43 protein-coding genes and 1 CRISPR repeat array (1 of these 44 only partly in view) are annotated in these 43,163 nt (G+C 43.3%); of the genes, 20 read left to right on the top strand and 23 right to left on the bottom strand.

Annotated elements, in window-relative coordinates; genetic code table 11:
• A protein-coding gene (locus H589_RS0111285; protein ID WP_027722110.1) for a tyrosine-type recombinase/integrase crosses the window boundary here: on the top strand, window positions 1-1,047 show its 3' portion. 141 nt of this gene lie to the left of the window's left edge; 1,047 of the gene's 1,188 nt are visible here — the last part of the coding sequence; its start codon lies beyond the left edge, outside the window; the stop codon is at window positions 1,045-1,047.
• Here the strand turns inward: H589_RS0111285 and H589_RS0111290 are convergent.
• The 3 genes from H589_RS0111290 to H589_RS0111300 form a co-directional block, all read right to left on the bottom strand.
• Complete coding sequence (locus tag H589_RS0111290; protein ID WP_027722111.1) at window positions 1,044-1,274, bottom strand: hypothetical protein; 231 nt, start codon at window positions 1,272-1,274, stop codon at window positions 1,044-1,046. The genes H589_RS0111285 and H589_RS0111290 overlap by 4 nt on opposite strands.
• Before the next feature lie 14 nt (window positions 1,275-1,288).
• The gene (locus H589_RS20450; protein ID WP_051249732.1) at window positions 1,289-1,729 is read right to left on the bottom strand and encodes a phage regulatory CII family protein; all 441 of its coding nucleotides are present in this window, start codon (window positions 1,727-1,729) and stop codon (window positions 1,289-1,291) included.
• A gap of 85 nt (window positions 1,730-1,814) precedes the next feature.
• Window positions 1,815-2,093 (bottom strand): hypothetical protein, encoded by a 279-nt coding sequence (locus tag H589_RS0111300; RefSeq protein ID WP_027722112.1) that lies wholly within the window; start codon window positions 2,091-2,093, stop codon window positions 1,815-1,817.
• A 116-nt stretch (window positions 2,094-2,209) separates the two neighbouring features.
• Between H589_RS0111300 and H589_RS20455 the strand changes: the two genes are divergently transcribed.
• The 7 genes from H589_RS20455 (at window position 2,210) to H589_RS0111335 (ending at window position 10,420) form a co-directional block, all read left to right on the top strand.
• A complete protein-coding gene (locus H589_RS20455; protein ID WP_211225342.1) occupies window positions 2,210-2,611 on the top strand; it encodes a helix-turn-helix domain-containing protein in 402 nt (133 codons plus the stop codon).
• 123 nt (window positions 2,612-2,734) lie between these two features.
• The gene (locus tag H589_RS0111310) at window positions 2,735-3,532 is read left to right on the top strand and encodes a nuclease-related domain-containing protein (RefSeq protein WP_027722113.1); all 798 of its coding nucleotides are present in this window, start codon (window positions 2,735-2,737) and stop codon (window positions 3,530-3,532) included.
• Window position 3,533: 1 nt separating this feature from the next.
• A complete protein-coding gene (locus H589_RS0111315) occupies window positions 3,534-3,794 on the top strand; it encodes a hypothetical protein (RefSeq protein WP_035075931.1) in 261 nt (86 codons plus the stop codon).
• 413 nt (window positions 3,795-4,207) lie between these two features.
• On the top strand, window positions 4,208-5,308 hold the full coding sequence (locus H589_RS0111320) for a hypothetical protein (RefSeq protein ID WP_027722115.1): 1,101 nt from the start codon (window positions 4,208-4,210) through the stop codon (window positions 5,306-5,308).
• A 10-nt stretch (window positions 5,309-5,318) separates the two neighbouring features.
• A complete protein-coding gene (locus H589_RS0111325; RefSeq protein ID WP_027722116.1) occupies window positions 5,319-7,934 on the top strand; it encodes a hypothetical protein in 2,616 nt (871 codons plus the stop codon).
• 17 nt (window positions 7,935-7,951) lie between these two features.
• Window positions 7,952-9,331, top strand: coding sequence for a CHAP domain-containing protein (locus H589_RS0111330; protein ID WP_027722117.1), 1,380 nt, complete (start codon window positions 7,952-7,954; stop codon window positions 9,329-9,331).
• A gap of 15 nt (window positions 9,332-9,346) precedes the next feature.
• Entirely contained in the window at window positions 9,347-10,420 is a 1,074-nt protein-coding gene (locus tag H589_RS0111335) for an LPP20 family lipoprotein (RefSeq protein WP_027722118.1), read from the top strand.
• A gap of 494 nt (window positions 10,421-10,914) precedes the next feature.
• Here H589_RS0111335 and H589_RS20930 read toward each other — a convergent pair whose 3' ends face one another.
• The 6 genes from H589_RS20930 to H589_RS0111365 form a co-directional block, all read right to left on the bottom strand.
• On the bottom strand, window positions 10,915-11,277 hold the full coding sequence (locus tag H589_RS20930) for a hypothetical protein (RefSeq protein WP_169433118.1): 363 nt from the start codon (window positions 11,275-11,277) through the stop codon (window positions 10,915-10,917).
• 306 nt (window positions 11,278-11,583) lie between these two features.
• Entirely contained in the window at window positions 11,584-12,276 is a 693-nt protein-coding gene (locus tag H589_RS0111345) for a M48 family metallopeptidase (RefSeq protein ID WP_027722120.1), read from the bottom strand.
• A 5-nt stretch (window positions 12,277-12,281) separates the two neighbouring features.
• Window positions 12,282-15,512 (bottom strand): type I restriction endonuclease subunit R, encoded by a 3,231-nt coding sequence (locus tag H589_RS0111350; protein ID WP_027722121.1) that lies wholly within the window; start codon window positions 15,510-15,512, stop codon window positions 12,282-12,284.
• Window positions 15,513-15,514: 2 nt separating this feature from the next.
• Window positions 15,515-16,387, bottom strand: a complete 873-nt coding sequence (locus H589_RS0111355; protein ID WP_027722122.1) for a GIY-YIG nuclease family protein — start codon at window positions 16,385-16,387, stop codon at window positions 15,515-15,517.
• Window position 16,388: 1 nt separating this feature from the next.
• Window positions 16,389-17,618, bottom strand: a complete 1,230-nt coding sequence (locus tag H589_RS20460; protein WP_051249734.1) for a restriction endonuclease subunit S — start codon at window positions 17,616-17,618, stop codon at window positions 16,389-16,391.
• Window positions 17,611-20,160, bottom strand: a complete 2,550-nt coding sequence (locus tag H589_RS0111365; protein ID WP_027722123.1) for an HsdM family class I SAM-dependent methyltransferase — start codon at window positions 20,158-20,160, stop codon at window positions 17,611-17,613. The genes H589_RS20460 and H589_RS0111365 overlap by 8 nt, the downstream gene beginning before the upstream one ends.
• A 482-nt stretch (window positions 20,161-20,642) precedes the next feature.
• Here H589_RS0111365 and H589_RS19730 point away from each other — a divergent pair, with 482 nt between their 5' ends.
• From H589_RS19730 to traI, 3 genes are read left to right on the top strand one after another with little or no spacing between them, the layout of a single operon-like run.
• Window positions 20,643-21,458, top strand: coding sequence for a Rha family transcriptional regulator (locus tag H589_RS19730; RefSeq protein WP_035075936.1), 816 nt, complete (start codon window positions 20,643-20,645; stop codon window positions 21,456-21,458).
• Window positions 21,433-21,750, top strand: coding sequence for a plasmid mobilization protein (locus H589_RS0111375; RefSeq protein ID WP_027722124.1), 318 nt, complete (start codon window positions 21,433-21,435; stop codon window positions 21,748-21,750). Before H589_RS19730 ends, H589_RS0111375 begins: the two co-directional genes overlap by 26 nt.
• Window positions 21,747-23,363 carry a TraI/MobA(P) family conjugative relaxase gene (gene traI / locus H589_RS21085; protein ID WP_027722125.1) on the top strand — a complete coding sequence of 539 codons (1,617 nt, stop codon included), beginning with the start codon at window positions 21,747-21,749 and terminating at the stop codon, window positions 23,361-23,363. The genes H589_RS0111375 and traI overlap by 4 nt, the downstream gene beginning before the upstream one ends.
• A gap of 62 nt (window positions 23,364-23,425) precedes the next feature.
• On the opposite strand, the gene H589_RS0111385 is transcribed toward traI, so the two are convergent.
• From H589_RS0111385 to H589_RS0111435, 10 genes are all read right to left on the bottom strand, one after another.
• Window positions 23,426-24,229: a hypothetical protein gene (locus H589_RS0111385; protein WP_027722126.1), complete on the bottom strand. Its 804-nt coding sequence runs from the start codon at window positions 24,227-24,229 to the stop codon at window positions 23,426-23,428.
• On the bottom strand, window positions 24,229-24,600 hold the full coding sequence (locus H589_RS0111390) for a hypothetical protein (RefSeq protein WP_027722127.1): 372 nt from the start codon (window positions 24,598-24,600) through the stop codon (window positions 24,229-24,231). Before H589_RS0111390 ends, H589_RS0111385 begins: the two co-directional genes overlap by 1 nt.
• A complete protein-coding gene (locus tag H589_RS0111395; protein WP_027722128.1) occupies window positions 24,587-25,132 on the bottom strand; it encodes a MotA/TolQ/ExbB proton channel family protein in 546 nt (181 codons plus the stop codon). Before H589_RS0111395 ends, H589_RS0111390 begins: the two co-directional genes overlap by 14 nt.
• A gap of 51 nt (window positions 25,133-25,183) precedes the next feature.
• Window positions 25,184-25,498 carry a hypothetical protein gene (locus tag H589_RS0111400; RefSeq protein ID WP_027722129.1) on the bottom strand — a complete coding sequence of 105 codons (315 nt, stop codon included), beginning with the start codon at window positions 25,496-25,498 and terminating at the stop codon, window positions 25,184-25,186.
• On the bottom strand, window positions 25,498-25,698 hold the full coding sequence (locus H589_RS0111405) for a hypothetical protein (protein ID WP_027722130.1): 201 nt from the start codon (window positions 25,696-25,698) through the stop codon (window positions 25,498-25,500). Before H589_RS0111405 ends, H589_RS0111400 begins: the two co-directional genes overlap by 1 nt.
• Window positions 25,699-25,702: 4 nt before the next feature.
• Window positions 25,703-26,749 (bottom strand): hypothetical protein, encoded by a 1,047-nt coding sequence (locus H589_RS0111410; protein WP_027722131.1) that lies wholly within the window; start codon window positions 26,747-26,749, stop codon window positions 25,703-25,705.
• On the bottom strand, window positions 26,746-27,342 hold the full coding sequence (locus tag H589_RS0111415; protein ID WP_027722132.1) for a hypothetical protein: 597 nt from the start codon (window positions 27,340-27,342) through the stop codon (window positions 26,746-26,748). The genes H589_RS0111410 and H589_RS0111415 overlap by 4 nt, the downstream gene beginning before the upstream one ends.
• Window positions 27,343-27,705: 363 nt before the next feature.
• A CRISPR array of direct repeats spans window positions 27,706-28,086; the repeat unit is 36 nt; unit sequence GTTGAATGATTCTGCGTAATGACAGCAGATTGAAAC.
• 67 nt (window positions 28,087-28,153) lie between these two features.
• On the bottom strand, window positions 28,154-28,825 hold the full coding sequence (locus tag H589_RS0111425; RefSeq protein WP_027722133.1) for a hypothetical protein: 672 nt from the start codon (window positions 28,823-28,825) through the stop codon (window positions 28,154-28,156).
• A 12-nt stretch (window positions 28,826-28,837) separates the two neighbouring features.
• Window positions 28,838-29,086 (bottom strand): CRISPR-associated protein Csx3, encoded by a 249-nt coding sequence (locus H589_RS0111430; protein WP_027722134.1) that lies wholly within the window; start codon window positions 29,084-29,086, stop codon window positions 28,838-28,840.
• A gap of 101 nt (window positions 29,087-29,187) precedes the next feature.
• Entirely contained in the window at window positions 29,188-29,523 is a 336-nt protein-coding gene (locus H589_RS0111435) for a hypothetical protein (protein WP_027722135.1), read from the bottom strand.
• Between the two features lie 440 nt (window positions 29,524-29,963).
• On the opposite strand from H589_RS0111435, the gene H589_RS0111440 reads away from it, so the two are divergent.
• Genes H589_RS0111440 through H589_RS0111480 form a run of 9 tightly spaced genes read left to right on the top strand, consistent with a single transcriptional unit; the run spans window position 29,964 to window position 40,221 of the window.
• A complete protein-coding gene (locus tag H589_RS0111440; protein ID WP_156891721.1) occupies window positions 29,964-31,499 on the top strand; it encodes a Cas10/Cmr2 second palm domain-containing protein in 1,536 nt (511 codons plus the stop codon).
• On the top strand, window positions 31,492-32,205 hold the full coding sequence (locus tag H589_RS0111445) for an RAMP superfamily CRISPR-associated protein (protein ID WP_027722137.1): 714 nt from the start codon (window positions 31,492-31,494) through the stop codon (window positions 32,203-32,205). Before H589_RS0111440 ends, H589_RS0111445 begins: the two co-directional genes overlap by 8 nt.
• The gene (locus H589_RS0111450) at window positions 32,198-33,283 is read left to right on the top strand and encodes a type III-B CRISPR module-associated Cmr3 family protein (protein ID WP_027722138.1); all 1,086 of its coding nucleotides are present in this window, start codon (window positions 32,198-32,200) and stop codon (window positions 33,281-33,283) included. Before H589_RS0111445 ends, H589_RS0111450 begins: the two co-directional genes overlap by 8 nt.
• Window positions 33,276-33,674: a hypothetical protein gene (locus H589_RS0111455; protein ID WP_027722139.1), complete on the top strand. Its 399-nt coding sequence runs from the start codon at window positions 33,276-33,278 to the stop codon at window positions 33,672-33,674. The genes H589_RS0111450 and H589_RS0111455 overlap by 8 nt, the downstream gene beginning before the upstream one ends.
• On the top strand, window positions 33,664-35,169 hold the full coding sequence (locus H589_RS0111460; RefSeq protein ID WP_027722140.1) for an RAMP superfamily CRISPR-associated protein: 1,506 nt from the start codon (window positions 33,664-33,666) through the stop codon (window positions 35,167-35,169). Before H589_RS0111455 ends, H589_RS0111460 begins: the two co-directional genes overlap by 11 nt.
• Window positions 35,159-35,695: a hypothetical protein gene (locus tag H589_RS0111465; protein WP_027722141.1), complete on the top strand. Its 537-nt coding sequence runs from the start codon at window positions 35,159-35,161 to the stop codon at window positions 35,693-35,695. Before H589_RS0111460 ends, H589_RS0111465 begins: the two co-directional genes overlap by 11 nt.
• Window positions 35,692-37,974, top strand: coding sequence for a TIGR03986 family type III CRISPR-associated RAMP protein (locus tag H589_RS0111470; RefSeq protein ID WP_027722142.1), 2,283 nt, complete (start codon window positions 35,692-35,694; stop codon window positions 37,972-37,974). Before H589_RS0111465 ends, H589_RS0111470 begins: the two co-directional genes overlap by 4 nt.
• The gene (gene cas6 / locus H589_RS0111475) at window positions 37,958-39,025 is read left to right on the top strand and encodes a CRISPR system precrRNA processing endoribonuclease RAMP protein Cas6 (RefSeq protein WP_027722143.1); all 1,068 of its coding nucleotides are present in this window, start codon (window positions 37,958-37,960) and stop codon (window positions 39,023-39,025) included. Before H589_RS0111470 ends, cas6 begins: the two co-directional genes overlap by 17 nt.
• On the top strand, window positions 39,025-40,221 hold the full coding sequence (locus H589_RS0111480; protein ID WP_027722144.1) for a CRISPR-associated ring nuclease: 1,197 nt from the start codon (window positions 39,025-39,027) through the stop codon (window positions 40,219-40,221). Before cas6 ends, H589_RS0111480 begins: the two co-directional genes overlap by 1 nt.
• Before the next feature lie 610 nt (window positions 40,222-40,831).
• Here the strand turns inward: H589_RS0111480 and H589_RS0111485 are convergent.
• The 4 genes from H589_RS0111485 to H589_RS20935 form a co-directional block, all read right to left on the bottom strand.
• Complete coding sequence (locus H589_RS0111485) at window positions 40,832-41,656, bottom strand: reverse transcriptase domain-containing protein (protein ID WP_035075942.1); 825 nt, start codon at window positions 41,654-41,656, stop codon at window positions 40,832-40,834.
• Window positions 41,649-42,647 (bottom strand): CRISPR-associated endonuclease Cas1, encoded by a 999-nt coding sequence (gene cas1, locus H589_RS20470; RefSeq protein ID WP_027722146.1) that lies wholly within the window; start codon window positions 42,645-42,647, stop codon window positions 41,649-41,651. Before cas1 ends, H589_RS0111485 begins: the two co-directional genes overlap by 8 nt.
• Window positions 42,644-42,946 (bottom strand): CRISPR-associated endonuclease Cas2, encoded by a 303-nt coding sequence (gene cas2 / locus H589_RS19740; RefSeq protein WP_035075945.1) that lies wholly within the window; start codon window positions 42,944-42,946, stop codon window positions 42,644-42,646. Before cas2 ends, cas1 begins: the two co-directional genes overlap by 4 nt.
• Window positions 42,947-42,964: 18 nt before the next feature.
• On the bottom strand, window positions 42,965-43,163 hold a 199-nt coding region (locus H589_RS20935), incomplete at its 5' end, for a hypothetical protein (protein ID WP_027722147.1).

Below are 43,163 nucleotides of genomic sequence, written 5' to 3' on the forward strand. Positions count from 1 at the left end.
GGCTGGGCTTCGCAGGGATGGTCTCCGGCTAAGGCTCATAAAATCCGCTCTGAGGTTGTAGCAAATATCAAGCTTGGAGTCGGTCCGCAGTCTCTTGAAAATTTCAGGGCAATTAAAGCTGAAAAGGAGCGGGCGAAGTTCGTTGAGCAGCAGGCTCGCAAAACTTTTTCTGAAGCAGGCGAAATCTACATTGAAGAGTACGCCAGAAATAACAAGAAAAGTTGGAAGCACGACCGCACGCGATTCAGAATGCACCTGCTGCCAGTTCTTGGAAAGATTGCTCTTGATGATCTGACCTTTCAGCATATCGAAGATCTCAAAGTCACTGTAGCAGGAAAGGGACTTGCCAAGGCCACGGTTGGGCAGTGTCTCGCCCTTACACGTCAGATCTGTAATTACTCTATTCAAAGAGGCTGGCTTAACGGAGCTAATCCTGTCAAAGGCGTTAAGTTTCCGAGGCTCAACAACCGCAGGCTTCGTTACTTCTCTGTTGAAGAGGAGATTGCTTTTTTCAAACTGGCTGCAGAGCGGGGGTACACTGACTGCCACGATATCTGCCTGCTCAGTCTTTATACCGGCATGCGGATGGGAGAAATTTTTGCGCTTACCAGACAGGATATTGATCTGGTTGAGAACCGTATCATTATTAAAGGAGAGGCGGGAGCCGATGACGGCCCCAAGTCCGGAGTAAGCAGGGTTGCTTACATCACTGAAAAGATAAGGCCTATGCTCGCAGCCAGAATTCCGGAACTGAAGAGCATGGAGGCTTTGCTTTTTCCCAAGCCTTCCGGTGAAGCGCGCAGGGAGATCGGGCAGAATTTCAAAACTCTGATTAAGCATCTCGGATGGAATGATGGCGTCTCTGACCGCCGCTTGCGTTTTTGTGCTCATTGTTTCCGTCATACTTTTGCTTCCCGGCTCGTTGCCAAGTGTGTTCCGCTTCCTGTTGTTCAAAAAATGATGGGGCATGCTACTATCCAGACCACTATGCGCTACACTCATACTCACGATGACCAGTGCCGCAATGCTGCTCAGCTTCTTCTTTAGACCAGCGGGTCAGATTCCTTTATGAACCAGTCCACAAACTGTTCACGAGAATAAAAAACTTTGCGTCCGCGCTTAAATCGTCCTTCGATGGGCCCAGCTCCCTGACAATCCAACATGCGCATTGTTTTGGCTTTGATAAGTCCACCTGTGTGTTCTTCAACTCCTCTTCTGCAAAGTATAGGGGGCAGGGTTTTAATAAGGTGCTCTCTCAGTTCTTCGCGTGTCATTTTTAACTCCATTTTTAATTATGAGGTTTAAAGCTGCCGTTGGTATCAAGGCCGCAGAGGAGTTCCTGAATTGCTGTCATAGCTTCCTGACCTTCTTTACGAATCCGTTTCTTGTCATTGTCATTAAGGTTTCCACGTTCAATGGTTTCACCGTATACGGCAATGAGTTCACCGAATTCTTTTACAGCTTTAATCAGAGACGCATTTGATCCGTTTCCGTCAGGAATTTTGATAAACAGTCCTCTCATATCTGCTGCGAGCAGTTGCATGGGAGAATCAGAGCTGCAAGCTTTCATCAAGGGAACGAGTAGTTCAGCACCAAGTTTGTGGCTGGTGTTTTCTGAGTTCAGTTCATTCATAAGGACATGGTATTTTTTATCGACAATGGCCGCCACTTCACGGGCTCCAATATCAGAATCAATGACCATTTTACGAACTGTATCTGTTAACTTCATGAAATTACTCCTGAAATATATACCAATGTTAACGTGACCCTACGCAAAAGAAGACGTAATTTTCGTCTAGATGTATTCCAATAAATTAAGGCTTTTTACGCTTGGGACCGCTTTTTTCTCTGCTTCGTGCCGGAAGAATTTCTTCAGGCATGCCGTATTCGTTGCGTAAAATTTTGATGTATTTCTGAGGGCATTCACCGCTACGAATGATACAGGAAACTCTGGAAGGGGTGAGGTCAAATCTTTCTGCCAGCGCAACGTTGGTGAGCCCGTTTTTCTCCATCCACGCACGGCGCAGGAAATGGTCCGGAATAGATTCAGTTGTAAAGGGGGCTTGCGCTGAGTCTTTAGTTTGGTTAATCATCAATGGAACCTCAATCAGTTGATGTTTATTTTGATTTGATGTGTGTTGTTGAGTGAAGAGATAACAAAATCTCGTAGTATGTCAATAAAAACTCGTAGAAAAAGTGGGTTTTCTTGTTGTCTTCAAGTTTTAGCGAGCGACTTAATATGATTATCAAGGAATTTAAACTTGATAAGGCTTCTCTGGCAACGGCAGGGGGAATCAAACCTCAGACTGTTTCTGGGTATATAAATGATGGTCGCTTACCCAATCAGCGTACTCTCGAGTTGTGGCTACGAGAATTTAAAGTCGATGGTACTTGGTTACTTACCGGTGAAGGGGAAATGTTTGCTGAGAGTGAGCAATCTTTTGAAGACAATTTACCTTTATTTACCAAAAGACTGATGGATGTAGAACAATCTATGGGAAAGGCCGCAAGACTCGCCAAGCTGGAAGCCATGAAGGCTGTCATTGAAGGCGAGATTGAGGATGAAAAAAATATTCGGCTCGGAGACAGAGAGCAAATAGTCAGTGGATAGAAAGCAATTCTGATTGGCCCTCATTTATTAAAGGAATGTGGGTCAATTTTTTTAGCTGAAAATGGTGTGATTTTGGAAATTAAGATTTCGTAGTGAAATTTTAAATACTATAGGGGTGGAGTCTTGTCGGTAACTTCAATTTTTATATTGCTTGCAGTTTTAGCTCTTGTTTATCGTTTTTTTAAGCCCAAACGCAAAGATCCTAAGATTGCGAAGAAAGCGGAGGGTTTCACTGAGAATCCCAACGCTGCAACTTTGTTGCGCTCTGAAGAATATATTGAGCGGATGCGTAAGTTTCATGAAAGGTGTAATCAAACAAATTTAACCTGGAAGGAGAGGCTTAAACATCACGGAGATGAGGGCGAGCTGAAAATTCTAGGCCACTGTGAACTTGTTGGAAAATCTGCTGTATATACAAATGTGGGACTAGTTCATAATGCCGAAAAGTGTGAATTGGACGTGCTTGCCCTATGTAAATATGGATTAGTCCATATAGAAGTAAAGAATTATTCAGGTTGTTATTCTCCAGCCAAAGATTGCACATTCTATAGGCCTGAAAAATGGCAGAAACTATGGAAGAATAAGCTGACAGTTGTTAGATCTCCAGCCGTTCAAGCCGTTAGGGCGCGTGAAATATTACAGGATGCTTTTTCATCTATTATAAAAGACGAAATACCACTCTTCTCAATTATAACATTTGCTAATGATAAACTGCAAATTTCTAAAATAGTCGAAGATAGGGTGGCAATTTGTAAGTCAGAAACTTTTCAAGATATTTTTGAAGAGTTTGTGACTGGTAAAAATCCAGAATTTTCAGAAAAAATAGATCCAGTTATTGCTGCAAAGTTCTTGGCCAAGCTGCAGGGAAGTGGGCTGCTTCCTGCTTTTTATGCTCCAGAAACATTTAGGTGCTACAGGTAGAATGATGATTGATATTTGGGGATGGCGTCGGAAAAGAGGTCTTAGTGATAAGTATGAGAGTATGGAAAATTATGAGCAGGGTTTTGATAAAATTCTGGTTGAGGGAATGTATCATGCTGAAGATTCAAAGTCTGGAAAATTAACGGACAGTTATTTTTGTCGGGGTGATGAGCTTTTGGAAGAGCAGGTTGTCGTTGAAGGCGAGATTGAGAATGAAAAAAATATTCGGCTCGGAGACAGAGAGCAAATAGTCAGTGGATAGAAAGCAATTCTGATTGGCCCTCATTTATTAAAGGAATGTGGGTCAATTTTTGGGGCTGAAAGCTGAAAATGGTGTGATTTTGGGAATTGTTTTTTTTGATTTGAGTTTATGAATACGTTGATGGTGAGCTTTTTTTTTTGGAGTTCAAGCGTAAATAATATCTTTAATTTATTTTTTGTGGAAATCATCAGTGCATAAGCTAACGTGAAAAAAATATGAACTCATTTAGACGAGTTAGCAGTAATAATCTCTCAAGTGAAGATTGTTACGAGTATACTTTTTTGGCGTGATAATATATAAAATATCGTCGTTATAAGTGTTGTGATCAATAAGGGGAGGCTTTTCGTTATGTATTTGAATTAACAACATAACGATTAATGATTCTTGTATGGTAATCAGTAAGGGGAGACTTTATGTTTATTGATGTTTATAAATTTAAATTAATGTTTTTGGTGGCTATTTCTATGCTTCTTGGCGGATGTGCGGGCATGAATGTCTCAGCAGATCACGAAAGTAGTATGAAAGAAACATTTGGGGAAGAGTATTATATTCCAAGGCGACCGACAGACCATACTAATATCGGTTTTTGGTATTCACCTTCGCGTGGACTACAGCCAGACAGAGGCTCTACGGATAATATTGAACTTAGGGTTGACCGATCACATGACGGTGTTCAAAAAGATTTTGCATACAGCTTAGGAACTGGAATCCAAGGTCAGAGTCTTGCCGGTCCGGCCGGTGAGGCTGGAATAGAGGTAGGCAACAAGGAGCTTGCTGACATTGAAGGTTTGGAAATAATCAAGCCAGTTAATATTGGTGATATTCCATTTAAACCTGCAGTCGCTTATGTGACTGAGGCACTTCGTCTAAAATATTATGACCTTGATGGTGAAAGTCGGTTTAGGACTGAAGTGGGGGCAAAGGCCGCAGGAGGTCTCGGTGTGGGGTCGGGAAATGTCGCAGGAGGTATTAATGGGCATACGGGAACCAGTGGGCGCGGTCTTGTAGTGGCCTATAAATTGGAAATGCTTGACGAGATTACCGCTGATAGTTCTGGTATTATGAAACTCCCCCTAAATAAGAGTATTTTTTATGACAAAGGCGCTCTTATTGCCGACGTTAAATATGAACTCATTGAACCTGGTTCAGGAAAATACCTTCCTGAGGATATCTGGTGGATTTGCGATGAAGCCGAAGCTGTCAGCAGTAGTGTTGTAGCTGCCTGGGTGGTTAGGATCACCTCCATGGAATCTAATGCTGTGGATTATAGTATAGGAATACCTGCTTACCCTTCTGTGCATGGCTGTAAGAACTTCTCAACTGTTTTGGATAGCTACATTGATCCTGCCACTGATAAAGTTATACGCAGCAGGGTTAATTTGACTATACTGGATGCCGAGACTGACGATTCGTTGAAGCCCAAAAAATGGGATGCGCGAATTAAGTTCACTAAGGAAACGTTCACCACCAAGGTGGTTGCGCCTGAAGAGTTAAGCAAGAAAGCTAAAAAATAGGGCGTAAAATATGTTCAAGAAATATTTAGGAATTGCAGTGTTAGCATCTTTTATGCTGCTTTTCGTTGCGATTGAAGGTCACTGCGCAAAGCCTGAAATAACCGAGATAAGCGCAATTCGCCTCAATAGTAGAATACAGGTAAGGATTGCCTGGAGATCAAAAGCCCCAGTTGTGAAAATCCGCGGAGCATCTTCCGGCGAGGATAATTATAAGGAATACAAGGTCTCCGTGAGGGAAGGGAACCGCAAGGTTAGAAAGTATTATTACGGTGAAAAGTCATTCGTAATGAAGCTTGATGATGATTACTATAATAAGGAAAAATATCATACAATTCAAGTTGAAGTTATAGATCGCAACAACCGGCTTAGTGAGAGCCGCAATATATCGGTCCGTAATCCTAATCAAGGGGACTACGGTGATAACGAAGATGATTCATCCCGTGAGCGTCTCGAAGATCATGTTTCCGGAGCAGCTCTTGAAGAGGAGGTGGCTGGCATTCAGAAAGCTCATGATATCAACAATCGGTTCGATATCCCTCCTGTGATACTTAGTCTTGATCCTGAAGTTAGGGGGCTAGGTCGAATTTCTTTCAAGCTAAAAGTCATAGATGATATAGGTCTTGATGGTATGGTCTTGCAAGTAGTTAGTGCAAATGGAGATATCCTCAACACAGAAGAAATCTCTGCCAGCGGAAAAGCTTATATCGGTAGTTCCAGAATTTTTAACCTTGATAAAGGTAAATACCGGGTTCAGGTTCAGGTTAGGGATTCCTCTGGCACCGCCATCGAGAGAAATAAGAATTTTGTGGTCAAGGATGGAGTCGTTAAAACGGATGCTGCACCAGTCACAGATAGTTCCGATTCAGGCAATGCTGATTCTGTTGTTGAAAATAATGGAGCCAAAAGCGATTCAACAGCAAACTCCGATTCTACATCCGGGAATATTGATGAATCAAGTGGAACATCAACAACTGCAACCGATACTGTTAGTGAGTCTCAACCAGATGAGAATGAGCCTTCCATTGGTGATTTGATGGGTGAAGATAGTACAACCAATTCTTCAAACTCCACTGATAGTACAAGCTCTAATTCTAGTTCCTCGCCAACGACTACTGACTCTAGTTCTGATTCAAATGTCAGTACGGATAGTCCATCTAGCGCTGATAATAATCAGAGTACCCAGATTGGAGGTGATTTTTCTAGTCAGGATGATAATATAAGCGAACCTGAGGGAGAAAGTCCCAGTATATCAGATCTCATGGGGGGATCGGAAGGAAGTTCAGACGAAAACTCTGGGGCATCTTCGCAAGCAGACAGCAACTCCGATCCGGATCTTGGTGAAAGTCAGGGGTCTGTCTCTCAACCCGTTTATGACAACAGTGAAAACAACAATGAAGTTGCAGATCAGTTTGAGTCATCTGATGATGACTCAAATGGTCCCAGTATTGATGATTTAATGGGGGGAAGTCAGACTCCTTCAGACCAGACTGCCGAGAATAACAGCCTTGATGAAACCATACCTCCTGAAACACAACAGAATGACGCTGTTGTGGACGCTACAGAAGCAGTACCTACTGATGACGGTCCGAGTATTGGAGATTTGATGGGGGGCGATGCTGAACAGGTTGAAGCAAGTCAGCCGCAAACTTATTCCAAGCCAGAAGTTATTCTCACTACCTCTCAAACTATAAATCTATTGACCATAAATGTGAAAATTAATGATGAATATGGGTTGAAGAACGCGAAACTTAATATGGATTGTGATGGTAAGTCGAAAATTACAAGTCTTCCATGCAGTGGTAAAAAGTATTTCTCACTACCGATTATAGGATCAAAGCAGAAAGATCTTTCATATTTCTATAATAAGGAAATCAACCTTACACTCAGTGCTGAGAACGTAAAGGGACAGACTGCAGAGAAAGTCACAAAGGTATTTATTAAGGATTATCCTGTTGAAAAATATATTGATGTTAAAAAAGTCGGTAGTAACTATGTTTTCAAATATAATGGTGAAGATGACAGGGGGATAAAAGAGTGGTCTGTAAAGTTACATTCATATAGTACGGGAAAAAATACTTTTGTGGCTGGAGGAAAGAATGTACCTCATTTCGGCAATACGAAAACAGTTCCTGCTAGTATGTTTTCTGGAAAATATACATTAGCTTTAATGGTTAAGCCTAATTTCGGAGATACTAAGTATGCAAGTGACGATTTCACTGAAATTTCGTCTAAGAAAAGCAGCAGTTCTTCAAGCTCTTCTAATAAATCAAGCAAAAGTAGTTCTCCGTCCTCTTCATCGAAGAGTTCCAGTAGCTCCAGTTCTTCCACGAGTTCAAAGGTAAAGGTCAGCGATAAATCTCCATCGGTCATATTTAGTAAGATCGGAGGTAGTTCCTCGGCAAAATTGGTTATCAGAGTTACTGACGATATTGGGCTGAGAAAAGTGGTTTTAAGAACTTATGCAAATGGGAAGTATTACGATATGAATTTCCCGGGAGTCTCGGATAAGAAATTTATAAAAGTTCTCCCTATAAATGTCACAGAAAAAGTGAAAAATTTAAGGTTTGAGCTGTCAGCTTATGATAGCGCAGGGCATTGTTCAAAGAAGGTTATACAAATAAATTAAAATAGATAGGTGGTGATATGATATTATTTAAAAAGATTAAATTCACTATATGCGTATTGATGTATGTTTGTCTGATGTCTTGCTCACTTGTTTACGCTGCAGCGAAAGGGCATTGCACTGCAGGAGTTTTGCTTATTAAGAGTGGAGCAATTGACAATCTACCCTCATATGGTCTCACAGGGCATGCATATAGTTGGTATGATAATGCCAAAGATAAGAAAATAGATACGGGAAGTAAGCCTGAATTAGGAGCTATTGCTGTGTGGAAGAGCAATACTGATGTAAACCCATATGGTCATGTCGCCGTTGTTGTCGGGTTTGACAAAGATAATAATCCTATGATGCTTAGTATGAATGATTTTATAAAAAAAGGCATTGATCGTAATGGTAATATCCGTAATGTAGCTTCTAGGCCTAAGGCTAGTGTAGGAAATAATGTGTATAAATATTGTACATTAAGATCATACACAGAAAACGTTAAAGGAGTACATTTTTTAGGATATATATATCATGAATCAAATAAAATATACCCTCCTTCTAATAAAATTGTATATGACTGCACTGACCCTAAGAATAGTAGTATTCTAAACTTCAAAATAACTGAAGTTGATGGTTCTAAAAGAATTGGTGAATATGTGACCGTTACTTGGAATGGGCCTTCTGACGAGTATTACAAGGTTGAGATTGGAGAATACACCAATTTTGGTGATAATATGAAGAATATAAGGGTTCTTTCTGCAAAGTATAAAGGAAACTACTTTAGGTATAAACTTGGGAGAGAAAAGGTCGGAAAATATTATGTGTTCAGAGTAACTCCGAGAATAAATGAAACTGTTCGTCACTCATTCTCTTTTGGAGTCAAGAAGAAGCGAGATGTCCCTAAAACAGATGAACAAAAAAAGTATGTAAACATGCTTAAAGGTAAAGATTTTTATCCGTACTTTTATGCGACAAAAGCAGGTAACAAGTGGTTTCTTGTTGGAAAGAAATCAAAAGAAGTTGTTTGGTGGAATATAGATGATAAGACAAGAAATCTTGAATTTAAGATCTTTGGTTCAAAAGAAAAGCCGGCATTTGAAAGTATAGATGTCGATTATAATAACAGTAAAAATAAATTTTATATTAAGTTCGGAAAAGCTAATAGCCGTTGTCTATCTGAAGGGCGTGTTTTGTCAGGGAAATCTTTTCCAGCTTATTTTGCTTATGTAATGGCTGCGGATAGATATTTTTTTATTGTAGATTTGCCCCATCAGGCAGTGGTGAACTGGAATGCTACTGAAAGCAAAAAATGTTACTGGACACCTGTGGCAAATTTTGGCGGGTATAATGGTAAAGAACCAGCCGGTGACACTCTATCAGTTTATAGAGATAGTTATGGAAGACTCTGTTTTAGATAAAAGGAGGAGGTAGACATGAGGTCAATATTAATATCAGTCATATCTTTATTGCTAATTTCTTCAGTTTCTTTTGCGGAAGATTCCGGAGTGGATTGGAACAGCAACATTATTAAAGCCACAGGATTTGGTATTGCCAAGTCCAGCGGTAGGAAAGTGCGCGATAAAATGATGGCGTTGCGGGCCGCTAAGGTAACTGCTATGCGCGATTTAATGGAAATCGTACAAGGGGTCCGCGTTGACAGTGAAACCGTGGTTAATGAAGCTGTATTGAAAAAGGATGAGGTCCGCACTAAAGTGCAGGGTGTTATTCGCGGCTGTCGGGTTATGGGCAGTAATGTCAAATATGATGACAATGGTGACGTTACCGCAGAAGTCGTGCTTGGCATCGCCCTCAATGGAGCTATGCCTTCAAATCAAAATATGCCGGACCTACTTAGTGCTTTGAGTCCTGAGTTGATTCAAAATTCACCAGCTATTCCGAATAAAGAATTTTCACTGGATGAGGGAGGAGAAGGCAAGAAGGAGCTGGTAAAGAATGAATTGGCAGAGATTTTCGGGGAAGAGCCCAGAGCTGAAGCGGGGATGGTGGATGCTAAAGCTCCGATTCAGATGGAAGAAGACGATGTGGTTCTCGCGGACCTGTTTGGTTCCAGTAACGCAGTCTCCGAACCTATGAGTGAGGATGAACCTAAATTTAGCACTCACACCGAATATCCTTCTATTACTTATGATCCTGCAAAACCGGCTACCGGCGTGCTGGTCATTGTCGAAGGAACTCCTTTTGTTAAAGGGCTTTGTCCGGTGCTTGCATACAAGGATGAGAGTGGTGAACTTGAGAGCGTTTATTCAGCAAAGAATGTTGAACCGGAAATTATCCGGACCAGTGGAATAGTCTGGTACGTGAAAGATGTTGATACCGCACAAAAGCTGGAAAAGCTCGGCGATAATATTTTAGTAATCAAAAGTCTGCCCGGCCCCCGTGACTGTATGTTGTTGGTAGACAAGGATACAGCTTGGCAGCTCGCTGAGCAGAAACGTCAGGGAAGCGAATTCGCAAAAAAAGGTGCAGTAGTGATTTGTGCAAAATAACTATATAGCTGAGTTGAGAGATAAAGAATGGCCCTGATTCATATGAATCCGGGCCATTACGTCTTTCCAAAAAGCTGGACCATTTAAGAATAGAGATTTTTGGTTTACCAACCTATTGTACAGTAAGGAGTTTGCCGTGAAGAAAAGTAAATTTATCGATGAACAGATAGTGTTTGCATTGCGTCAGGCATAAAAAGGCACAAAGGTCAGTAAAGTATGTCGTAAGATGGGGATAACCGTGACCCAAACCGTGTTCGTCCGATAGGGATTTGTTAAATATAACAATTCTGTGTGACAATTAATTTGTTCACTGTTTTACTTTTGCAATAGGCTACTGATTGTCTTTCTCGTAGAAATTTCCTTGTGAATCGGTTTCAACCCATCGAAGAAAGTTTGAATTTTTGATTCTGTCTTCAAAGTCTCTTTGATCAACGTTGAATCCAAATTTTGATATTCGTTCAAAGTCATTCTCAGAGATGTTTTCAAGGCAAGGATTAATTATGAAATCTTTGGTGTCTAGCTTCTTTACCCCTATTATGAAATGTGGAAATAAGCATTGCCTCTTTTCTTAAGCCTGGAGATCCTGCGACATGTAAAAGATAAAGATAGTAGTCTCTTATGGTTATTGTGTTGGATGAGCTAGTGTGCTGCGAAGTTGTATTGATAAATATATCTCTGTTGGTGTCTTCTGCAAAGTAATCAATAAATTTTCTTGGACAATTTTCTCTTACTTTTGGTGCTAATGCTTTTTCTTTAATAACAGATCTAATTTTATCAAAAATAAAACCAAGTGTGGCTGTCGAGCAGTCGTCGATACTTGTCAAATAATCTCTTTCTTCATTATTAAACTTATCCATAAAAAAATGTCTGCACTTATCACCTATTTGGTATAAATTGTCATAAACATAATTGATGTTAGAGTGGTGTGGGGCAGTGGCAAGCCTTTTGATGATGCTCTTTTCGTCCTCTCCTCTATAGCAGAGTAGTATTTCTCCTTCCTTATTTTTTTCAGATAGATATCTCCGAAATTTTTCTACATTTTCTCGGGCGTGACTATTAAGCGGAGCGAAGTATGTATCTACATATTGCATGTGTTTTAAGGTTTTTATATTGTTTATTTGCTTTTGAAATTTTTGAATTGCTGTGTGCTTGCGGTGGTAAACTCACAAATCCATCTCAGCCCCATGGTGCTTCAACCATTCTTTCCTTTCCCGGTAGTCCGGTAGGATTTTATCTACTTCGTTCCAGAAAGCTGTGGTGTGGCGTGGGTGGATGATATGCGCCAGTTCGTGAACAACGATGTAGTCTAGGATCAGGAGAGGGGCCATCATGCATTTCCAGTGGAAGTTCAGGGCGCCATTCTCTGAGCAGGATGCCCAGCGATGTTTTAACTCCATTACCCGCACTGTTGAGGGGTTAACTCCCAGCTTCCTGCGATAAAGATCTACCCGTTCTGGTATACGGTCCTTTCCTTTTGTTCTGTAAAATTCTTTGAAGGCTTCGTGGGGTGTTACTTGTGTGCATTTTTTACTGGTACGTAAGCAGAAGTATCCGTTTTTGAGCATCAAGGGTAAACGTTGCTCTTCGATAAATTTCAGGCGATATGACCGGCCGAAGTAGAGAAATCCCTCCCCACTGACGAATTCTCTTTTTACTTTTGTAGCATTCAAGTCTTCCCATTCCGCGAGGCTTTTGTAGATCCAGTAAAGCTTGCCTTCTATTATCCTGTTAGCGTCGCTGTCGGACAATTCTTCAGGTATCATCAGGGAGACTGATCCATCTCTTTCTATATGCAGACTTGCTGTTTTTCTTTTACTGCGTGTAAGGCTGTATTCAATATCTTTGTATTTAGGCACTTATTTTATTTTTCTCGGTCATTAATCAGAGCCAGCAGTTCATTATGGCGGTGTTTTGCCAGGGCAACCAGCTCCGTTTCAACCTGATCCATTTTTTCGATTACTTCGGGAATGCCGCTTGAGGCCAGCGCGATGCTAATCTCCCCCTTGAGCTCACGGACTCGCACAGGGGTGTCCCAGAAGTCAATAATGCCTATGGTTTTTTGAAGATGTTTAAGAACCTCGTCAACCAGCTTTTCGGTATTCACTTTTATTTCACTATCCACTTCAGTAGTTTCGAATGCGGTCATAAGCGTTAATCTCAAGAACGGATCATCAACAGGCTTATCTTCAATTTTGCGGACTTCATCACAAAGGGCCAGCAGGCTTTTATATAGTTTGTCCCAGTCTTCTTTATGTTTTCGTATCAGAGCTTCAAGCTTTTCGCTCATCCGTGCGTAGCCTTCAGGGTCTTTACCGAACTGGATCTTGCAATGCTTTCTGATGGCATGCTCCATTTCGCTGGCCTTGGCTTTAGTGCTTTTGTTTTCCTCGACTGATTCTTCGAATTTATCAGAAAAAAGTTCCACAGCAGGAATTTTGGGATCGATTCCAAGGCTGATCAAGTGCTCGTTTATGAGTCGCTTAACTTTTTCGCCAGCTCCGGAGATATTAAGCGAATTGTCTTTATACCGCTGTTTGGTTTTGGCCAGTATATACCCGAAGCGTTTTAAGGGGATTTTGTATGGAGTTGCTGCCGAGTTTGGCAGGATTATATCCATACTTTGGAGAAATTTCTTAAAGTATACTTCAAAGTCTGCACGGCGTTTGATGTTTTCCAAAATACCAATGGCTTCCTCTACTATATTGTATTCCAGTTCAGGATCATCAATTTTCTGTTGAACAAAGTCTTCTATTTCATCAAGTCCATTGGAGCTGAATAAATAGAGCAGTCTGCGATAACGGCTTTCCAGCGTGGGCGTTTCAGAATTGATGTCCAGCATGGACATCTGGATGTCACTATAGTCTTCATCATCAGCATAAATTGAAAGGGCATGCTGCAAGTGATTTGCCAGCCCTATGTAATCGACAATGTAGCCTCGACTCTTTCCTTCAGCAATTCTGTTAACTCTGGCTATTGTTTGGAGCAGGTTATGCTCCTTAATTTTTTTATCAATGTACATGACCTGTTCAAGAGGCGCATCAAAGCCAGTCAGCAGGCGGTCGCATACAACAAGAAGGGCCATGCCCGTTTCAGGCTTTTCCGGGTCGAAAGCCTTTTTGAAATTGGTAATAGCGTTGAGTCTTTTAGCTTCTTTGATCGCATTGGTAATAGTGGCAGGGTCGTTTGTACCATCTGCAGATAGAACCGCGGCTGTCTGGATAAATTCCAGCTTAGCAATAAGGTCCTCATCCTGAGCCGATTTTTCTTTTTCTATATAGATGCGGCTTTCAATGGCCTTACGGATATATTTTACATAACGGACTGCCGCCATTTTGGAGCTGGCGACGACCTGAGCCTTAAAGCCACTGAAAAGAATTTTCTCAATGTAATGGTCTACAAGATCGGCTGCGATTTCTTCGATACGGCCTTCGGCTTCAAGAATATCTCCGGTTGCGCCGTATCTTTTTTTGATTTCAAGGATTTCTTCGTCTGTACGGTTTTTGAAAAGGTCTTCAAATTTACGATCAAATTCGTGCTTGTCGTAAATGGCTGTATCGGCAGTTTTTCCTTCATAAAGAATTTGGACAGTGGCTCCGTCCTCAACTGCATCCTGCAAACGATACTTATCGATATAACCACCGAATTTATCAATCGTCGGGGCCTTGCTGATGCCGCTTAAAAGGGGGGTCCCTGTGAAAGCTATGCGGGTGGCTTCCGGGAATGCCTCGAATACATTGTTCCCCAGATCCTCGTTGTGGCTTCTGTGGGCTTCATCAATCATGATGACAATCCGGTCAGAAGAGTTAACTACTCCGAAATTTTCAAATTTGCGTGGAGCATCAATAGCTTTTGTAAGATATTCGGGGGCCGTGTTGTTCTGGTGCTCACCAAATTTATGGACCATTACCATATTCAGGTTGGAAGCATCCGTATGCAGATGATCGCGCAGCGCATGGGTGTTCTGGATATAGGTAACACTTTCGCCTGTAAGCTCCGCTGTCACGCCCAGCTGCTTTTCAAGATCTTTACGGTCGGTCATGAATAGGATTTTAAGATCCTTGAGATCGTCACACATCCTGATTTTACGGACAGTGAAAACCATGGTCAGGGATTTGCCGGACCCCTGAGTATGCCAGACTACACCGGAGCGGTCTTTGGGGCTTTCGCCATTGCGTAGTTTTTCAATGATTTTGTCAGCAGCCCGGTATTGCTGGTAGCGGCAGACAGCTTTTACACGGTGTTCTCCGACATCCATGAACACTGTGCAGGTTCGGATGATGTCCAGAAGAGTCTCGGGCGGAAGCATACCCTGAATCAGGACTTCCTGCGCACGTTCGCGTCCAAGCGGAGGGTCGTATTCTTTGTACTTTAAAGGATAAATATCCTTCCAAGCGAAGAAATAGTCTTTATTAGCAGTAATGGAACCGAACTCGGCCTCATCTCCGCAGGTGGCAATCAAAAGCTGGTTGGAAAAGAATAAAGCCGGTTCACCTTCCCGAAGGCCATCGGCAATGGTTTGTTCGCGTTGGTCGCTGTAGCGTCGTAGTTGTTCAACAGCTTCATGGATGGGGTTGGAGGTGTACTCATTGGAATCTTTGCATTCAATTACAACTAGCGGCAACCCGTTAACGAAGAGCACTATGTCTGGAATGATGAAGTCCTTCACGCCACCGGGTGTATCGATGCGAAATTGGTTGATGGCCCTGAAGCTATTGCGCTGCGGATTGTCAAAGTCAATCAGTTTGACAACCGGATCGGCTTCACCGGTAATTTCGTTAACATCAACTTGAGCTTTGAAGAGCAGTTTCAGTACACTCTCGTTTGCCTCAATCAGTCCCGCTGTCGGTTGATGAAATATCTCGTTGTAAAGATCACTGAGCTGTTTCTCGGTAAGCCATTGTTGACCGTCTTCAGTCCTGTTAATGGAACGGACGCTCTGCTTGAATTCTTCAAACAAGGCGACCTCGCGGAAGCTATTACGAAAGCTTTTAGCGGGAGTATGGGGGATTCCGGCCCCTTGGTCGGTGATTTGCCAGCCAAGGGTTTCAAGCTGATCCAGAAACGGTTTTTCTACAACAAGATATTCAGCCATAATTATTCACCGTTCAGGTCTATTCCCTCAGTTTGAATGTCCCTAAGAGTCACGCCTTGCTCGTTTTTCCATTCGATCCTGCCGTTGGCATTACGGGCCAAAACAACGCTTGCAGCTGTGCTGGGAGATTTAAATGTGTAGTCCTGCAAAAAATTAAACTTTTCGCCTTCATCCAGAAGAACGCCGGACTCAAGCAATTCTTTTCTCATATTAACCAGATAGTTCTGCATCGAAGGAGCGTGTGACTTTTTAGCTTCAGATCCTTTGAATACAACAAAACCTTCTTCCGTATCCTGCCCTTTAGCGGAGATCCCGCTGCCGCAGGTCACCAGTGTAGGATATTTTTTATTGGATTTCTTTTTTGTTTTCCTGAATGCCGATAACCCGAGCAAAGGGAAAATACTCAGCATGTCGTCCAGAAAACTGTCCACATCAGCCTGTTCCCATTCGGAGAGTATAGGCGCATGCGAACCGACAGAGTTATCAAGTTTCGCTCTTTTGGCTTTTTCTGCCAGTTCTATAAGTTGACTTTCAAGATTTTTTACGTGGGCCTTATTCAGGCTGTTGTCAGTGGAGACAAAGAATACTCCCCAGTTCCAGAAATCCTTATTGGCGTAATGGCTGTTCAGCCTGCGGAGAACCGGTTCCCCCTCGCCTATATAAATGGTCGGCAAAGTTCCGTCCTCGGCATCGCCAACTAATATATACACACCCGTTTTCTGGAATTCTTCACGCTTTGAAGCTTCCTTGTAATTGGAACGGTTGAAGACAATCCCCTTGCCGGTCCAGTGCGATTTACTAATGATGCGCAAACCGTCCACTGTGCCGTCGGGGAGGAATATCTTAAAGGAAAATGGGGAGTTGTTTTTGTTCATTTTAATTGTCCTCAGGGTCTGGTGTCACTTCTACTTTGCCGGTCAGCAGGTCTTGCATTAGGGCGGTTTTGAGGTGTTTTAGTTTAGTGAGGTTCGTGTTTTCTGCTTTTATGCTGCGTGCTATGTTATGGAATAATTTTTCAATAGCTAATCTTTCATTTAGTAATGGAAGAGGTATTAAGAACTCACGAAGTTTTTGTATTCCGAATGCTGGCTGTGACGTAGTATGCAATTTTTGATTTACTAGTTGTTCTGCCCGTGGACAACTAATCCAAAAAAATAAGAACATCGGGGTCTCATATGGTTTGACTAATATTACGTTGGCACTAAGTGCATACTCTGTTGAAGAGTACAGCTTTTTGGGAGATCCTATCGTTCCAATTTTTCCAAAAATAAAGTCTCCTTCGTCTATTGAAAAAGATTTTTTTTGTTTTTTGTAAGCAGTGTAAGAAATTTTGCGAGCTTTTCGAAAGTTAATTTGTCCGTCGTTATCGAATTCGCCAATTCCAATATAAGGAATTCCGTTTACAACTTCTTTCGGAGTCCTATGGTCAGGCTGTGGATCAATCACAGATGAAATGGCGGCTAGGCTTTTCACCTCCCACTCCCGCGGAACCCAACCCAACTCAGTCTCCTTATACAACTCCGGGGCATCCTCACGCTTGGGGCGTAACTTTCCATTCTCGTCCACGCCACGGGTGAAAAGATCCTGCATCATGCCTTGTTTTACAGATTCATACTTGGCGATCAGCTCCTCGGTTTTTTCGATCTGATTGTCCACCGTGGTTAGGATTTTGGCGATTTTGCGTTGTTGGGGGAGGGGGGGACAGTCAAATTCAACTATTCGAAGTTCATTTTGATTAAGCTTTGATCTTGTTCCCCCCTTGATGAAGGCGAGGACATTTTTATGTTCTAGTGAATAGAATACAAATTCAAAAGAGTGTCCTGTTTTAACACGTAAAATATGTGCATGGTTATTAACCCATGATTTCCCAGTAATTTTATAAGCAATACTTCGGTCTTGGTATTCTTCGAAATGTCCACCATCCTCAGCTAAAAGAATTAGTGACTCATCAAAAAGGTGTTTGGATATATAATCAACGATTCCATTTGCTCCATAATATGGAATTTCTCCTTTTATTTTACTTCGTTGTTCGGAGCTTAACGGAATACGTTTGTTGTCAAGAATCTCACAAGTATTGCCAATTGTTTGGGGATGCCAACTACTCATACCCCAACTCCCCCAAATACCCACTCAAAACATCAGCTTCACGATCCCGCTCAGCAAGGATATCATTCAAAGTAACAGCATACTTATCCCAAAGATTATCAACCTTGGCGATAAAACCGCGCAGATGCTGCCTCAAATATTCATCATATCTGCTTATAAGCTCATCATGGAATCGTTCAAGAATCAGCTCTTTTGCTTCATCTTCACTGATCTTCTCACGCGCCTTTGCTACCAGCTCGTCCATCTGGTTTTCTACAACACGGATGCCGGACTTGAGGTCTTTTAATTCTTTTTCAAGGTCAGCATGATTTTTTAATTTCAGGTCAATGGTGGCTTTATCCGTGTTTAAACTTTTAATGCTTGAATCTGCTTCAGCTATTCGGGTCTGTTGCTGATCAATTTCAGCTTGCGCTGTGCCGGACTTGTTCATCCGCTCAAGGTCTTTTTTCAAATCTTTTAGATCCTTGCGCAGTGTTTTTAATTGGCTGTTGCAGTCCTTCTTTTGCTCTTTCAAATCTTTTACAACGGCTTTGGGCAGAGCTGTGTTTTCATCCTCAGTCTCGCCCTCCTCTGCATCTGTTTCGTTTGCGGAGGCGAACATGGCTTCCAACTCGGATATGCGGGCTTTGTCTTCTTCTATCTTTTGCAGAATCTCAGGAAACTGGGACTGGATAATATCAGCGTCCGGGATGAGCAACGCACTCCATCCGCTGGCGGCAATGGAGCGGAAATCGCTGTCCAAGTCTTTCCAATAGCTGGCGAATGCACCGCGCACTTTGTGTAGGCTTAGAATTTCTTCCGGCACTAAGGCCTCGGCAATGGAATCAAAGAATTTACGGCGATATTCGAAAACATTGCCGGAGTTATTCAGGGCAGCGATGTCTTTGACGTTTGCGAGCCACCATTTTTCAAGGCTTTCGCGAAACAGGTCGTGCTTCTCCTGCACTCCGTGTGAATTCTCAATCGCTTCCTTGATGCTGCCGTTGCCGTTTATAGCGTCTGTGAAGTCTAAATATCCTTCATCCTTAGGCTTGAAGAGCAGCTCGTTGAGGCCCGGAAAGTTCTTAAAATCATCGCTTAGGGCTTCTACCTCAGTAATTGGAACTCCGCCGTGCAGGTGAGCTTTTACGTCATGCGGTTCTGGCGGCGGGGAGTTGTCCACGTATCTGCGAATGTTGCAGTTGAAATCTTCTTTTTCCAGCTCTTCCACCGGAACCATGCGTGAATATTTATCGACTTCCAGTTTATTGCGGTAGACATGGGTTATTTTAGCGAGATCTTCGGGACGCAGCTTGTTCTGATTTTTGCCTTCCTTGTATTCACGGTCGGCATTGATGAAGAGCACTTCTTTTCTGTCAGCAGCTCCTTCTTTGTTCAGAACAAGAATGCAGGCCGGGATGCCCGTACCGTAGAAAAGGCCGGATGGCAGGCCTACGATAGCTTCAAGTATCCCTTTCTCAATGAATTTTGCTCGGCAGTTGCGTTCTTCGCCGCCACGGAAAAGGACACCGTGAGGCATGATGACCGCGCATTTACCGTTGTTCTTGAGTACGGAAACCATGTGCTGCACAAACATGAGGTCGGCTTTTTTGCCGGTTGTGGGCAGCCAGACATCAAAGCGGTCGGTGAAGACCATGCCTGTCTTGGAATAGTTTTGTGAGAATGGGGGATTGGCTATTACCCGGTCCCATGTCTTAAGCTCATGATCTTCAGTAAGGTGCAGGGGCTTTTTGAGTACGTCCTCCTGCCGGATATCCTGACTGACGATGCCGTGCAGGATCATGTTCATTTTGCACATGGACCATGTACTGCCGGCCAGTTCCTGACCAGCTAGGGACAGGTTCTTTACGTTCCCGCCGCATTCCTGAACGTACTTTGCGGACTGGATCAGCATGCCGCCGGAACCGGCTGTGGGATCGTATATTCCCATGCCTTCCTGTGGTTCGATTATTTCAACAAGCGTACGCACTACCTCGGTGGGGGTGTAGAATTCGCCGCCTTTCTTACCTGCGCTGTCTGCGAAATGCTTAATCAAAAATTCATAAGCCGCGCCGAGCAGATCAGGAAATTCAAAGTCATCGTTGCTAAGCGCAATTTTTCCGAAATGCTGAATGAAATCAACCAGCGTGCTGTCATCTAAGGTGCGCTGCCCGACCTTGCGGTTGAAGTTGATGGATTTCAGCACATCCTGAAGTGTTTCGGGGTTGGCTTCTTCAATTGCAGCCAGTGCTTTATTCAGGCCAGAACCGACATCTTTCTTGATGTGCTGGATCTGTTCCCAACGTGCCGATTCCGGGACGTAAAATGTATACTGGTTGCGATTGTCCAGAAGTTTGGCTTTTGCTTCTTCAGGGATTTTTTTTGCGGTAAGATCTAATGCCAGGTCAGCCCGGTCTTTATTAAACTGGTCGCTCAAACGTTTAAGAAAGAGCATGCCGAAAATGTATTCTTTATATTCAGAGGCTTCCATGTTGCCCCTGAGGATGTCGCAGGCTTTGAAAAGTTTGCGTTCAAGGCTGGAGAGAGTGAGCTTTTGTGTCATTTAATTCTTAAATCCAATTTTTAAAAAAGTGATTTGTTTCAGTATGTAATCTGAAATTTATAATAAAAATATTCATGTCATCTTATAAAATATTTGCCTTATTTACGATGAACACGATGATATAACTTAGCTTGATCCATGCTTACGTTTTCAATTAACGAGATTTAGCAAGATTATGCAAGAACTAACAAGACTATTTAAGATTTAACGAGACGTAACGAGAATAAACAGTAATTGTCAAGAACTAGCAGTAATAATTAAATAAATTGAAATTTTCCCGCTAAATAGTTTATACTCTCTCGGAGTCCGAAGGCAGGACAGGTAAAGTAGGCCCACCTTTTCAGGTGGTCTCCCTTACGTCCTGCACAGCCATGGGGCTGATGTTGACTTATTCGCCTTCGGCTCAACGTATGTTGTCGATGAAATTCAGACGTCCTGAATTTTGGACTGACATTAACTGCAAACAATATGGAGTATATGAAATGAACAAAAAGAGTAGTAAAACTAGTGAAGTAAAGCGTGTTGTCGAATTGGTAATGGAAAACAACCAGCCGATGGTTTCATCCTTGGTGGTGGCTGAACTGTTTGAAAAACGTCATGACAATGTCCTGCAATCAATAAATGACCTGGAGATTCCAGATGATTTTAACGCCCTCAATTTTCAGGGCGTTAAATATACCGACGCTAAAGGGGAAAAGCGTCCCTCATTCAACATGACCCGTGACGGTTTTTCCCTTCTCGCCATGGGGTTTACCGGGAAGAAGGCCATGGAGTGGAAAATCAAGTTTCTTGAAGCATTCAATGCCATGGAGGCCAAGCTGACGATCCCGCCGGTTGAAGGGAAGATTCAGTATAAGAAATCAACGCCGGAAGCCGTAAAGTCATTTGAGGGTGTAGCGCGTTATTGGTGCTTTTTGGAAGGGATCAGTTGGGAGCAGGGCAAACGACAGATCGAAGGGGCAATCAGAGTCTCGGATATTTATGAAATGGATGCGTTGGCCATGAGTGGGGCATGGACTTATCTCAGGATGTGCATGCGCATTGTTCCGCCCAAGATGCGCGGTAAGGATATATGCTCGAAAGAAGAATTATCTCCGGTCAATGGGCTGCTTGATTACTGGGCTTATTGCGGCCAGTCCACTCGTGATGAGCTGCTTGCTAATTTATGTGGAGACATGTGCATTGACTCTCTGGAAGATCTTCCGAAGTCATATGTTCCCCATGCTGTCAGTTTTGTCTGGGAAGGCATAAATCATGAATCTGGTAAGATGAATGCCCTCAAAGAAGCAAGTCATTAAAACCTACGTATCCAAAGAAGAGTACGAGCAGATCAGCGCGACTGCACAGCAGTGCAGTTTGTCGCTGTCTGCTTTTGCGAAGGCCGTATGTTTGGGACATGAAATTAAAAGTCGCACTGACCAGCAGGCCCGTCGGGAGCTTCTGAAGATGAATGCGGATCAGGGCCGGCTGGGTGGCTTGCTTAAGATGTTAATTCTTGATGATAACGAGCATCACACGGATGTTGAAGCTTTGCTGGAAGATCTTCGCCGGCTTCAGAAAGAAATAGTTCATAAGGTCAGAACCATATGATTAGTCGCAGGATTTCTTGCAAACCTCAGAATGATAATTATCGGCGGTTGGCCGATTACATTGCCGATGCCAAGCACAAGGGTGAAAAGACCTTGATGTCGTGGTGCGCCGGCTGCTGGGCTGGTGAGGATTACGAGCTGGCGATTCAGGAGGTTCTTGATACTCAGGATCTGAATCAGCGTACCCGCAAGGAAAAGACTTATCATTTAATAGTTTCCTTCAGGCCGGAAGATGAATCTGTCCTTACGGAGAAGGACTTCAAAGAGATCGAGCAGGAATTTTCCAAAGCCTTGGGCTTTGAAGAGCATCAGAGGCATTGCGGTGTCCACAAGAATACCAACAACATTCATATGCACATCGCATATAATATGATACATCCGGAGAAGCTAACCCGTTACGAGCCTTATCGTGATTTTTACAAGCGCGACCGGCTGCACCGGGAGCTGGAGCAGAAGTTCGCTCTGAAGTTCGATAACGGCAGAAAGAAGGATCAAGAGCCGAAGCGCAGCAATGATCGTGCAGCTACTTATGAGGCTCATTCCGGCCAGCAGTCTTTTGATTCGTATGTGAAGGAACGCAAGGATTTTATTTTGAAGGCCTTGGATAAGGCCCAGAATTGGCAGGAGTTCCATAAATCACTGGCGCAGATCGGAATAGAAGTCCGGCTGCGTGGTAATGGATGCAGCATTAAGGACCGTCATTCTCAGATGGGGATCAAAGCCAGCAGGCTTGACCGGGATTTTACAAAGTCCAAGCTTGAGGCCAAGCTTGGCATGTACCGGAAGCCCATGGCCTTTGAGGTGCAAGAAAAGGAAAGGTACGTTTCCCGACCGCTGCATAAGCATCGGGGAGAATTGTATGCCGAGTATCGCGCTGCTATTTCTGGCAGGAAAAAAGCATATGAGGAGCTGCGTACAGAGCAGGATGGCCGTAGGAGTCAGACCAATTCATATTGGGACGGTAAAATTAAGAGATTACGGAATGACCGCAAGCTTCGGCCAAAGGATCGTAGCCAGTTGATTGCTTTGGCTTCCGGAAGAAAGATCGAGGCTATCGAATCACTCAAGCGTGAAATGTCTGAAAAACGAGCAGAATTGCGCACACAAACGCCGTTCAGCCGGTGGAATGATTTTCTTAAATGGAAGGCTGAGAATGGTGATGAAATAGCCCTGAAGGTTCTGCGGTCGAAGAAGGAGCCGATTCAAAGTAATCCTTCTCCAGCTTTTGATTTCCCGGCATCAAAAGTTTCTGAACTGAAGCTTAAGCAGAGTCAGTTCAGAACTGATTCGAGTTTGGCGTGGAAGGATAAGCGCAGGCTGTTATCCATTTCCAAGATGCTCCAGTTGCAGGCCGAGGAAGCCAAGCGCACTGAAGATCCCCGAAAGCGTAATCTGGATCAAATGATCTGGCGCGTGGATTCCTCCGGTAACGTCCTTTACACGTTGAAGAATGGTTCCATGGTCAAAGACAATGGCGATAAGATTTTCTTCAGTGTTAATGACCCTGGAGCGGCGCAGGTTGCGCAGAGATTTGCGCGGATGATGTTTGGGCGCAGTGTTAAGGTTTCGGGGAATGAAATTGGTAGACGCGCAAGGAGGGTGCTGCGGGGGTAAAACTGGTTGTAGTGTGTGGATTAAGTCAACACTACAACCAGATATTAATTTAAAAATTGAATTTATTTGCGGGTATTTGTCAATATATGTGTGCTGCCATAGTAAACATCTGTGATAACATATTTTAGCTTTTTATTATTGATAGCAAAGTATCCATTTGTCCTAAGTGGAGTATTACTACCAGTTATTTTTCCGTTATATCCGGCTTGACGCAACGCCTTGGTCTGCTGAGTTAGAACATAATTTTTGAAGAACTGCTTGGTTAGGTAGATTTTGATCTCATTGAATTCTCCGTTGTGGCTGACGATATCGCTGTTGGCATTTTGCAGATTTTCAATGATCTCTCTCGTGGGCTCTGTGGAATAGATGGACAGTTTGGCAACATCAGCAGAATTGAGAATGTTCAGTCGGAGCTGGTTGCCGGTGATTGATATTGCGTACTTATTGCCGTCAATAGCGGTTACCAGCAGACCGTTTTGGTTTTGGAGCAGATGGACCAGCTCTGCCCAGCCGAAGCTGGCACTGAGCTGCGGTACATGGGGTTCTTTCTGTGTTTTGCCGAGTTTTTCGTAGTGGGAGTCATTCTGCTCTTCCTTAACTTCTGTTGAAGCTGTTTCACCAATGCCGTTGTTAGTAGTTTTTTCAGCTGCTCCGTTGCTTTTTGCTTCCGCGCTGTAAGGGGGTGCCTCACTGACCAGTATGGGCTGGGGCTGTTCATTATTTTGCGGAGCCGGAGCCAGGGCAGTTATTGCGGAAGTTTTGAATATTTTTTTAAGTTCCGGTCCAACATCATTCAGCATGAATACTACAGCGGATGTCAGGGTAATGATTCCAAGCGAGATGAGTTTATAGGTATAATCGCGCATTACTTCCCTCCCTCGATGGTTCCCAGTGCGATAGGAATATTTAGTTTAGCAAGTTCGGTCAGGGTGTTACCAAGCGACTCCGCAGGAAGATCAGTGTCGTAATAAAGTAGCAGGGTATTGTTGCTTGTCAGCCTTGCCAGATGTTGTTTTAGTTGCTCCAGAGTTAACTTGTTCTTCATATCCCTGTTCAGCACATATGAGTCCTTTCCGGAAATTAGCACTTGCGTAATCGTTTTGCTGCCGTTTACTTTGCCGTTGCTAATGACTTTAATCTCGGGTGATACATTTGGTCCCATAAGCAGAAACATTATGGCCAGCATATTCATAGTCAGATCCGCGAAAAGTGATCCTGCAATATCAGGTATCCGCATGGTCTTTCTCCGTTTTGTTTACGGTGTTGAGAGAGCTCTTGAGTGCAGGGATATGGGCATGCATTTTTATTTGCATGCTGTTCTTAAATGCCGTGATTGAGCGATAGACCAAAAGCTCGAAGCTGGCTATAACTGCTCCCACAAGGCTAGTTCCAAAGCCTATCGCAGCCGAATGGATCAATTGGCTCTTATTTAGATCCTCAGAGTAATCGTAAAGTCCAGTGGAAAGAGCAAGCATTGTGCCTATAAGCCCGATGAGAGGAGCTAGGCTGTATCCTGATATGCATTTATCAGATAAATCGGCTACGGTTTCGGTAATAACGTCATTGGCTTCTGATCGAAGGTTAATGCTGACACCGTGCCGACGTTTTGTTTCCAGCCGTTCATAGAGGCGGGTAAACGGATTGCGCTGCCCGGTGCGTGTTTTAGTCTGGTGTTTGAGGTGAAGAAATTCCAACAGGTGTGCAAAAGCGTTCACTGTCAGCAGGCCCAACATTATGTACACAGCTGAATTGAGCAGTGTCATTTCCATCTGTTTTCTCCGTAAAAGGGGAAACGGATATGGAGTTTCCCCGATTTAGGTTTAATTGCAATCGATGGGGCAGGTTTTTATGGTGTCGTTAATGTCGTTTTCTCCAGGAATATTCTTAGGAGATTCAGGTGTCGGCTGTAGCTTGTTCTCAATGCTTTTAAGGAGCAGTTTCGCGTTGTCATCGAATGTAGTTCCGTTGACGTCAGTGTGGCGGCCAAAGTTAATTTTTGTCTGAATGAGTATTGCTACAGCTTGACGCTCAATAAGCATGTTTTCTTCTGGTTGGCTGCTAGTGCTGTTGTTTGCTGAGGTCGGTGTCTGTAGTGCAATGATGATTGCGATGGTTGTTAAGAGGTGTTTATTCATTACTGTTCTCCATGCTTTGAAAGTTCGTTTATCATTTCTTTCAGTTGTTTGATTGTTTCCAGATGAGTTCGGGCCAGCCTTATTTCAGACGTTTCAGGATATGCCTTTGTTAGCTTTGCCAGTTCAGTCTTTAATTCAGGTGCGAACACAACCGAGCCAAGCATTATGCTGATAATGAAAAGTGTGATGAATATTCGCATGATATTAATCCTTAGAGTTGAAATTGCGCAGGAAGTTTATGTCATCCTGTGTGTTAAAAAACTGGTCCATGTTGATTTCAGGAAGATCTGAAGTGCTGTCGGGTGCGATGAGCTCTTCTGTGCTGAAAAGCCCTTCTTGGATGTTGTTACTTTTCTGGAATATTCCGCCAAGTTGTTGCATTTGGGCGGGCAGCTTATTCAAAGCGCGCAGCTTTCTGGCGAATATATCGTGGCTGAGCATTTCGGCCTGGTTTTCCGCCTGTTGGGCTAGGGAGAGCTGAATGTCCTGCACTTCTTCTGCGGCAATCTGGATGGCTTGCTCCATCTGCCCGGTCTGCCTGCGTAATTTAGTCAGACGGGCCTTCATGGCTACAGTGGCCCCGAGGTCTTTTTTCATTTTTGTAAGAAGTCTTTTCTGTGCCTTGTAAGTTCTGATGACTGTTCGAAGAGCCCTTTTCTGCTTGAAAGTTAGTTCTTCGGTTTTTACATCTGAAAGAGCCTGTTTTATCTGTACTAATCTTGTTTCTCTTGCCTTAAGTTGGGTGGCAGCAGCATTGATCTTTTTGTTGAGTGTGTTTGCGTAGTCGGCAAGTCCTGCTATACGGCTATCGAGTCCTCCGCCCATGTTATTAAATTTTGGGGAAAGTCTCTCTGGAAGGGTTACAACCGAATCCAAGGCTTCACAGGTTGCAGCTAGGGAGTCCGCATATGATTTTTTGATTTTGGGAGAATCCGCACTGCTTTTATAGTTGTTTATGGCTTGCTCCAGATCATCGTATATTTTTCCAAGACTGTTGGAAGTAGTCCCGGTTACACTATTCATCTCTTGCATCATGTCGGAAATGGAATCTTTAACTTGTTTTGCTGCGTCTTCAGTTTTGATCGGGGCAGCCTTGAAGGTTCTGACTTCTGCTTCGGAAACAGCTGAAAGGGCTGGAGCTGTAAATATCAGCAGATAACTGGTAATAATTAAGATTTTGAATTGCATTGGATGTCCTCCGGTTGTGGGTGATGCTTCAAAGTTCTCTTGTCCGTTTTGCCTGTTCCTCATCGAATGGCCTCCTTTGCAGTTGCGTTTTCAAAGTCCGCCTTAATTTTGTTGAACCATCCTTCAGCTTGTTCTGCTATTGCCGTAAAATTACCGGCTAATTTATCCGCTGCTTTTTCAAGTTGCTGGCGGTGGTATTCGTTCAGCGACAAATAGCCCGGCATGGTTGTGGCGGAAATGGGGTCGCCTTCTTCTGATGAGATTATTGAAAGCTTGCCTTTTCTAGCCTGTGCGTAGCAGCCTTCTTTGAGCAGTTTCGCAAAGGTTGGGTTGATCCCAACGCGACAGATGATTTCCCCCGATCCGCTTAAAGCGGTCTCCATTATTCTGCCGATGCTGAATCCTTTGAAATAGACGTTCCTGTCTTTGAAGTGGGGATTGCTTTTAAAAGAAATTTCGTACTGCTTTTCGTGGTATTCTTCAGGTTCGCGCGGTTTATCCGCAGCATCTATTGCCCAGAACCGGACCGTGCTGTTGTGCTTATCGACTTGAAGAATATTTTTAAGATCCGGGATGTTTGAGTTCAGATGGAACATCACGAAAAGGGCCGTTACAGTTATCGCCAGAAGAACAAAGGTTTTTATAATGTTGAACATAGGTGCCTCCTTAATATATGGTTTTGAGGAAATTATTTCAGAGTCTGAACAAGGAAAACAGCGGTGTAAAATTACAGGCTGATTGCGGGAAAAAGGATTCTTTCGGCGTTGGCCGGGATTTGATTTTGGAATGATTGGGGAAAGTTAATTTTTTGCTGATTGCAGTTTTGCGGGGGGTATTATTTTAATTCTATTCGACAGTTTTTGCATAACACGCTGAAAAATCAATAAAAATAATGGAGTGTGATTCTTGGCTTTGTTGTGCGTTTTGTGTGAACGGTAAGTTAATTGGTGCTACTTGAAATGAGTGAAAAATGGGGGTATATAAGTTACTAGTTTAATGGGGGATAAAAAATGGTACCCGTTGAATGATTCTGCGTAATGACAGCAGATTGAAACATTTAAACAGTCGAGTTGCAGTTCCAGGATCATGTTGAATGATTCTGCGTAATGACAGCAGATTGAAACAAAAGAAAAATACGCTTTTTCACGATGAACCTGTTGAATGATTCTGCGTAATGACAGCAGATTGAAACGCTCCCCGGAAGGCCCTAGGGTGTTCTCCTTCTGGTTGAATGATTCTGCGTAATGACAGCAGATTGAAACCCTTCATTTTTAAGCCCTTCAAGATAATCTTCAGTTGAATGATTCTGCGTAATGACAGCAGATTGAAACACATTATATGCGGCAATATCCCCCATTTTTCCAGTTGAATGATTCTGCGTAATGACAGCAGATTGAAACAAAAAAATCCGCCTGAAAATTCAGGCGGATTTTTTTGTACCTATTTTTTTAGCTGATCAAATCATAATTATTTTTGCATGTTTAAGGAATACCAATACTCATAGTTACCACCGGCAAAATGATACACATGGGTCAACATCCGGTTGGCCAAGAGTGAGCCTATATGTGCGTTGATTGTCACTGGTCCGCCATAGAAGAGATAGAGAACATCTGGGGATTGGTTTTCCAGTTCCTGATATTTGATTTCTAAATCAGATAAAATGTTGGGAACATCTTTTTGCGCTATATGACGACCTTTATCCCAGTTGTAGTGAAAAATCATTACGTCATCTAGATCATCAAGTGCCATTTGTTCTCTATTCGTTTCAAAAGAGTTGGATAGATTACTTTGGGGGAGGAGATCAATAATCAGGGCTGCCTTATGTTTACCATTATTTGTTTTTGCCATTTGCAGACTTCGTCTCATTCTGGCCCGGCGTCCATATATAAATTCGTATCCAGCAAATAAAAGCATTGCAGTAGAGAGTAGGCCTGTCATTGCACTTATATTTGATGCAACAGTAAAGAATTTTTCATTGTATATTCCTACCCAGACGATAAAAACCAATGTGTAAAAAGTTGCAATGCAGCAGCCAAATGTGATCAAGTCTCTCATGATGGATGGCCACCCAATAAATGTTCTATAATGAGTCTTGATTGTGTTTGTTATTATGTCCTTAAATGAAGCGTAAGAGTTCATGTTGTTCTCCTTCTATCTAGGATCATGGTTAAAAATTGGTACAATTCCAGTTACAGGAGAGTCATAAGCCAATGAACGCACAAATCCATGTAAATGATGTGCAATAGTAAGATACATCCAGACTGGTGCTCGACCTGTAAGAATTATATTATTGCCATTGCCAGCCAGTTTTCTTGCTATTTCACAATAATTATTTATTTCAGCAATTTTTGCCGTCTCCTCAAACATAGTTCCAAGATCAATAGTAATCTTATCAGTCATTTTTTCCCTTTTGAAGATAGATTCATATGTTACAAATTTATGCACAAATTACTTGTCTTATTCAGTATGTTGAAGGTCATAGCTTCATGTAGGTATTTTGCCTACAGTTGAGTGTCTCGATAACTTCTCTGCCAATGATTCCATATTGCTCGGTGTTCGTATACAAGCCGGGCGTTTGATTTTTTGAAGTAAAGCTCTCTGCTGGTGCGAGACGACTTGTAGCAGGGGATTCTAGGCGAAACAAAGACTGCATCTACAGCGCAGGTGCAAAATTCAATTCCAGCATCATATAATAGAATATCCAATTCCATGTGTTCAGTGTCTTCAGCTGAAACAATCATCAATGGCGCGGCAGTAATCCCGATGGCTTCAAGCCTTTCCAGTTGTCTTTTGTTATCTTTCCCCATGATAATTTCATATATTTTTTCTTCGCTCATAATTTACCTCCGGTTAATAGGTTCTTGGGTTGAGTAGTTCCTATCTACAGGAGTATCCCTTTGTGCTCGGCAAATCATTTCATGTAATTTTACACGGATTCATTTTTATGAACTACCATGTAAATGTTCACGTATCTTTTTGCTAACTACTATGGACAATTTAATAAGCATTGTGGCAAGGAGGTTTGTAATACTTATAAAAGTAGAACTTTTATACATAGATAACGGAACTGCCAAGCTTGGGCGAATTGCTGCCTATTGCAACATGGTCCGTGTCTAGGCCGTAGCTGGAAAGGTCGTTCTTCTGACCAGCAGAGGGCTGACCTGGTTTTATCTGTCGGTTGGGCAAGAGCTGCTTGGAATGTTGATGAATTATCTACTCATCTTCGGTTACAGGCTATGTGGGGATGTCATTCATGATTCTTTTTAGGGGAGGTAATGTGTTTCAATATAATTATTTGGTATTGGGTAAGGTTTTGCGTATCGGGGAATTTATCAATGCTGCCCCTAAATTGCGCTACATGGTCGGAGCAAGTCGCATTGTAGGGTTGTTCAGCAAGGAGCTTGTAGAAGGTGCTTCTTGGCATATAGATCCGAAACATGAAATTTATCTTTCCACAGCCGGTGAATTTATAGTCGGATTCGCTTCGGAAACCAGCGCGGACCGCTTTGCTCAACTGATGAACAGGTGCGGCAGTCAGTTTTTCGGTGCTGAGTATTTTCGTATCTCAGCTGTTTCCGGTGTAAGCTGCATTGAGGAGCTTCAAAATAGTTTTTTTGCCATGAAAACAGGATCGGTAGCTTTCTCTGCGGAACCTTCACTACAGCACATGAAAAAATGCGTTGTCTGTGATGCATGGGGTGTACCAGAGAAAAGGACGTATAGTGATAATTCTATAGAGTTGCAGTGCTCCCGGTGTGCTGCAAAAATGAAAGCCCGCTGCGAGGAAGATCTGGTTTTGGACATTGATGGACTGCGGATAATTTTTAGTAAGGATATTAATGTTCAAAGTTCGGCGGAAGTATTGCGTATTCCCTATCCTGAATATTCCCATCAACTGGAGAATGAAAGCTCATTTACTGATATTGGTGATAGCTGCCGGACCCGGAAAAAGCATATTGCCCTTATTTATGCGGACGGCAACTCTATGGGACGTCTTTTTTCCAACCATGAAACATATGAATCCTACAAAGAGCTTTCCGATAAGGTTGAACAATATAACGATAAAGCCGTTGATGCTGCTTTTAATGCGGTCGACCCTGATGATAATAAGGGCATTTTGCTGTTTAAGGGCGGGGATGACCTCATGGCCGTGGTTCCCGCTGACGAGGCCATGGAGTTTACTGAAAAATATATGACTGAACTAACCAAAGAAGGGACTCCGTTTGCGAACGGTGTTTCCGTGGGTGTTGTATATTCTCCTGCCAAAATTCCGGTAACCCACCTTTTTCGGACAGTTAACCAACTCCTCAAAAGTGCCAAATTTAAAGCGTGGCGGGATCGTGAAAGCGGGACGATCCTTCCTTCCGAAGTTTCCACTGTGGATTTTTCAGTGGGATCTGTCTTCGGGCCGCTGGAAGAACTGCCGGAGCGCAGTATTACTGGCGAGAAGGATGAGCTGTCAATACCTACTGCCCGACCTTATTCATATGTTGAATTCAAAAAATTGAAGTTCGCAGTTGATGCAATCAGGAAAAGTTCCATAGGCAACTCCAAGATCAATAGGCTGCGTAAGATTTTTTCTGAGAACAATACCCCTGAAAAGATAAAAAGCGCGCTTGCTGGTTTTATGGAGCGTGAATGGGAGCTGCATAAAACAGTTGCGGCTGACCTTAGCCCGAATCGAGTTCTGAAAAAGGAAAAAGCTGACCGTGTTCTGAGTGACGGTTATGACTCAGAAGCAGTTACCAGGTTTTGGCCGGGCGATATGACGCAATTAAGTCCTTATGTTTATGTGGAGGAAGGCAATGAATAGTCGAAAATATGAACGGTGTGAACTCAGGGTCGATTTTGATTCGCAGTTCGCCGTAACCAGCGGTTGGTCCGATGTATCTTACAAGGATCAGCAGGTTCTCAAAGATGATAATAATTTGCCTATTATTCCGAAATCAACGCTGATCGGTATGTTTCGGGATTCTTTACTGGAATTATTGCGCTTTTCTCTTTTTAGTGAAGAACGGAACAAGGTTTGCGGTGCACAGTATCCCGATGAAAAAATGGGGCAGGATCTTTGCGCGATGCTTGATAAGACTGACGATGAAACATGTTTGGTCTGCCGTTTATGCGGTTCCCATTGGGATGAACGTGGGCATGCTTGGGAAGATTTGCAGCTCGTGGCGGAAACTGTGCTGGAGAAAGGTAACTGCTCTTCTGAAAAAGGACTAATATTATACTCTGATTACTCCACAACACAAGTGAGCCATGAAACAGGTGCGGCTTTGGATAAAAGTCTGCGCAGCCACGAAGAGAGTGCAGGGGTAAGCTTCAGTGGTGGATTGAAGTTTGAATTTCCCTTGAATGAAAGAGAAGCTCGATTTCTGGCTATGTCTTTTATGAATTTGAAATCCATCGGTTCAGATAAGTCTTCGGGGTTGGGTCGTTGCCATGTCAGTGGAACTCTTTTTGATACGGGCAACAATCCGTATCCGTTTACCAAAATAGCCGGAGGTAACAATGGATAAATATTTTTTACCCATCAAAGCTGAGATTACTGGCGACTTTGCCCCCGGCGGAACTACCAGACAGAACCATTCTACAGCTACCCAGTATTTAAGCGGAAGGAGTATGCGTGGGGCCTTTGCTTCAATCTGGCCTCGTGGGGAGCTTGGAAACGATGAGTTTCTTAACAAGTTCTGCCGGGGGGATATCTGGTTTTCAGGTCTGTTTCCGCTGGAGGAGCGTGTTAACAGGTATCCTTACCGTACCCCTCTTTCCGCATACACATGCAAGTACGGAGGGTTGAAGCACGGCATATATGATCTCTGCGATGATAGCAGCCAGGCTTCCAATTGTTGTAGTGTCTGCAAAGCTGAGTTGAGCCGGGTTAGCAGCCCCTTTCTGCTGCGCATGGACGATGGAAATATAGTTCCTTTCAGTTTAAAGCAGGAAGTGCGCATCAATAATAATATTGCGAACAGGGCCAAGAGAACCCTGAAAGATGGCGTTTTCTCCACTGATATAATTAAAAAAAATCAACATATGATCGGTTGGTTGTATGGGGAAAAAGCGCAACTCAATGAGTTTGTGGGAAAAATAAGCACAGCTCCCGACAACAGTTTCAATCTTTCTTTCGGGCGAAGAAAAAAAGCAGGCAGTCCGCTTAAGTGTAATTTTGATGAATTAATTGCTTTTGCAGCGACAAATACACATCTGAAGGTACAAAGGAGGATTGTGGTTATGCTCCAGACTCCAGCGATCTTTCTAGATAAGTGGTTCAATCCTTGTTTCCCGGATAAAAGTTTCTTTTTTTCTGATTCGGTCTCGGATTTGGTTGAAATGAATCTGGAAAAGACTTTTACCGCATCATGCGAGATTAATGGCTGGTCGGGTGTGCATGGCCTGCCTTGCGCGCCGATGAAATCTTTTGATTCTGGTTCGGTTTTTTCTTTTGAAATCAAGACCGAAGACCCAGATGAAATTGAAAGCATTTCTGATGATGTTTTTAGGATTTACGACGAAGGTATCGGGGAAATGCGCAATGTTGGTTTCGGCAGGGTGGAAATAGCCTACCCGACAACTGATGGGGGAGCAGATGTATAGCGAGGAAATAAGGGAAGAACTGGCAAAGATATTTCAAAACGAACAGGATAGACGGGTCGGATACGCATACATTGCTGAGCTTGGAGTCTGTATAAATTTTAAAGAAGTCGAAGCTCATCTCGCTAAGAGAGTGGAAGATTCCGCAGGCAAATCAGACGGACGAGGAAATCCGATTAGACTGCATGGCTTCTCTACAGAATTGAAGAAGATTTGGGATGAAGGCAAGAATGTTCCGCATACTGAATTTGAAAATAAATTCGTAGAGTTGTTTAAAGAAGATATTCCACAAGAGATGAAAGAGCAGGTCGCATTCTCCATTTTTATGAAAACCTTAAAAGAGGAAATGGCGGAGCTCGCCGGAGTTGCAGGGGAGGAAGCTGATGCAGAATGAGCTTAAGGAAATAGTCTACTACAAAGGTGTATGTACGCTGGTCAGTGAATTTTGCACTTCAGGGAGTGACGATTCCAATATTGAGAGCGAACTTTCAAAAACAGTGGACGGCAAAATATATTATCGGGGAAGTTCGCTGCGCGGTGTTTTGCGCCACGAACTGGTCCGGTATTTCGGGGGCAAGTGTCGTGTCGGCGGTTATGCGGCTACTGAGCATGTGGATAAATCAAAAGTCTGTTCATGCAGCGTGTGCCGGGTCTTCGGAAGTTCGTCCAAGGCTGAGGCTGAAGAAAAGGACTTATTGCCCAGCAGAATCCATGTTTATACCGATCCGTTTGAAGACGTAGAAATCAGGGTTCGTAACGGTGTCGCTATTGAAAGAAGGACCGGAACAGCAGCAAATCACAAAAAATATAATTATGAAGCAGTGCTTCCCGGTGCCCGGTTCGCTTTTCTTCTGAGGATGGAAAACCCTTCAGATGAGGAAATGCTAGCACTTGAACACATTCTCAAAGAGCTTAATGCCGGGCTGGTTTCAATAGGTCGCAAGGGAACAAGCGGCATGGGACGTGTCAGCGTGGAGTGTGATAAATATGCGTTCGACTTTTCTAAACAGGAACAGGTTCTTCAGTATCTTGCCTCTCCAAAGAGACTTCCACAGGGTAAAAAACTTACGTTTGGTGGTGTGAAAGAAGAAGTCCCTGACTTTATGCATGTTGTTAATGGTAAGTTCCGGGCCGCGCTGCATTTTAATATTATTTTTCCTTCAACTTTCATTATTAATGATCCGCTGGAAGCTGCTCTCAGCGGACATAATCTGGCACCCGTAACTTTACAGGATAATAAACCACATCTGCCGGGCACTTCTTTACGTGGTGTCTTCCGGTCCCGTGCTGAGCGTATTCTTCGCACCCTCGGAAAAGATTGTTGCGATCCTTCTTTGACAAAGGATAACAAGCCGGACTTCCTGCCGGATCATATGCTCTTGTCCTGTTCCGGGAGCAAGAATCAGGAATGCGCTGCTTGTAGAGTTTTCGGGAAAACAGATTGGAAGTCGCGAGTTTCCTTTGCGGGCGGAATATATGCAGGCAGTTCGAGTTCTGATGAGCGTCCTGTACATGACCATGTGGCGATCGACAGGTTTCATGGTGGCGCACTTGATGGTGCCAAGTTCAGGGAGCAGGTTTGCCATGGAGCAATTTTTAAAGATTCCTTCATTCAGGTGCAGGATGTCTCTTTATGGGAATTCTACATATTGCTGATGACCTTTGCTGATTTTTATATGGGTGACTTAAGCATTGGTTCCGGCACCCGAAACGGACACGGCAGGGTGTTCCCTGAGATGGAAAATAGTTGGATGGTCGTCTCGGCAGGAAACGAGCTTTACAGGTTTCGAATCACAGATCTGATGAAGTATCCCGCTTTGGAGCAGTTAGTCGAAATGATCGAAGGTGCATCAGAAGAGAAAGAAGAGGAAGAACGCCATGTTGCATAACGTGACCATATATCGCGCCTGCGGTTCCTGCCCGGATAAATTCAGTGTAGGGCAGTTTGGACTGGACGCCGGGTTGGAAGTTCAGCTCAATGAAACATTCAGTTCATGTGAATTAGAGAAGTTTGATTCGCAAACTATTGTGGACCGTGCATATTGTACCCAGTTCAGGGCATTCGGGAATGGCTGTCAGCTGTGGATCATGAATCTGGAAGAAGGGTTGCGTTTTACCGTGCTTTCAGAGAAACCGTTTTCTGTTTCAGGTTTTCTGGATTCTTCAGAAGTTGAACAGAGCGAGGTCTCATTAGCATGCCGGAGGACAGCATATCCCCTTGAAGGAGAGCCTCATGAGACCGGCGGATGGACGACATTGCGTATTCCACGGAAGCTTGATTATCCAGGTTGTGATTCGAAGAAGACGGTCAGTCTGGAGGCTGTTGAATTGTTGGATGATGATGGTTTTGTGCAGCATGTGATGTTTACGGGGCTGATTTCAAATGAGTCGAAAGGCGTGGAGGCGGCAGTATGAAATATATCAGCATGGTGATCCATTTTGAGGCGGGTGATGACATCGACACCCTACTTAGCTCTCTTAAAAAGAGTGTGGAAAGTGAGGGTATTAAGTTTCGAACTGTTATTCAGCGTGAGAGTCTGCGCTGTTATGTCAACTTTGAAAGTGATCAGGACCGGGAGCGGATGAAACAGCTATTTCCTATCAGCGTAAGCAAGGTTGGAAATTATTATACACAGTACAGTCGTCTTAATGGTTTTTTTAGCAACGACCGTTTTGCTGGGAGTAATAGAAAGGCCGGATCACATAAAAAAAGTAATGAGAGTAATAGAAAGACCGAACCTCACAAAAAAAGTAAGGTGCAAAGAAGGACTGGGGATGCATTTATATATCCATACCATTTTGTAGGGCTGGACCATGATTGCAAGTCCTACACTGCAAATGAAAAAGATAACATATTTGTTGATAAATTTAGCGGAAGTTCAGGCAGGGTGTTATTTGAGATTGAAGTCGAGTCACCCATGATCATTGGCGCATGTCAGCAGGAACGCGATGGCAAACCTTCTTTTGTTTACCAATTTGAGATTGACGGCAAGCCTGCCATCCCTGCCAGCAGTTTGAAAGGGATGCTTTCCTCCGTGATGGAAGCTGCCAGTAATTCTTCACTGCGAGTGCTCGGCGATTTGAATTATAGCTCAAGGAAGAATTATCGTGAGGGTCTTCCTTACTATGGTGTTCTTGTTGATAAAAATGGCGAACTTTATGTGAGGAAATTTAGGTCTGGAGTTGGGGAAAAAAAGAGAATCTGGTCTAAATTGATCGATAACTGGAAACTTAATGATCATTCTGCTACAGGTGAAATTTTTCGAGTAATTGATAAACAATTTGACCACAATAGGGAGCGTCAGGATTTTTTGGAGGAGGTGCAGGAGTATTTCCCTGCCGATGGCCATGAGTACGGTGTTTTTCGTATTCTGGGTAAGGATAGTAAAAATGGAAAAGAAATACGTTTGATGCCTTCAAAAGCAGCAGATGGGTTTTTCTTAAGCTTTGAAATACATGGAAGAGAGTTTAGAGACTATCCTTTGGGAGAAGCTAAATCTCATTTCGAAGGATTGTGCGATTATTTCATGCAGCAAAATTTCAACGAGCAAAATGAGAGATTACGTCACCCTTATCTTCCGAGAGGAAGAAAGAGCGATTTTATAAATGGATATCCCACTGTTCGGCTAAAGGAAGGAGATATTGTCGCTTTTGACGTTGAATATGGTGAGGTTTCTGAGGTCTCTTTTTCGTCAATTTGGCGTATGGCTTATTATAATATTGATGAAAGTCAAGAATGTCTGAGTACAAATAAATTGTTTGGAAAAATAAATCCAAAATTTCTCCCCCCTTCGTCGAGTGGTGAATATATTGAAAAAGTGGAACTTACACCTGCTTCAGCCTTGCTTGGTTTTGTAGATGGAAACTCTGATGGTAAGGGTGCATTGGCCGGACGGCTGAAGTTTGAGCATGCGTTAACCGCCAGTGAAGAAGCATTGGATAAAACGACTTTTTTGCCATTGCTCATGGCCCCGAAGCCTCCTTGTCCCGGTTTTTACTACACTACCGGGGAAAATTTGAAAGAATTGCGAAAACCTATGGGACGTAAGTTCTACCGTCACAGTGAAAGAACAAAGGATATCCCAAAGGCTGATGCTGTACCAAATAATAAGGAAGTGACACCGGTCAAAAAGGGTACTGTTTTTCAGACATATATCGATTTTGAAAATTGTTCGGATGCTGAAATCGGCATGCTGCTTTACGCTCTCAGGCCGGATGAAAAATTCCGTCATCAGCTTGGTATGGGAAAACCTTATGGCTATGGAAGGGTCAAAATCAGCTGTAAGGGCTTAATGTTTATTGACCGTGAAAAAAGATACGCTCCCGGTAGCTTACGAAATTGTTTTAGCCAACTTTACGGTGATTGCTACCTTGATCAGGATATTGAAACTATTATGGCAGACCATGCCCATTGGGAATGGTTGAAGCGTCCAATGCGTGGGGTAAACAGTTTATCATTGTCTGAAGCAATTAAGAAATATGTTTCCGTTTTCAAGGAAGAACTTGGAAACGCACAGGCCATTGCCGATCTTGAAGCTATTGGCGATCCACAGGGAACTGAAGGTCTGGATGTGCGCTATGTGGGCTATCAGTGGTTTGTTAATAGAAAGAAAAAATATCGGACAGGAGAGCACACCTTGTTGGGTATTAACGAGTCCTTAGAGTTCAGGATAGATGATGAACAAAACTCTTGAGGAATATGTTGCAACCCACATAGAATCATACCTCCCGCTCCTGAGTACAAAAGTAAGCCGGTTCCGCATACCATTTGCGGGACCGGCCCGTTGGCCTTTTCTAGTGCGTGAGGAGGATGGCAGTCATTCTCTCATGACCAGCCGGATTCGTTCCCGGCTGGGATTGTTTTTGAAAAGCCATTTTTGCAGATCATTTGAATATGCTGATTTCCGCAACCGGAGTTGTTCCGGATGCGCCAAGGCTGAGCTGTGCTCTTATCCCCGTCTTTTTATGCCTACATATAAGTGTAAAGGTAAAGTGCGCGATATTTCACCTCCTTTTGTGTTTAGTATTACCGAAGGTGGGCCGGCGCATGATGGCGAGCAGATTTATATGCTGAACCTGAATCTTTTCGGGCGGGCTGTTGAATTGGCGGAAATATTGGTTCCGGCTATGAATCATGTTCTCGATGAGATTGTATTCCCGGAAGTGGATTCAAAATGGTGGGGGGAACGTAACCTCGAACCCTATCGTCCTTTTTATTCATACAGGCCGAACAATTTGTTTTCCCATGGGGATTCGTCCGGGCTGGATTATGAGAGCTGCTGTTCGCTGGAATCTTCTGTTGCCGGAGAATTATCCGGCATTAATCTCGAAGGCAAATATGATGTTGCGGCTCATTTTCAGACGCCTTTTCAGATTATTGATGATAAGGGCAACAGCTTAAAGTCTATGTCATTCCATAAATTGATCAGCAAGACGGTTACAAGATTGCGTGATATTAAACGCCATTACTATACCGGAAGCATGGGCCGCTTTGCACCGAAGTTCTGGAAGGTGGCCGAGGGCGTAAAAGATGATCCGAATTTGCGTTATGTTCAGGCCCGCCGATATTCGCAGCGACAGGAAGCAAGCATAGATCTTTCCGGTATGTCCGGTAGCGTACGATATTTTGGTGTTCCTGGTTTTTATCTGCCTATACTTTTGGGCGGGAGTCTCGTTCATGTCGGAGGCAAAACTTCGCATGGACTTGGCTGTTTCTCTGTCAGTTTGCTAAATGGAGGTGAATGATGGGTGTAAATGATGGTGGAAAAAAGAATGGAGTTGCTTTGCTGGTATTAAGCGGGGTGAACCCTCAGCTTGTAACTGAAGCTCTTTATGCATTGCACCGGGAATGCGCAGACCCTGAATCGGAATATTATGATCTTGAGTACCCGGAGAAAGTACATGTTATAACGACTAAAGAAGGTCAGAATTCTCTTTATAGCGGTCTTGGATATGATGTGCGGACTATGAGCAAACAGAATGAGAAGAAGATACGCCGAGAAAGAGGAGAAAATCCCGGCAGTAAATTCAAGTCTTTCTGTGAGAATTACGGGCGTGAAGATGTCGTTTTTACACCGCAAAATGTGCATGTGATCAGTGACGGAGGTAAACCACTTGTGGACATAACGAACGCCAAGGATTCCCGTATTGCTGAAGTTTTCATCATGCATGAGGTTATGGAGCTGGCCAAGCACAATACCATTTATGCCGTAATCGGCGGACGGGCCAGCATGAGTGTTTTTCTGTACACCACATTCCAAATATTGGGCGAAGGGGGACATAGGGTTTTCCATATTCCTGCTGGGAAAGAACTGATGGAAAGAAAGAAGCTTTTTTATCCGGCTTTGGATAAAAATACCGGGCAGCCAAAGAAAGAAGAGGACGAGCTGATTGATTTGTGTGAGCTTCCGGTGTTTGCTTTGAGTGATGTAGATAAGGTCGCTGGATATAAGAAGGTTGCTTCACGGATTGTTGAAAGTCAGTTTATGTTTGATGGTCTTGAAGCCGTAATTGAGTTGAAGGCTGGTAAGGATTCAGTTTGTGGTGTTTTACGTGCTGATAAGTATGAGTTAGAATTGCAGGGGGCAAAATTATTTTTCTTTTTGTTGTTATTATTTAGCAAGGAAAAGGGCATTGTCCCTGCTCGTTTAAGCAAAAAGGCTAATATGGAAGATATAGCATATGAAATTTTGGGTGATAATTCTAAATTCCCATATTATGCATTTAGAGATGATATGGGAGACATTCCAAAATATGTTTCTGATACAGCGAAAGAGCTGGCGACATCTGCATTTTCTGTTTTTGGAACGGAATCCGTACCAGTTACGGATAGCACAAAAAAAGGAAAAAGGCCCAGCAGGTTTTATATCCCAAATCGCAGAAGTGTCGTCTTCAAGAATTTGCTTTCAGGATATAGCCCAGAGCCAATAAGATTTGATTAGTTTTGCTTCTCGTGTTGTCTGTTACTATCCCCTGAGCATTTCCCGTGCTCAGGGCTTTTTGTATTTATCAGATTTTATTTGGGAATGTTAATTTTTTGCCGATTGCAGTTTTTCGAAGCTTGTGATTTTCATTATATGTGATGCTTTTTTTAGTAAGGTCTTGAAAATAAAGTAAAAGATATTGGTCGCGAAATGCGAGTTTGTGGTGTGCTTCATGTGACCAGTAAGTTAATTTGTGTTACTTGAAATGAGTGAAAAATGGGGGTATATAAGGTATTAGTTTAACTGGGTATAAAAAACGGTACCCGTTGAACGATTCCGCATACGGTACCCGTTGAACGATTCCGCATAATGACAGCGGATTGAAACTCCCCTTATTTTCTATTTTATGTTTTTATTCTTGTTGAACTATTCCGCATAATGACAGCGGATTGAAACATAACAATAAGTCCTATAAAGATATGCATACGTTGAACTATTCCGCATAATGACAGCGGATTGAAACTTGAAAAATTCATTTCTCCAGGAATTTTTTTTAGTTGAACGATTCCGCATAATGACAGCGGATTGAAATGAAAAAGCCGTCTTGAAATTTCAGGGCGGCTTTCGTTTAGCGAATCTTTTTTCCAAGAAAGATAAACTGCTTGTCGGGCGGGACTATGCGTGTCTTTTGTGGGTGAAGTTCCAAACCCATCTTTTGCAACAATTTATCCACGTATTTGCGGGCTTTGATCGTTTCTTTTTCAGAGATGGTGAAGATGACGAAATCGTCTGCAAAGCGCACGAATGGCAGGTTCCTTGCCGAAAGGCTATTGTCAAATGGAGTCAGGAAGATGTTGCAAAGCAGCGGCGAGATGATGCTGCCCTGCGGGATCCCACGGCGTTGCTGGAAGATGCCTGTGCGCGGTGTTCCGGTTTTGATCCAGTCGAAAATCAGCGATTGGACATGACCGTGCGTTACATATTTTTTCACGGTCTTTTTCAATTGACGATGCGGAATTGAATCAAAGAATTTTGTTATATCCGCATCCAATGCCCAATTCATTCCGCATTTTATGAACTCTTGGGTTTTTCTCACAGCCATGTCCACGGAACGTCCAGGACGGTAACCATAACTATCCTGATGGAAATGCTTTTCCATTTGTGGTGTCAGCACGCATTGGACCGCTTTCTGGGCTAGTTTGTCGCGCAGGAATAAAGCGGATATTGTACGTTGCTTTCCTTTTGCATTTTTCAAGGGAAAAAGTCTGATCGTGCCGGGGCAATATTTACCAGTACGGATTTCATCTGCAAGTGTTATGAGGTGCAGAGGGAGGTTCCTTTCCATTTCAGCGCGGCTGATTCCAGGCAACCACATGGCTTTGTCTCCGTTCAACTGTTTCCATGCCTTGTTAATGGTCTCGGGGCTGGTGATTTGTTGCAGCAGGTCAGTCATTTTCAGGACCTCCTTCCAAGAAAGCAATTAAGTCTGTGACAATTTCGCTTATGCATTGCTTCAGGCTCATATCTTTTGTGGAATTGCAGCCCGGAAGTTTTCCCCACCCTTGAGTGATTGCATGCCACTGGAAGTAAAACTCGGAGCGGGCATTTTTGCGCAGGAGGCAGATATCAGGATTTATGGCGAAGTCCCGCAGGGTGAATTTCTCGATCAGCAGCATATAAGCATACATGGTTATTGCCGGACGCAGCGGTTCCATAATGTCAAGGGCGAGGCTGTATCTGTTCCTGCGTGTTGCGTGGATAATTCCTATGCACGGATCAAGGCCGTGGAGCAATATCTGGTTGAGTGTTTCAGAATAAACCAACGTGCTGCACAGGGATAGCAGGGAATTGAACGGGTCGGTAGGTGGCCTGCGGATTCTTTTTTGGAAGCCCCACTTTGGTGGGAGCAGCTTTACATACAATGCGTAAAGGGATTTATCTGCGCCACCTTCAATTCCCATTGTTGATATTTTTTGCTCGTTATTGATGAGTTTGAGTGTAGCAGTTTCGATTTCATTTCTTACCTTGATTGCATCTTCTGAGATGCCTTTCTTTTTTGCTGAATATTCAAGGCAATCGATAAGGGCGATGGTGGCAGCAAGCTTTTTGCCAAGGACGAATTTCTGGGCTTCAAGACTCTTGGTATAAGAGTACTTAGCCCTGAATTGCATCATGCGAACATCAATTTTGGCGTTTAGCCCTGCGCCTACCCAGCATTCATTACCATTGCCGCGTGATGGCAGGATTACGCAGGGGATGTTTCTGGTGGCCAGTTCTCCCCAGACAGTTGTTTCAACGTTTGCTTTTGAATACACAACCATTGACCCGATCCTACTGAAAGGAATACGCGAGCTGTTACCGTCCGGGAGTTTCACAACAAGTGATTTGCCGTCACGGATGATGGTTGTTCCTGATTTATCGATAATGAGGGTAACTGCGTTCATGAGAAATACCTCAGTAGGAAATTTGATACTTTTTTAAGAAATGTTGCTTCGCCATCAGAAGTGTTCAGCCAGATATCGTTGGCCGATCTTGCCGGGCATATCCAGACCGTATCTTCAGCATCATCAATCATTGCTTTCAGTCTGCGTATGGTATGCTTTTTTTGTTTTTCAGTGAGGTTAGCCGTAAATACGGACCTTTGTTCATGCAGGGCGAATAGCTTTAGGTATCTGAAAATTTTGTTTAGTCTTTTGGGGTCGGTGATATCGTAAGTGATAATAAACCATCGTTTTCTATACATTGAATTCTCCTGCATGCCTTAAACTTTTAATTTCTTTGGAATGCGAGGATGGTATTTTCTTAAATCATTGGCCATGACTGCAGCCTTGAGTATTGAATTTTCCGGAATGGCTGTAATCTCATCCAGTGAAGTCAGCCGGGCCATGAGCAGGCTGTCGTCTTCATCAATTGTGTTTTGCAGTTGCCCGAATAGTTCCTGTGCCTGACGCAGGCTCAGG

Source organism: Maridesulfovibrio zosterae DSM 11974, from assembly GCF_000425265.1.
GTDB lineage: Bacteria > Desulfobacterota > Desulfovibrionia > Desulfovibrionales > Desulfovibrionaceae > Maridesulfovibrio > Maridesulfovibrio zosterae.

Excerpts from the sequence above, each read along its gene's own strand:
- H589_RS0111290 (WP_027722111.1), bottom strand. The coding sequence starts at position 1,274 with ATGACACGCGAAGAACTGAGAGAGCACCTTATTAAAACCCTGCCCCCT.
- H589_RS20450 (WP_051249732.1), bottom strand. The coding sequence starts at position 1,729 with ATGAAGTTAACAGATACAGTTCGTAAAATGGTCATTGATTCTGATATT.
- H589_RS0111300 (WP_027722112.1), bottom strand. The coding sequence starts at position 2,093 with ATGATTAACCAAACTAAAGACTCAGCGCAAGCCCCCTTTACAACTGAA.
- H589_RS0111315 (WP_035075931.1), top strand. The coding sequence starts at position 3,534 with ATGATGATTGATATTTGGGGATGGCGTCGGAAAAGAGGTCTTAGTGAT.
- H589_RS0111320 (WP_027722115.1), top strand. The coding sequence starts at position 4,208 with ATGTTTATTGATGTTTATAAATTTAAATTAATGTTTTTGGTGGCTATT.
- H589_RS0111325 (WP_027722116.1), top strand. The coding sequence starts at position 5,319 with ATGTTCAAGAAATATTTAGGAATTGCAGTGTTAGCATCTTTTATGCTG.
- H589_RS0111330 (WP_027722117.1), top strand. The coding sequence starts at position 7,952 with ATGATATTATTTAAAAAGATTAAATTCACTATATGCGTATTGATGTAT.
- H589_RS0111335 (WP_027722118.1), top strand. The coding sequence starts at position 9,347 with ATGAGGTCAATATTAATATCAGTCATATCTTTATTGCTAATTTCTTCA.
- H589_RS20930 (WP_169433118.1), bottom strand. The coding sequence starts at position 11,277 with ATGGATAAGTTTAATAATGAAGAAAGAGATTATTTGACAAGTATCGAC.
- H589_RS0111350 (WP_027722121.1), bottom strand. The coding sequence starts at position 15,512 with ATGGCTGAATATCTTGTTGTAGAAAAACCGTTTCTGGATCAGCTTGAA.
- H589_RS0111355 (WP_027722122.1), bottom strand. The coding sequence starts at position 16,387 with ATGAACAAAAACAACTCCCCATTTTCCTTTAAGATATTCCTCCCCGAC.
- H589_RS20460 (WP_051249734.1), bottom strand. The coding sequence starts at position 17,618 with ATGAGTAGTTGGCATCCCCAAACAATTGGCAATACTTGTGAGATTCTT.
- H589_RS0111365 (WP_027722123.1), bottom strand. The coding sequence starts at position 20,160 with ATGACACAAAAGCTCACTCTCTCCAGCCTTGAACGCAAACTTTTCAAA.
- H589_RS19730 (WP_035075936.1), top strand. The coding sequence starts at position 20,643 with ATGAACAAAAAGAGTAGTAAAACTAGTGAAGTAAAGCGTGTTGTCGAA.
- H589_RS0111375 (WP_027722124.1), top strand. The coding sequence starts at position 21,433 with ATGCCCTCAAAGAAGCAAGTCATTAAAACCTACGTATCCAAAGAAGAG.
- traI (WP_027722125.1), top strand. The coding sequence starts at position 21,747 with ATGATTAGTCGCAGGATTTCTTGCAAACCTCAGAATGATAATTATCGG.
- H589_RS0111385 (WP_027722126.1), bottom strand. The coding sequence starts at position 24,229 with ATGCGCGATTATACCTATAAACTCATCTCGCTTGGAATCATTACCCTG.
- H589_RS0111390 (WP_027722127.1), bottom strand. The coding sequence starts at position 24,600 with ATGCGGATACCTGATATTGCAGGATCACTTTTCGCGGATCTGACTATG.
- H589_RS0111395 (WP_027722128.1), bottom strand. The coding sequence starts at position 25,132 with ATGGAAATGACACTGCTCAATTCAGCTGTGTACATAATGTTGGGCCTG.
- H589_RS0111400 (WP_027722129.1), bottom strand. The coding sequence starts at position 25,498 with ATGAATAAACACCTCTTAACAACCATCGCAATCATCATTGCACTACAG.
- H589_RS0111405 (WP_027722130.1), bottom strand. The coding sequence starts at position 25,698 with ATGCGAATATTCATCACACTTTTCATTATCAGCATAATGCTTGGCTCG.
- H589_RS0111410 (WP_027722131.1), bottom strand. The coding sequence starts at position 26,749 with ATGAGGAACAGGCAAAACGGACAAGAGAACTTTGAAGCATCACCCACA.
- H589_RS0111415 (WP_027722132.1), bottom strand. The coding sequence starts at position 27,342 with ATGTTCAACATTATAAAAACCTTTGTTCTTCTGGCGATAACTGTAACG.
- H589_RS0111425 (WP_027722133.1), bottom strand. The coding sequence starts at position 28,825 with ATGAACTCTTACGCTTCATTTAAGGACATAATAACAAACACAATCAAG.
- H589_RS0111430 (WP_027722134.1), bottom strand. The coding sequence starts at position 29,086 with ATGACTGATAAGATTACTATTGATCTTGGAACTATGTTTGAGGAGACG.
- H589_RS0111435 (WP_027722135.1), bottom strand. The coding sequence starts at position 29,523 with ATGAGCGAAGAAAAAATATATGAAATTATCATGGGGAAAGATAACAAA.
- H589_RS0111445 (WP_027722137.1), top strand. The coding sequence starts at position 31,492 with ATGAATAGTCGAAAATATGAACGGTGTGAACTCAGGGTCGATTTTGAT.
- H589_RS0111450 (WP_027722138.1), top strand. The coding sequence starts at position 32,198 with ATGGATAAATATTTTTTACCCATCAAAGCTGAGATTACTGGCGACTTT.
- H589_RS0111455 (WP_027722139.1), top strand. The coding sequence starts at position 33,276 with ATGTATAGCGAGGAAATAAGGGAAGAACTGGCAAAGATATTTCAAAAC.
- H589_RS0111460 (WP_027722140.1), top strand. The coding sequence starts at position 33,664 with ATGCAGAATGAGCTTAAGGAAATAGTCTACTACAAAGGTGTATGTACG.
- H589_RS0111465 (WP_027722141.1), top strand. The coding sequence starts at position 35,159 with ATGTTGCATAACGTGACCATATATCGCGCCTGCGGTTCCTGCCCGGAT.
- H589_RS0111470 (WP_027722142.1), top strand. The coding sequence starts at position 35,692 with ATGAAATATATCAGCATGGTGATCCATTTTGAGGCGGGTGATGACATC.
- cas6 (WP_027722143.1), top strand. The coding sequence starts at position 37,958 with ATGAACAAAACTCTTGAGGAATATGTTGCAACCCACATAGAATCATAC.
- H589_RS0111480 (WP_027722144.1), top strand. The coding sequence starts at position 39,025 with ATGGGTGTAAATGATGGTGGAAAAAAGAATGGAGTTGCTTTGCTGGTA.
- H589_RS0111485 (WP_035075942.1), bottom strand. The coding sequence starts at position 41,656 with ATGACTGACCTGCTGCAACAAATCACCAGCCCCGAGACCATTAACAAG.
- cas1 (WP_027722146.1), bottom strand. The coding sequence starts at position 42,647 with ATGAACGCAGTTACCCTCATTATCGATAAATCAGGAACAACCATCATC.
- cas2 (WP_035075945.1), bottom strand. The coding sequence starts at position 42,946 with ATGTATAGAAAACGATGGTTTATTATCACTTACGATATCACCGACCCC.